This is a genomic window from Terriglobales bacterium, assembly GCA_035543055.1.
GTDB lineage: Bacteria > Acidobacteriota > Terriglobia > Terriglobales > Acidobacteriaceae > JAIQFD01.
Genome location: DATKKJ010000029.1, coordinates 1 through 50,241, shown reverse-complemented (window position 1 = coordinate 50,241; position 50,241 = coordinate 1). Strand labels below are relative to the sequence as shown.

The 50,241-nt window shown below is 64.8% G+C and carries 40 protein-coding genes and 1 tRNA gene; 26 read left to right on the top strand and 15 right to left on the bottom strand.

The features are described from left to right. Positions 1-301 precede the first annotated feature (301 nt). The 3 genes from VMS96_02020 to VMS96_02010 form a co-directional block, all read right to left on the bottom strand. On the bottom strand, positions 302-829 hold the full coding sequence (locus VMS96_02020; GenBank protein ID HVP42175.1) for a transposase: 528 nt from the start codon (positions 827-829) through the stop codon (positions 302-304). Positions 830-971: 142 nt separating this feature from the next. After that, positions 972-3,350 (bottom strand): APC family permease, encoded by a 2,379-nt coding sequence (locus VMS96_02015; protein ID HVP42174.1) that lies wholly within the window; start codon positions 3,348-3,350, stop codon positions 972-974. Positions 3,351-3,392: 42 nt separating this feature from the next. Next, on the bottom strand, positions 3,393-3,563 hold the full coding sequence (locus VMS96_02010) for a hypothetical protein (GenBank protein ID HVP42173.1): 171 nt from the start codon (positions 3,561-3,563) through the stop codon (positions 3,393-3,395). A 129-nt stretch (positions 3,564-3,692) separates the two neighbouring features. On the opposite strand from VMS96_02010, the gene lnt reads away from it, so the two are divergent. Further along, positions 3,693-5,276 carry an apolipoprotein N-acyltransferase gene (lnt, locus tag VMS96_02005; GenBank protein HVP42172.1) on the top strand — a complete coding sequence of 528 codons (1,584 nt, stop codon included), beginning with the start codon at positions 3,693-3,695 and terminating at the stop codon, positions 5,274-5,276. Between the two features lie 24 nt (positions 5,277-5,300). After that, positions 5,301-6,374, top strand: a complete 1,074-nt coding sequence (prfB, locus tag VMS96_02000) for a peptide chain release factor 2 (protein ID HVP42171.1) — start codon at positions 5,301-5,303, stop codon at positions 6,372-6,374. Positions 6,375-6,382: 8 nt separating this feature from the next. Here prfB and VMS96_01995 read toward each other — a convergent pair whose 3' ends face one another. The 7 genes from VMS96_01995 to VMS96_01965 all read right to left on the bottom strand — a co-directional run bounded on the left by VMS96_01995 (position 6,383) and on the right by VMS96_01965 (position 14,067). Next, complete coding sequence (locus VMS96_01995; protein ID HVP42170.1) at positions 6,383-7,183, bottom strand: response regulator transcription factor; 801 nt, start codon at positions 7,181-7,183, stop codon at positions 6,383-6,385. 14 nt (positions 7,184-7,197) lie between these two features. Continuing rightward, a complete protein-coding gene (locus VMS96_01990) occupies positions 7,198-7,521 on the bottom strand; it encodes a PilZ domain-containing protein (protein ID HVP42169.1) in 324 nt (107 codons plus the stop codon). Positions 7,522-7,719: 198 nt separating this feature from the next. Then, positions 7,720-9,102 carry a TldD/PmbA family protein gene (locus VMS96_01985; GenBank protein HVP42168.1) on the bottom strand — a complete coding sequence of 461 codons (1,383 nt, stop codon included), beginning with the start codon at positions 9,100-9,102 and terminating at the stop codon, positions 7,720-7,722. Between the two features lie 4 nt (positions 9,103-9,106). Continuing rightward, a complete protein-coding gene (locus VMS96_01980; protein ID HVP42167.1) occupies positions 9,107-10,573 on the bottom strand; it encodes a TldD/PmbA family protein in 1,467 nt (488 codons plus the stop codon). 170 nt (positions 10,574-10,743) lie between these two features. Next, complete coding sequence (ahcY, locus tag VMS96_01975; protein ID HVP42166.1) at positions 10,744-12,021, bottom strand: adenosylhomocysteinase; 1,278 nt, start codon at positions 12,019-12,021, stop codon at positions 10,744-10,746. A gap of 78 nt (positions 12,022-12,099) precedes the next feature. Further along, on the bottom strand, positions 12,100-13,284 hold the full coding sequence (gene metK, locus VMS96_01970) for a methionine adenosyltransferase (GenBank protein HVP42165.1): 1,185 nt from the start codon (positions 13,282-13,284) through the stop codon (positions 12,100-12,102). 156 nt (positions 13,285-13,440) lie between these two features. Continuing rightward, positions 13,441-14,067, bottom strand: coding sequence for an HD domain-containing protein (locus VMS96_01965; GenBank protein HVP42164.1), 627 nt, complete (start codon positions 14,065-14,067; stop codon positions 13,441-13,443). Between the two features lie 116 nt (positions 14,068-14,183). On the opposite strand from VMS96_01965, the gene VMS96_01960 reads away from it, so the two are divergent. Beyond that, a complete protein-coding gene (locus tag VMS96_01960; GenBank protein ID HVP42163.1) occupies positions 14,184-15,440 on the top strand; it encodes a GAF domain-containing SpoIIE family protein phosphatase in 1,257 nt (418 codons plus the stop codon). Positions 15,441-15,642: 202 nt separating this feature from the next. After that, the gene (gene bfr, locus VMS96_01955) at positions 15,643-16,119 is read left to right on the top strand and encodes a bacterioferritin (GenBank protein ID HVP42162.1); all 477 of its coding nucleotides are present in this window, start codon (positions 15,643-15,645) and stop codon (positions 16,117-16,119) included. 81 nt (positions 16,120-16,200) lie between these two features. On the opposite strand, the gene VMS96_01950 is transcribed toward bfr, so the two are convergent. Beyond that, positions 16,201-16,290 (bottom strand) — tRNA-Ser (locus VMS96_01950). A gap of 233 nt (positions 16,291-16,523) precedes the next feature. On the opposite strand from VMS96_01950, the gene VMS96_01945 reads away from it, so the two are divergent. Both VMS96_01945 and VMS96_01940 read left to right on the top strand, forming a co-directional pair. Then, the gene (locus VMS96_01945) at positions 16,524-18,965 is read left to right on the top strand and encodes a S53 family peptidase (protein HVP42161.1); all 2,442 of its coding nucleotides are present in this window, start codon (positions 16,524-16,526) and stop codon (positions 18,963-18,965) included. Positions 18,966-19,069: 104 nt separating this feature from the next. Next, positions 19,070-20,572 (top strand): M20/M25/M40 family metallo-hydrolase, encoded by a 1,503-nt coding sequence (locus VMS96_01940; protein HVP42160.1) that lies wholly within the window; start codon positions 19,070-19,072, stop codon positions 20,570-20,572. A 148-nt stretch (positions 20,573-20,720) separates the two neighbouring features. Here VMS96_01940 and VMS96_01935 read toward each other — a convergent pair whose 3' ends face one another. Both VMS96_01935 and VMS96_01930 read right to left on the bottom strand, forming a co-directional pair. After that, positions 20,721-21,845, bottom strand: coding sequence for a homoserine O-acetyltransferase (locus VMS96_01935; protein ID HVP42159.1), 1,125 nt, complete (start codon positions 21,843-21,845; stop codon positions 20,721-20,723). Positions 21,846-21,847: 2 nt separating this feature from the next. Then, positions 21,848-23,185 carry a homocysteine synthase gene (locus VMS96_01930; GenBank protein ID HVP42158.1) on the bottom strand — a complete coding sequence of 446 codons (1,338 nt, stop codon included), beginning with the start codon at positions 23,183-23,185 and terminating at the stop codon, positions 21,848-21,850. A 313-nt stretch (positions 23,186-23,498) separates the two neighbouring features. Between VMS96_01930 and VMS96_01925 the strand changes: the two genes are divergently transcribed. From VMS96_01925 to VMS96_01830, 20 genes are all read left to right on the top strand, one after another. Next, the gene (locus VMS96_01925; GenBank protein HVP42157.1) at positions 23,499-23,969 is read left to right on the top strand and encodes an ATP-binding protein; all 471 of its coding nucleotides are present in this window, start codon (positions 23,499-23,501) and stop codon (positions 23,967-23,969) included. Between the two features lie 122 nt (positions 23,970-24,091). Further along, a complete protein-coding gene (locus VMS96_01920) occupies positions 24,092-26,137 on the top strand; it encodes a transketolase (GenBank protein ID HVP42156.1) in 2,046 nt (681 codons plus the stop codon). 231 nt (positions 26,138-26,368) lie between these two features. Continuing rightward, complete coding sequence (locus tag VMS96_01915; GenBank protein ID HVP42155.1) at positions 26,369-28,345, top strand: hypothetical protein; 1,977 nt, start codon at positions 26,369-26,371, stop codon at positions 28,343-28,345. A 402-nt stretch (positions 28,346-28,747) separates the two neighbouring features. Continuing rightward, entirely contained in the window at positions 28,748-29,191 is a 444-nt protein-coding gene (locus VMS96_01910) for a hypothetical protein (protein HVP42154.1), read from the top strand. Continuing rightward, positions 29,191-30,147 (top strand): 16S rRNA (cytosine(1402)-N(4))-methyltransferase RsmH, encoded by a 957-nt coding sequence (gene rsmH / locus VMS96_01905; protein ID HVP42153.1) that lies wholly within the window; start codon positions 29,191-29,193, stop codon positions 30,145-30,147. Before VMS96_01910 ends, rsmH begins: the two co-directional genes overlap by 1 nt. 197 nt (positions 30,148-30,344) lie before the next feature. Further along, the gene (locus tag VMS96_01900; GenBank protein ID HVP42152.1) at positions 30,345-30,518 is read left to right on the top strand and encodes a hypothetical protein; all 174 of its coding nucleotides are present in this window, start codon (positions 30,345-30,347) and stop codon (positions 30,516-30,518) included. Continuing rightward, positions 30,518-30,961 (top strand): cell division protein FtsL, encoded by a 444-nt coding sequence (locus VMS96_01895; GenBank protein HVP42151.1) that lies wholly within the window; start codon positions 30,518-30,520, stop codon positions 30,959-30,961. The genes VMS96_01900 and VMS96_01895 overlap by 1 nt, the downstream gene beginning before the upstream one ends. A 117-nt stretch (positions 30,962-31,078) precedes the next feature. Continuing rightward, positions 31,079-33,241 carry a penicillin-binding transpeptidase domain-containing protein gene (locus tag VMS96_01890; protein HVP42150.1) on the top strand — a complete coding sequence of 721 codons (2,163 nt, stop codon included), beginning with the start codon at positions 31,079-31,081 and terminating at the stop codon, positions 33,239-33,241. A gap of 42 nt (positions 33,242-33,283) precedes the next feature. After that, the gene (locus VMS96_01885; GenBank protein ID HVP42149.1) at positions 33,284-34,786 is read left to right on the top strand and encodes a UDP-N-acetylmuramoyl-L-alanyl-D-glutamate--2,6-diaminopimelate ligase; all 1,503 of its coding nucleotides are present in this window, start codon (positions 33,284-33,286) and stop codon (positions 34,784-34,786) included. Continuing rightward, a complete protein-coding gene (murF, locus tag VMS96_01880; protein HVP42148.1) occupies positions 34,783-36,162 on the top strand; it encodes a UDP-N-acetylmuramoyl-tripeptide--D-alanyl-D-alanine ligase in 1,380 nt (459 codons plus the stop codon). Before VMS96_01885 ends, murF begins: the two co-directional genes overlap by 4 nt. An 85-nt stretch (positions 36,163-36,247) precedes the next feature. Then, a complete protein-coding gene (gene mraY / locus VMS96_01875; protein ID HVP42147.1) occupies positions 36,248-37,381 on the top strand; it encodes a phospho-N-acetylmuramoyl-pentapeptide-transferase in 1,134 nt (377 codons plus the stop codon). Positions 37,382-37,405: 24 nt separating this feature from the next. Continuing rightward, a complete protein-coding gene (murD, locus tag VMS96_01870) occupies positions 37,406-38,773 on the top strand; it encodes a UDP-N-acetylmuramoyl-L-alanine--D-glutamate ligase (GenBank protein HVP42146.1) in 1,368 nt (455 codons plus the stop codon). Beyond that, on the top strand, positions 38,773-39,864 hold the full coding sequence (gene ftsW, locus VMS96_01865; GenBank protein ID HVP42145.1) for a putative lipid II flippase FtsW: 1,092 nt from the start codon (positions 38,773-38,775) through the stop codon (positions 39,862-39,864). Before murD ends, ftsW begins: the two co-directional genes overlap by 1 nt. Before the next feature lies 1 nt (position 39,865). Beyond that, complete coding sequence (murG, locus tag VMS96_01860) at positions 39,866-40,945, top strand: undecaprenyldiphospho-muramoylpentapeptide beta-N-acetylglucosaminyltransferase (GenBank protein HVP42144.1); 1,080 nt, start codon at positions 39,866-39,868, stop codon at positions 40,943-40,945. A gap of 176 nt (positions 40,946-41,121) precedes the next feature. After that, a complete protein-coding gene (gene murC / locus VMS96_01855) occupies positions 41,122-42,537 on the top strand; it encodes a UDP-N-acetylmuramate--L-alanine ligase (GenBank protein HVP42143.1) in 1,416 nt (471 codons plus the stop codon). Positions 42,538-42,840: 303 nt separating this feature from the next. Then, positions 42,841-43,854 (top strand): FtsQ-type POTRA domain-containing protein, encoded by a 1,014-nt coding sequence (locus tag VMS96_01850; GenBank protein ID HVP42142.1) that lies wholly within the window; start codon positions 42,841-42,843, stop codon positions 43,852-43,854. Beyond that, positions 43,851-45,065, top strand: a complete 1,215-nt coding sequence (gene ftsA, locus VMS96_01845; protein ID HVP42141.1) for a cell division protein FtsA — start codon at positions 43,851-43,853, stop codon at positions 45,063-45,065. Before VMS96_01850 ends, ftsA begins: the two co-directional genes overlap by 4 nt. 54 nt (positions 45,066-45,119) lie before the next feature. Further along, positions 45,120-46,364 (top strand): cell division protein FtsZ, encoded by a 1,245-nt coding sequence (gene ftsZ, locus VMS96_01840; GenBank protein HVP42140.1) that lies wholly within the window; start codon positions 45,120-45,122, stop codon positions 46,362-46,364. Between the two features lie 164 nt (positions 46,365-46,528). After that, positions 46,529-47,743, top strand: coding sequence for a PilZ domain-containing protein (locus VMS96_01835; protein ID HVP42139.1), 1,215 nt, complete (start codon positions 46,529-46,531; stop codon positions 47,741-47,743). A gap of 254 nt (positions 47,744-47,997) precedes the next feature. Beyond that, positions 47,998-49,206, top strand: a complete 1,209-nt coding sequence (locus VMS96_01830) for a penicillin-binding transpeptidase domain-containing protein (protein HVP42138.1) — start codon at positions 47,998-48,000, stop codon at positions 49,204-49,206. 64 nt (positions 49,207-49,270) lie between these two features. Here the strand turns inward: VMS96_01830 and VMS96_01825 are convergent, their stop codons facing one another. Further along, positions 49,271-49,918 carry a hypothetical protein gene (locus VMS96_01825; protein HVP42137.1) on the bottom strand — a complete coding sequence of 216 codons (648 nt, stop codon included), beginning with the start codon at positions 49,916-49,918 and terminating at the stop codon, positions 49,271-49,273. Between the two features lie 47 nt (positions 49,919-49,965). After that, positions 49,966-50,241, bottom strand: a 276-nt coding sequence (locus VMS96_01820; GenBank protein HVP42136.1) for a hypothetical protein, incomplete at its 5' end; no start/stop codon positions are given.

Genomic DNA, 50,241 nt, shown 5'->3' with positions numbered 1-50,241 from the left:
GACCTTTCTCTTGCCAGAGCGATGCTGAGGCAAACCGCGGTGCTCCAGGTAACCCCGAGCCAAACGTGGCCGGCGCTGCGTGGGTGAGCGGCAGCCGAAGACAACGCAAGTAGGCCGCCGAGCACTCCGATGGTGGCCAAGGCAACGTCCCGGCAGTAGTTAACAAGCGAGCTAGTCTGCATAGCCTAGTAACTAGGGCTTCATCCCGCCCAATGTTACTGCGGATGAGAGATTCTCAGGACACCAAACATCGGGTTGGGTGGCCCACCCTTTCGCCCGGTTTTGGCGAAGGGTGGGACGGCTATGCACTTCTGATCTTCACTCGCGGAACAATTCCCATCCGCTCGCGCTTGTTCGCCGTCCACTCCGATTCAATCTCGACTGTACCTTCGGTGCCGGTAAGATAATGCCGAAAGCTACTCCAGAGCCAGTTCTTCGGCTCCCTCACCAACTCACGCCGAACCGGATTGCGGTGCATATAGCGCAACTTCTCGATGAACTTGCGTTCGGTGCAAACGTTGAAGTCATAGTAACGGCGCTGCCAGAAGGGTTCTGCTAGCGCTATCTTGCGCGACACGATCTGCTTAAGCAACTGCAGCGCGACCGACAAGTCCCGGCGCTCAGGTTCACTGAGCAGCAGATGAACGTGCTCGGGCATAACGACGTAGCCGTATACGTAGAACCCGTACCAGCGCCGGACGCGCTCCAAAGTTCGCTCGAAGAGTTCCTTGGCCTCTTTCGAACGGAGGTGCGGCTTGCGGTGATAACAGGTGAAGGTGATGTAATGCGCATCGCGCAGGTGCTGATAGCGCTTGAGGCGGGTAGGCATGGCGGCAGCAAGCTAGCGCAGTCGCAGGGCGCGTGTCTGTGATGTGGATCTGCTGTCCCACCCTCGTACCCCACCCTCCGCCAAAGGCAGGCGGAAGGGTGGGCCACCCAGAGCAGAGCGGCGGAAGGGTGGAACACCCAGCCTACGGCGAGACGATGGGTGGCCCGGGGGACTCCTTGTCGTCCTTGCGCTCCGGGGGCTCCGGAACGTCGATCGGGCGGCGGTCGGGCTGAGGCGAGCCGAAGCGCTTCTCTTTGCCCACAGACTTCAGCTCTTTCAGGATCTCCTCGCGGCTGCGTCCGTACTCTGAAGCCAACCGGGTCAGGGCGATGGTGATGATGTCGGCATGGTGCAGTTTTTCCAGTCCGGGGACGCGGGTGGCGCTGAGCCACAGCCGGTGGGTGAGCTGGATGTCCTCCGGCTTCAGTGCGGGCGTGTGCGGACCGATGGTGTAGGTTTCGGCCTCGCCGTCCGGCCGGACCACCTGGAAGATGAACTGGCGCTTGGGCTCGGGCATGGCTTCCCAGGCGCGGCCCAGGTTGAAGGCCTGCTCCTGGGGCGTGATCTTGGAGGAGAGCCCGGCCACCACCACTGAGGATTGCAGCAGGTTGGCAGTCTGCACCACCGCCGACCACACGTCGCGCGCCGGCACCACCAGCAGCGAGATCTTCTTGCCCACGTTCTCCGCGATGGAGACCGCTCGGGTGAACAGGGTCTGCTCGTATTCGCTGAAGATCTGCTCCATGGATAGGTCAAATTCGGCGGCCCCGGGGCCGACCAGGCGCGCTTCCATCACCACCACGTCCTGGTCGTTGGTGTCGGTGCGTTTCAGGATCCAGGTCAGGTGCAGCAGCGTGTTGTAATCGCGGACGGTGACCAGGATGTTGCCGGGTCGCACGTCGGAGGCGCTGTCGGCCACCGAGTCACGGTGGAGCAGCTGGAACTGGTCGCGCATCTGCCGTTTCGCCTCCGCGAACTTGCGCCGATTCACCCGTTCGGAAACGGTGAAGATGGCGAAGAAGATCGCCGAGAAGATCAGGCCTGAAACCGTGGCCACCGACTTGGTGAACAGGTTTGCCACCGAGATGGAGAACAGCACCAGAAAGACGGAAAAGAGCCCGATCGGGACCTCGGTCTGCCCGATGGTGAGGTTGGGCGGCACCTTCCAGGCCCGCTCGGAGCGGTCCTTGAACCGCAAGACGAACATGGCCAGGCTCTTGAAGGTGAAGCTCCAGATGACACCGAAGGCATAGGCCTCGCCCAGGAGGTACACGTCACCACGGCTAAGCACGATGGTCGCCAACTGCAGCCCGACGACCATGTTGATGATGCGGTAGCTGGTGCCGAATCTCCGGTGCGGCCGCCGGAACCATTCGGTCAGCACCCCATCCTCGCTGACCCGATTCAGCACTCCGTTCGAGCCGACGATCGAGGTATTGATCGCCCCGGAGAGCATGAGGAACCCGACCACCACCACGAAGGCGCGGAAGATCAGCTTCAGCAGTTGTGGTCCGGCCTGGTACATGGCCAACCCCGCGATCAGGTTGTCCTTGTAGATCTCCACGCGGGGCTGGTCCGGGATCAGCATCACTGCCAGCAGGGAACCGATGCCGGTGAAGATGAAGCTGTAGAGGGCGATCACCAGCGCAGTCCGCTTCAGGTTCTTGAGCTTGGGGTGGGCGATCTCGCGATAGACCTGGGCCAGAGACTCCTCGCCGCTCATTGCCAGGACGGAATGGCCCAGCGCCATGATGATCCCGAACACGCCGAACAACCTGGGGATGTCGGGGTGCGACCGCAGGAAGCCCAGCGACTCGGCGTTAAAGTGCAGGTTTGCGGGCCAGGGCATGGGCGGCAATTGCCAGTCGCTGCGCTTGATCAGCGTGTACCCGGACCAGGCCAGCAGGATCACCACCATCACCGTGGTGATCTGCATGACCCGCATGGCCTTTTCGCTCGATTCCTCGATCCCCTTGATGTTCTCCCACCAGTAGTAGAGGGTGACGGCGCAGGCCAGCAGGACCGCGGTGGCGTTGATGTTGATGTGCGGCGTCCCTCCGAACATCGAATGCACCGCCCGCGGGACCCAGCCGTGGGCCTCGGCGGCGATGAACAGGTCATTGACCAGTCCGGCGATGTACTGGCCGGCCGACACGCCCGAGATCGGCCCGGTGAGGATGTAATCGAACATCAGGGCGGACACACTGACCTTGGCCAGGGTGCCACCCAGGGCCTCCTTGACCACGCGGTACACGCCGCCGCGCACGAACATGGAGCAGCTCTCGACGTACACGGCGCGCACCGCGAAGGAGAACAACATCACCGCCAGGATGAACCAGGGTGCGGTCTTGCCGACCGCCTGCTCGGCGATGCCCGCGGCATAGAACGCCGATGAGCCCAGATCGTTGAGGATGATGGCCGCTGCCCGCCAGTAGGAGATGAAGGTGAGCATCACCGAGGTCGCCACCACGATGCGGACCCGGTTGGAACTGGACGGGAGTGAGGTCAGGTTTGAGGACATGGATCGCGTTCGCCGAGGTCTCCTGCGTTCCTCGGCTGCGGATCAACTCTGCTTTTCTGGCTGCACGGTAGGCGCGCCGGGCTCCTTTTCGCGGTTGAAGATGGTCTCGACGTCCTCGATCCCGGAAAGCAGGATCACGGCCAGCGAACCGCAGCACCCTAAGACGAACAGGAGCTCCAGCAATCGGATAAGTCCGCTGATCACAACCGCCATGCGTCACCGTGGGGCAGACAGACCCCCGATTCTAATACCACCGGCCGTTCCTCCGTTCTCTAATCCGGGAGAATCTCCCCGTTTGCTACACTGGGCGGCCAGATGCGAGGGATCCGCCATCGAACATGGATGCTGGCAGCACTTTCCGGAGTGCTGCAAGTGCTGGTCTTCCCCCGTCCCAACCTGGTGATCCTGTGCTGGATCTGCCTGACCCCGTTGCTGGTGGCCATCCTGGCCGGACAGCAGGAGGAGTTGCGGGTCATCGACCCGGCGGGGCGCGACCTCGGCGCCACCACGCCCGGCCAGGGATTCCTGCTGGGATACCTGAGCGGCATCATCTGGTATGCCGGGAGTTGCTACTGGGTGTACGACGTCATGCACGAGTACGGCGGGCTGCCCGGGCCCGTCGCGCTCGGGATCCTGGTCCTCTACTGCCTGTATCTCGGGCTCTATCACGGGGCGTTCGGACTGATGGTGGCCGCTCTCGCGCGCCGGGGCGGCGACAATCAGGGGCGGGTGCTGGCGCTGGCGCCATTCATCTGGGTGGCGGTCGAGTTGGCGCGCGCTCGCATCAGCGGCTTTCCCTGGGACCTGCTGGGCACGGCGCAGGTGGACAACATCCCGCTCACCGGCGTCGCCACCATCACCGGGGTTTACGGGCTGTCATTCGGCATCGCCCTGGCCAATGCAGCGTTTGCCGCGGCGTTCCTGCTGCCGCCGGTGCGGCGCCGGCTGATGCTGGTGACCAGCCTGGCGGCGGCGGCCACGCTGCAGGCTGGCGCGCTGGTTCGTCCTGCGCCTCTGCCCGCGACCCACAGCGCGCGGCTGGTGCAATCGAACGTGCCCATCCTGGGCGGGGGCGCCTGGACCATCCAGTATTTTCGCCAGACATTGGCCGCGCTCACCGAGTTGAGCGAGCAACCTGCAGGCGGCGTGACATCGCCGGCGCCGCGGTTGATCGTGTGGCCGGAGTCGCCGACGCCGTTTTTCCTCAACGACCCGAACTTCCACCACGTGATCATGGGCATCGCGCAGCAGACCGGGTCTTACGTGGTGGCCGGCAGCATCGGCGTGCGCAACACGCCAGGGCGGGAGAAGAACTCCGAGTTCCTGAACTCGGCCGCCGTGATGTCGCCTGCCGGCCAGTGGGTGGCGCGTTACGACAAGGTGCACCTGGTCCCCTTCGGCGAGTACGTGCCCTTCAAGTCGCTGCTGAGCTTCGCCGAATCGCTGACCAAGCAATCGGGAGATTTCTCGCCGGGAGCGGAGCGCACCGTCATCGTCCTCGACGGCCACCGGATGGGCATATTCATCTGCTATGAGTCGGTGTTTCCGGACGAGGTGCGCATCTTCGCCGACCGCGGCGCCGAAGTGTTCCTCAACATCTCCAACGACGGCTGGTTCGGCGACACCGGAGCGCCCTACCAGCACCTGAACATGGCGCGGATGCGCGCCATCGAGAACCGGCGCTGGCTGCTGCGCGGCACCAATACCGGGGTCACCGGCTCCATCGACCCTTACGGGCGGCTGGTGGCGCAAGCCCCGCGCCACCAGCGCACCGCCATCGACGTGCCTTACGCGTTCCGCAGCGACACCACCTTCTACACCCGTCACGGCGATGTCTTCGCATACCTGTGTGCGATAATCACAGTGGCGGGTCTGCTGGCACGTCTTCGGTTCCGCGCCGGCGCGATCCGCGGTTCCCGGTCATGATCGAAGAACTCGAACGCGAATACTCTGCTCTCAAAGAGAAGGTCCGCGACCTGCGGGAGTACCTTTGACGCGCCCAAAGTCCGCGCGCAGCTAGCCGACATCGAGAAAAGACTCCACCAGCCCGACTTCTGGTCCAACCCGGAGCAGTCGCAGCAGGTCATGCGCGAACGCAAGCGGCTGGAGGAAACGCTGGCCACCGAGGCCGGGCTGGCGCGGCGCGAAGCCGACATCTCTGCCTACTTCGAGCTGGCCCGCGAAGGCGAGAGCGTGGAGGCCGACCTCAAGCGCGAGATCGACTCCCTGCGCGTGCTGGTCGACAGCCTGGAGACCAAGACACTGCTCTCCGGGGAGAACGACGCGCGCAACGCCATCGTCACCATCCATCCCGGGGCCGGCGGCATCGAGTCGCAGGACTGGGCGGAGATGCTGCTGCGCATGTACCTGCGCTGGGCGGAGCGCCATGGCCTCGAGACCGTGCTCAACGATCACCAGGCGGGGGAGGAGGCGGGCATCAAGTCGGCCACCTTCACTGTTGCCGGGGAATACGCCTACGGCTTGCTCACCAGCGAGATCGGCGTGCACCGCCTGGTGCGCATCTCGCCGTTCGACCAGCAGGCGCGGCGGCACACTTCCTTCGCCAGCGTGTTCGTCTCCCCCGAGATCGACGAAACCATCCAGATCGACATCAAGCCGGAAGACCTGCGGGTGGACACCTATCGTTCGGGGGGGCGCGGCGGGCAGCACGTCAACACCACCGACTCCGCGGTGCGCCTCACCCACATCCCGACCGGCATCGTGGTCGCCTGCCAGAACGAGCGCTCGCAGCACAAGAACAAAGACCGGGCGATGAAGATCCTGCGCTCCAAGCTCTACGAATACGAGCTGGAGAAGAAGCAGGCGGAGACGAAGAAGATCGAGGACTCAAAGCTCGACATCGATTTCGGCTCGCAGATCCGCTCCTACGTGCTTCAGCCCTACCGGATGGTGAAGGACCTGCGCACCAGGGTCGAGGTCGGGGACGTGGACCGGGTGCTCGACGGCGACATCGATGTCTTCATCCGCGAATACCTGAAGCAACGGCGGGCGGTGCAGAAGTAATGCGACGTTCAGGCTTTCTGAGGCTGCGAGGGGGGTGCGGCGCCGGCCGCGGCGGCCATGGCTTCAGCCTCGGTCTTGTCGGAGCCCTTGCCGCCGGCCAGCAGCCGATGGTGGATGCTGTACAGGGCCAACTCGAGCCGGTCGGAGACGCCCAGCTTGTCGTACACCTTGCGCAAGTAATTCTTCACCACCTGCTCGGTGGTGCCGATCTCAGCCGCGATCTCCTTGTTCTTCATGCCCTGGGTCACGCAGGAGACGATCAGCAATTCCTTGTCGGTCAGCTTGGTCTTGGGACGGGGCGAAGTAAGCTGGGAGGCCTGGGAGCGGTAGGCTTCGATGACCCAATTGATGCCCTGGTTGTCGAGCCAGGTCTCGCCCTCCGCCACCTTGCGCACGCAGCGCACCAGCAGGTCGGGCGAGATGGCGCGGGGGACGATGCCGCGGACCCCGCGCCGGAAATACTCGATGGTCGCTTCCTCGTCGATGCTCTCGGTGATCACCACGATGCGGCCGTTGGGGGCGCGCTTGCTCACCTCACCCACCGCCTCGGCGGGATTGGGGCAGATGCCAGACTCGAAGAGGATCACGTCGGGAGAGAACTTGGAGGCGGCGGCCAAAGTCTGGCCGAGGGTCTCGGCCTGCGCGACTACCCGCAGGTCGTCCTCGAGCGCGAAGATCTTGCGGATGCCCACGCGGTAGATGGCCTGGCTGTCCGCCAGCAACACTTTCAGCGGCGTCGGCGTCGGGGTCTTGGCGCCGTTCGCGTTCCGGACGGGCGGGCTGGCGGGTTTGGGAGAGGAGCTGCCCATGCAAGCGTCAGGCGCTAGTGGCGATCGAACCGGTACTCGTCGATGACCGCGGCGACCGCCTTGCGGTTCCCTTCCTCGGCGCAGCGCACGACCCGACCGACACACTTTACCATCACATCGGACGAAGTCCCCAACACAGTCGCCGGCATGGCGATGGCGAACTCGATCTTCGACCCGGGGGCCATCTCGGCGTCGACCGTGAACAGCACTCCGCCGGCCGAGATGTTCTCGGTCTCCGCGCGATGCTCCTGCCGCGCTTCGGTCGTGACCGCAACCGGCAACTTGATGGGGAAACGAACCGAACTGCGCAGTTCGTCGGTTGATTGCTGCTTATTCATGGCAGTCTGCTTATACACCCGGTTGCAGGCCGAAACGAAGCATTTTCTAGGAGTTACAGGGTAACTAAGGTCATAGACCTGTGGGTGACCTCGTGGGTACGGCGGTGGTTACTTGGGAGGCAGAAAGCAGGAGGCAGGCGGCAGGAAGCGGGAGAATCCGGCGCATCTTCCTGCGCCCTGCTACCTGCATCTTGCCTCCTAGAATTTCGTCACTTCGGTGAAGTTGAAGTCCCGCACCTTCATGGCGGGCACCACCATGTCGAAGGACTCTTCTCCGCTGGCGCGCACCGGCGTCCCCTGCGCCTCGACCCCGGAGAGCAGTGCGATCAGGCTCTGGTTGAAGCGGAAGTTGCGCACCCCGTGCCGGATCCGGCCGTTTTCCACCAGGAAGGTGCCGTCGCGGGTCATGCCGGTGAGGATCTTCTCGTAAGGGTCCACCTCGCGGATATACCACAGGCGGGTGACCAGGACGCCGCGTTCGGTGGAGGCCACCATCTGCTCTACAGTCTGCGTAGGGCCCGGGACGTCGAAGACGATGTTGAGTGGCACTTCGCCGATCTCGTTGGGCAGGGGGAGACCATGTCCGGTGGGCCGGACGTCGCCCACTTTGGCGGCGTGCTCGGAGCGCTTCATCTTGTCGGCCGTGCCCCGGGCATAGACCAGGCTCTTGACGGTCCCGCGCTCCACCAGTTGAACGCGCTGGCGGCGGACGCCCTCGCCGTCGAAGGGAGCGCCGGATTGCAGGGGGTGGTAAGCGTCGTCCCAGATGTTGACATTCTCGCCGAAGAGCCTGGTGCCCACCCGGTTGTTAAGGAAGGAGCGCTGGTCGAGGATGGCCATCCCGCCGAAGTCGTAGAACATGAAGCCCACCAAGTCGAGCACCGCGGCGGGCTCCAGGATCACCGTGTACTTGCCGGGCGCCATCTCCTGGGGGTGCGTGGATTCGCGGGCTTTGCGGGCGGCGGTTTCAGCCAAAGCGACCGGGTCCAGGTTGCGGACGTCAGGCGAGTTTGCTTTCTGCCAGCCGGAGGAGTCCTCGGCCAGCATGGTGATGGAGATTTCCGAGGAGGTCTGCTGGTGATATTGGGCAAGGCCGCGGGAATTGAAGATGGCCTCAAGGCTGCGAGAGATGGCATAAATGCCCGCCGTCGTCAGCCGGTTGCGCTTGGCCACATCCACCATGCGCCCCACGGCGGCGGCGCGGTCCTGGGGGGTGACGGCCGCGGTCTGCTCGAACCAGCGGCTGGGGCTGCGCTCATCGGCCCGCGCGCGCTCGGGCTCCGCCATGGGCAGCAGGTCGGGGTCGGGCTGCTGCACCCGGGTGATGGCCTCCGCCGAGGCGCCCGCGCGCTTCAACGATTCCGGGTCGAGCTTGTTGGTGGTGGCGCGAGCGGTCTTCTTGCCGATGACCGGCCGGATGGAGACCACGTAATTTTCGTCCGCGACGTTCTGGTGAATGGTGTTGTTGGCAAAGCGGGTCAGAGCGTGATGTCCACCGGCGAACAGGACCTCCACCTCGTCGGCGGAAGATGCCTTCTTGACCGTGTCGAAGATCTCCTGGCAGCGTTCTTTGTTGAGCATTCAGCTAAGCGCCCTTGTACGCTGTGCCTACGGTCACATTCCTGAAACGCGCGGGCGCCGCGCCGTGGCCCGTGCCCATGGTTTGCATCGGCTGGCCTTTGCCGCAGTTCGGAGTGCCCCACAGCGTCCACTGGTCGCGGCTGCAGATGGCGTCCATGGAGTTCCAGAACTCGGTGGTGATGCCGGAATATGACGGGTTCTTGAGCATGCGCCCGAGCTTCCCGCCCTTGATCTCCCATCCGATCTCGGTGCCGAACTGGAAGTTGTAACGCTTGTCGTCGATGGACCAGGAGCGGTTGGTCTGCATGAAGATGCCGCGGTCGGTACCGGAGATGAGCTGCTCCAGGCTGAGCGGCTTCTCCCCCGGCAGAATGCTGACGTTGGTCATGCGGATGATGGGGATACGGTTCCAGCCTTCCGCCCGCATGGTGCCGTTGGAGCGCTGCTCGGAGATGGCATGCGCCGTCTCCCGCGACGATAGATAGCCGGTGAACAAGCCGTTGGTGATGATGGGCGTGCACTGCGCCGGGACGCCTTCATCGTCGTAGGCGAAGGTTCCCAGGCCCGGGCCGTGCTGCTCGGTGGCGTCGGCTACCACGTTCACGATGTCGCTGCCGTAGCGCAGGGTGCGCAGCTTCTCCAAAGTAAGGAAGGACATCCCGGCGAAGTTCGCCTCCATGCCCAGCACCCGGTCGAGTTCGATGGGGTGGCCGATGGATTCGTGGATCTGCAGCCCCAGCTGCGAGGAATCGAGCACGATGTCGGACTTTCCTTCCGGGCACTGGTCGGCTTTATGCAGCGCCACGCACTCTTCCCCGATACGGCGGGCGTTGTCCACCAGCTTCAGCTCCTCGATCAGCTCATAGCCCTTGTTCTGGTACTGCCCGCCGAAGGAGTTGGGGTAGGAGCGCTTCTGGATCTCGCTGCCCTGGAAGCTGTAGGCGGTGAATCCGGCGCCGGTGGTGGTGCGCGTCTGGTGGATGTCGGAACCTTCGGACGAATAGAACCACTGCTCGTAGCGGCGGAGGTGGAGATTGGTCTCGGCCAGCGTGACGCCCTCCACCGCCCGCAGCTCCTTGTCCACGCGCAGCAGCAGGTCGAGGTTCTGCTCGATGGAGGTGGAGAAGGGATCGACGCGGCAGGGCGAGCTCCACTCGACAGTCACCGGCTTTTCCGGGGCCAGGCGGACGTCATGCTCCTTCACCCCGGCCGAGGCGCGCGCGATCTCGACTGCCTGGACAGCCGCGCCCTCGACGCCTTCCCTAGTCAGTTCCTCGGTGGCCGCGAAGCCCCACGAGCCGTTGACGATGACGCGGATGCCCACACCCAGCGACTCACCCTCCGAAGCGTGGCCCACGGCGCCGTTCTTGGTGGCCAGCATGCGGTCGCGTTCGTCCACCACCCGCAGGTCGCAGTAGCTGGCGCCGCGCTGCGCCGCCGTGTTCAAGGCCCAATCAGCGATGTGTTTCATGGTCATAGCAAACGGACATGATAAATCACGTCGTTGGTCGTCAGTCGTCGGTCGTCAGCCAGATTCGGGCATGTAGATTGCGATACAAGAATGGAAAGCGCGGCCGGGGGCGGCCGCGCAGCAACTTCGCTCACGCTTCAGGGCAGCCGAGGGGCTGTCCCATACGATCACTAGGTGCCTTCGCTCCAGCTCGCCAGGTACTCTTCCTGCTGCGGAGTGAGACGGTCGATCTTGATACCCATGGACTCCAGCTTCAGCCGCGCGACCCGCTTGTCGAGCTCGGCCGGCACGCCGTAGACCTTCTTCTCCAGCGAGCCGTGGTTCTTCACCATGTACTCGGCCGCCAGCGCCTGGTCGGCGAAGCTCATGTCCATCACCGAGGCCGGGTGCCCCTCGGCGGCCGCCAGGTTGATCAGGCGTCCCTCGCCGAGCAGGTTGATCTTGCGCCCGTCCTTCAGCGAGTACTCCTCCACGAAATCGCGGGTGGTGCGTTTCGAGCTGGCCAGCTTCTCCAGCGCCGGGATGTCGATCTCGACATTGAAGTGGCCGGAGTTGGAGACGATGGCGCCGTCCTTCATGGCCTCAAAGTGTTCCTTGGTGATCACGCTCTTATTGCCGGTGACGGTGCAGAAGACGTCGCCGATCTTGGCCGCCTCGTTCATGGACATGACGCGGTAGCCGTCCATCACCGCTTCCAGAGCGCGGGTGGGGTCGATCTCAGTGACGATCACGTCGGCGCCCAGGCCACGGGCGCGCGAAGCCAGGCCGCGCCCGCACCAGCCGTAGCCGGCGACCACGAACTTACTACCCGCGAGCAGCACGTTGGTGGAGCGCACGATGCCGTCGATGGTGCTCTGGCCGGTGCCGTAGCGATTGTCGAACATATGCTTGGTGTCGGCGTCGTTCACCGCGATGATGGGGTACCTGAGCACCTTCTCGGCGGCCATGGCGCGCAGCCGGATGACGCCGGTGGTGGTCTCCTCGGTGCCGCCGATGATGCCGTCGGCCACGTCGGTGCGCTTGGTCAGGGCGGTGGTGACCAGGTCGGCGCCATCGTCCATGGTGATGTGCGGCTTGTGGTCCAGCGCCGACAGGATGTGCTGGTAATAGGTCTCGTTGTCCTCACCCTTGATGGCGAAGACCGAGATGTTGTAGTCCCGGACCAGCGAAGCGGCCACGTCGTCCTGGGTGGACAGCGGGTTGGAGGCGCAGAGCACCACGTCAGCGCCGCCATCACGCAGGGTGATGGCCAGGTTCGCCGTCTCCGAGGTCACGTGCAGGCAGGCCGACACCCGGATCCCCTTCAGCGGCTGGTTCTTGATGAATTCCTTGCGGATGAGCTGGAGCACCTTCATGGATTGGTTCGCCCACTCGATGCGTTTCTTGCCTTGGTCGGCCAGCTCAATGTTCTTTACGTCACACTTCACTTGTGCAGCGGTCGTTGCCATAGTTTCCTTGGTCTTCGTAGTCATGGATCAGTCAGGTTGAGGGGGACTTGGGGGCGCGAAGTCCGCGCCCCTTAGGTCCTATCTAGTGTGGGCGACAGGATGCGCCTTCTCGCCCGCCTGCTCGCGCAGCGTCTTGGCCTTGTCGGTGGCTTCCCAGGTGAAATCGGAGTCCTTGCGGCCAAAGTGGCCGTAGGCGGCCGTCTTGCGGAAGATCGGACGGCGCAGGTTCAGCGATTCGATGATGCCCTTGGGAGTCAGCTTGAAGTTGGCGCGGACCAGTTCCGTGAGCTTCTCCGGGCTGGCCTTGCCGGTGCCGAAGGTGTCCACCAGCACGCTGACCGGGTCGGCCACGCCGATGGCGTACGCCAGCTGCACTTCGCAGCGCTCGGCCAGCCCGGCGGCGACGATGTTCTTGGCGATGTGGCGCGCCATATAGGCGGCAGAGCGGTCGACCTTGGTCGGGTCCTTGCCGCTGAAGCAGCCGCCGCCGTGCCGGCCCATACCGCCGTAGGTGTCCACGATGATCTTGCGCCCGGTCAGGCCGGTGTCGCCCATGGGGCCGCCCACCACGAACCGTCCGGTCGGATTGATGTGGTACTTGGTGTCGGCGTCGAGCATGTGGCTGGGCACCACCGCCTGGATGATGTACTGCAGCACGTCGGCGCGCAGCTTCTTGTTGTCCACGGTTTCCGAGTGCTGGGTGGAGATGACCACCGCGTCCACCCGCACCGGCTTGTGGGTGCGGGCGTCGTACTCGACTGTGACCTGGGATTTGCCGTCGGGGCGGAGGAACTCGAGCTGGCCGGTCTTGCGGGCTTCGGCGAGACGCTGGGTGAGCTTGTGCGCCAGCATGATGGGCATCGGCATCAGCTCCTCGGTCTCGTTGGTGGCGTAGCCGAACATCATGCCCTGGTCGCCGGCGCCGCCCGGATCCACGCCCATGGCGATGTCGGGCGACTGCTCGTGGATGGACGAGATCACGGAGCAGGTCTGGGAATCGAAGCCGTACGAGGCGTCGGTGTAGCCCACCGAGGTCAGCGTGCCGCGCACAATCGAGGGGAAATCAGCGTAGGTCTTGGTGGTGATCTCGCCGGCGATGAAAGCCAGGCCGGTGGTCAGCAGGGTCTCGCAGGCGACACGGCTGTGCGGGTCGTCGGTGAGGCAGGCGTCCACGATCGCGTCCGAGATCTGGTCGGCGATCTTGTCGGGATGGCCTTCGGTCACTGACTCAGAGGTGAACAAGAAGCGGTCTTTGGCTGACAACTTGAGAGTCTCCTTCTGAAGATGATTGGGCCCGACCACGGGCATGAGGGGTGCCGCGGAGGTCTGCTTGTTATGCCTCTAAATTAGCAGAGATGTGCCGCCACATCAACGGTTTGCAGTGAACGGAAGGAATCGCGGGTTAATCGCGGGTAACGGTCATTTTTCGTGCCCCACGCCAGCCTTGCGATGCAGGGCGCGCACCACTCGCTCCAGTTCGTCCACCAGGTGATCGACCCGCGGGTCCCGGGGCGCGCTGCGGAAGGCCTTCACCAGCTCGCGGTAGTACCACAAGGTGCCGTCGCGCTTCCCCTGGAACTTGTCCCAGACCGCGTCCCCGAACTCCCGGTAGTCGGCCAGGATGGCGCGCGCGTTGTGCAGCTTGTCGGCGGCGGAGACCAGGCGGACGCCGGGATCGGCGGTCGGGACATGCGCGATGTACGCCTTCTTGCGCTGCTCCCAGGGCGGCTTGGGATGGGAATCGGCGTCGGTGCAGCCCTCCACCAGGTGCGCCACGCGCTCGCCGAACTCGCGGCGGATCTCCTCCAGCACCGGCTTGCCGCCCTGGTCCTCGACCACGTCGTGCAGCAGGGCCGCGATGGCCTCGTCCTGCCCGCCACCGTAGTGCAGCACGATGGAACAGACCCCCATCAGGTGCTCGATATAGGGCACGCGCTTGCCCTTCCGCCGCTGCGTCCGGTGCTTCTTCAGGGCGTAGGCGAAAGCGCGCAGGAATTCCTCGTCCAGGAGGGGTTCGGGAAGCTCTTGCTTGCGTGCAGATTCCACAGAATGAAGAGGTTACACGATGCGAGGAGAGAATAGAATGAAAGCGTTTCTCCGGCTTTTTTTTACATCCGTAACGCCTGCGGAGAATCCAATGCCCTAATCGGAAGGAGCGAGTCATGGCGAGCCACGCGACCCCGTTCCCCCTGCCCACCCCGGCGGTCTTCCAGCAGCGCCGCGTCGATGCCCTGGTTTCCCTGCAAAAGACGGCGCAGCACATCAGCTCCATCTTGGAGCTCGACGAGCTGCTCGACACCATCGTGCACCGCGTGGCAGTGGATTTTGGCTGCATCGAGTCGAGCATCCTGCTGATCGAAGGCGACCAGTTCCACATGGCCGCGGTCCACGGCTGCACCCAGGAGCACAAGGGTGCACGCTGGCCGGTGACGGAAGGTATTTCGGGCCAGGTAGTGGCCAGCGGCGCCGCTTACTATGCGCCCGACGTCAGCCAGGAGCTGCTCTATCGCGCCTGCGAGCCCGACACCCGCTCGGAAGTGATCATTCCGCTGAAGGTGCGCGACCGCATCATCGGGGTGTTCGGAGCCTCGCACCACGATCTGGACGCGTTTCCCAAGGCCCAGATCGAGATGCTGAAAGCGTTGGCCGGGCACATCGCGGTGGCCATCGACAATGCCCAGCGCATCCAGCAGGAACGCCTGCAGGCGAAGCACCTCCACGAGGACCAGGATGAGGCCAGCCGGATCCAACGCAGCCTGCTGCCCCGCAAGGCGCCATCGCTGCCCGGATTTCAGCTCGAGGCGGAGTGCGTGTCCGCGGGGGCCGTGGGCGGCGACTGGTACGACTACATTTCCCTGAGCCACAACCGCTGGGGCATCGTGCTGGCTGATGTTTCCGGCAAAGGTCTCCCGGCAGCCCTGCTGATGTCGGCCGTCCGCGGCATGGTGCGGACGCTGGCCCCCTTGGCCGCAGGCCCCGGCGAGCTGCTGGCACGCGTCAACAAGATGCTGCTGGATGATGCAACCACCGGCCGTTATGTGACCATGGTCTACGGGGTGCTGGACCCGGAGCGCCGCATTTTCAAGTTTGCCAGCGCCGGCCATCCTTGGCCGCTGCTCTGCCACGGGCCCGAGGTGCGTCCGCTGCACACCGATGCCGGGATGCCGCTTGGGCTGCTGCCCTGCGACTTCACCGAGCATGAAGTGAAGTTCTGCCACGACTTCCGCCTGCTGTTCTACACCGACGGCATCTCGGAGGCGCTCAACCGCCAGGAACAGGAATTCGGTCGCGACCGGTTGATGGAGTTCGTCGGCAATCATGATTGCAACGTCACCGACCTGATGCAGGACATCCAGGACTTCCGCGGCAAGTGCGCGCTGGAGGACGACGCCACCGTCATCCTGCTGCGCAGTGCGTGAGAGTCTCACCACAGAGGCACAGAGAAGGCCTTCTGTGTCTGTCTTCCTGAGCGGAGTGAGGCGAGAGCCGAGCGCAGTCGAAGGATCCCTACCCGCGCGAAGAATTCCGTCTCTGGCTGTTGCTGACAACTGGCGACTGACGACTGGCGACTGGTTTGCTATCCTTATCCGCCCCTCATCTCCCTACGAAAGGACGCTGCCCGTGAAAGGCGATAGCAAAGTCATCGCGATGCTGAACGAGGTGCTGAAAGCGGAGCTGACCGCCATCAACCAATACTTCCTCCACGCCGAGATGCTGGAGAACTGGAAGTACGAGCGCCTGGCCAAGCACACTCGCAAGGAATCCATCGAGGAGATGAAGCACGCCGAGCAGCTCATGGAGCGCATCCTGTACCTCGACGGCACGCCCAACATGAGCGACTACTTCAAGATCAACATCGGGCAGACGGTCGAGCAGCAGTTCAAGAACGACGTCCAGCTCGAATACGACGCGGTCAAGCGCCTCAACAACTTCATCCTCGAGTGCGACAAGCTGAAGGATGGCGGCTCGCGCGAGCTCTTCGAGCACATCCTGGTGGACGAGGAAGAGCACATCGACTGGCTGGAGGCCCAACTGCACGCCATCGAGGAGATGGGCATCGAGAACTATCTCGCCGCCCAGCTGCACGACGACGAGTGACGTTTCGCGCAGGGTGATAAGCGCGGCGAGCCCGCAGCGAAATCCTGAGCGCAGCGAAGGACCTCGGGGTGCGAGGATTGCTGGCGGAGAGAGAGGGATTCGAACCCTCGATACGGTTTCCCGTATACACGCTTTCCAAGCGTGCGCCTTCAGCCACTCGGCCATCTCTCCGGTGAGACGAAACGCGGCAGGCAAGCGCGGGAAGCGCTCCCTTGGATTCTATCATCCGCAGTCGGCTCAGTCCCGGTCGGCGCTCCGGTTCATTCTCCTGGTTCGGAACGGGCAATATTAAGAACGCCTGCCACAGCAGCAACTTTGTTATAAGAATTGTGTTTCGCATGGGCACACCTCGCTTCTCGGGGCGGTGCCCCCCGTTTGTCCGGCTAAGGAAGGAAATGACGAGTATGAAGAGACGGTGGGTCCTTGTTTTTCTTCTCGTCCTGGTGGCGGCTGGCTCTCCAGCGCAGACCAGGAGCCGCATCCCGGACAAGATCGATGAAGCGAGGACGCCGCTCCGTGGGAACGTACATCGCCTGGCTCAGGCGCGATTCGATCGCGGTAAAGTCGCCGACGCGCTGCAGTTGCCGCGGATCACGCTGTTCTTCAACCGCACTGCCGCGCAACAGGCGGAACTGGACGCCCTGCTTGAGCAACAGCAGGATCCCTCTTCGCCGAACTATCACAAGTGGCTGACGGTGGAACAGTACGCCGACCGGTTCGGGATCAGCGACGCGGACATAGCGAAAACGGCCCAGTGGCTGCAGGCGCAGGGGTTCAGCATCGTCGAGCGGCCGGCAGGCCGGGCGTACCTCGCGTTCAGCGGGACCGCAGCGCAGGTGCGGGCGGCATTTGGGGCCGAGATCCACACTTACGCGGTGAACGGCGAGGTCCATTTCGCCAACGCCGCGGACCCGTCGCTTCCGCGGGTCTTGGCCGATGTGACCCTGGGGATACGCGGGCTGCACGATTTCCGTCCCAAGGCCCGGGCCGTCCGCCGGCCACAGCCGAAGTTCACCTCCAGCATCAGCGGCAACCACTTCCTTACTCCGGACGATTTCGCGACCATCTACCACCTGAAGCCACTGTATGACCAGGGCATCGACGGAACCGGGCAGACCCTGGCGGTCATGGGACAAACCGACATCCTGCTCCCGGACATCGCCACCTTCCGCAGCCTGTCGGGGCTACCGGCGAATGCGCCGGTGGTGCAGAAGATCCCGGGATACGTGGCCGGGGTCAACAGCAACGATATCGCAGAAGCGGACCTGGACGTGGAGTGGGCGGGGGCAGTAGCGCGGAAAGCGACCATCATCTTCGTGACCCCTGGAAACGCGCCCAGTCTCGGCGCATTCGATTCGATGGCGTACGCCATCAGCAACAACGTCGCGTCCGTACTCAGCATCAGCTACGGCGCTTGCGAGTCGTTCTGGACGGCCAGCGACATCACCACCTTCACCGGTCTGTTCCAGCAAGCGAATTCGCAGGGCCAGACCGTCGTCGGACCCTCGGGTGATACCGGCGCGGGCGACTGCGAGTCGTTCACCGCCACCAGCGCCACCCACGGCCTGGCCGTGGATTTCCCCGCCAGCAGTGCCTTTGTGACCGGCGTCGGCGGGACGATGTTCAATGAGGGGAACACGCCCTCCCAGTTCTGGGCCTCGGCGAACAACAGCTTCAACGGCTCCGCGCTCTCCTATATCCCGGAGACGACATGGAATGAGACCACAGCCAATGGAGGCCAGCTGGCGGGGGGAGGCGGCGGCAAGAGCACGCTGCAGATCTGCGATGCCCAGGGACAGAACTGCGTCCCGAACTCCAAGCCGGTCTGGCAACCGATGCTGGATGCCAACGACACAATGCGCGACGTCCCCGATCTCTCGCTGGCCGCGGCCTTCGTCCACGATGGCTACCTGATCTGCGCCAGCAACCAGAGTCCCGCCGACTGCACCAACGGGTTCCGCCGGTCGGATACGACGTTGGACGCGATCGGGGGAACCTCGGCGGGGGCGCCGACCTTTGCTGGCATGGTGGCGCTGCTGAACCAGAAGATGGGTGGACCCCAAGGGAACGTGAACCCGATGCTGTATGCATTGGCGGCCAACTCCACCGACGCCTTCCACGACGTCACCAGCGGCGACAATACGGTGCCTTGCAGCCCCGGCTTTGCGTTCTTGAACAACAATGGCACTTGTCCGCAGAGCGGGCAGATCGGCTATAGCGCTACCGTCGGCTATGACTTGGCCACCGGTTTGGGGACAGTGGACGCCTACAACCTCATCTCGGAACTGGCCAGCGGCACCACCAGCACGCCGGCGCCGCCGGACTTCACCATGAGCAATGGGGGATCGTCGACGATCACCGTCACACACGGCACTTCCCAGATGGTGACCGTGACGCTGGGGGGGACCACATTCAACGGGCCAGTGACATTCAGTTGCATCGTGTCCACGTCGCTGGCCGGTGTCACCTGCACCCCTCCCAGTCCGATGTCGCCGCCGGGCAACGCCACCTTCACCATAACGGCGTCGAGCACGGCAAAGCTGCTGCCGCTGGGAGCCACGCCCAGCTACTTCGCCTGGAGCTGGGGCGGCGGGACTCTGGTCGTGGGCCTGCTGCTGGGCGCGGGCGTACGGCGCAAACGGAACAAAGCGGCGACGCGCGCGCTGTTTCTCACTGGAGCTGTCCTGCTGCTGTTGGCAGCCATGCTGGCGGGTTGCGGCGGCGGCTCCAGCTCGTTTTCGCCACCGCCACCGCCAAGCTTCACACCGGAGTCGGGTGCGGTCGTGCTCCAGGGCGTCAACAACGCCGACGTCCACATCGTGCCCATCACGGTCAATGTGAACTGACCTCGTCCCTGGGGTTTGCCCACCCAAGTCTTGCCAAACCCGGGCGAGACAAGGGCAGGGCACCCTGCTGACACCGTCGTCCGCGCCTGCTATCCTCCCCGCCCATGGACCGACGGACTTTTCTGCAAGGAACCGCAGCCGGCGCGGCGGCGCTCGCATTGTCGCGCTACACCCCGGCGGCTCAGGGCGAACTCGATGCCATCAAGGCGGAGATCGCGAAACGGCACGACGAATCGGTGCAGCGCCTCCAGGAATGGATCCGGCAGCCCTCCATCGCGGCCGAGAACCGCGGGGTGAGCGAAGGCTGCGACCTCTTCATGCGCATGCTGCGCGATGCCGGATTCAATCAGGTCGCCAGGATGCCCACTGACGGCCAGCCCGGCCTCTTCGCGACCCTGGATGCCGGCGCGCCGCGCAGCCTGGGGCTCTACTTCATGTACGACGTCAAGCAGGTGGACCCCGCAGAGTGGAGCTCGCCGCCGTGGGAGGCCCGGCTGGTGGACAAGCCCGGCGTGGGGAAGGTCGTGGTGGGGCGCGGGGCGGTGAACCAGAAAGGGCCGGAGGCGGCGATGCTGGCGGCGCTGCACGCCATCCGCGGCGCGGGCCGCAACCTGCCGGTGAACCTGGTGCTGGTCGCCGAGGGCGAGGAGGAGATCGGCTCGCCCCATTTTCCCCAGGTGGTGCGCAAGCCGGAGGTGCTGTCGGCCTTGAGCAAGTGCATGGGCATCATGATGCCGTCGGCTTCGCAGGAACTCGACGGCAAGGTGGAGATCGTGCTCGGAGCCAAAGGCATCATCGAGGTGGAACTGGTCTCCAGCGGCGAGCGCTGGGGGCGCGGGCCCAGCCACGACATCCACTCGTCCCTGAAAGCGACCGTGGACAGCCCGGCCTGGCACCTGGTGCAGGCGCTACATACCCTGGTGTCGGAAGACGGCAACACTCCCGCCATCGAGGGCCTAGCCGCCAAGGCGCGGCCGCTGTCCGCGGCGGAAAAAACCATGATCGCCGATGCGGCCCGCCGGTTCGACGAGAAGATCATGATGCGGCAGTTGGGGCTGAAACACTGGATGTATGACGCAGACTTCCAGCGAGCGCTGGAGCAGCTGATGTCGCGTCCCACGGTGAACATCGAGGGATTGGTCGGCGGCTACACCGGGCCGGGCGGGAAGACGATCCTGCCGCACAGGGCCGTGGCCAAGCTCGACCTGCGGCTGGTGCCAGACATGACCGCGTCCGAGGCGCTCGCCGCTCTGAAGGCGCACCTGGCGAAGCACGGCTTCGGCGACATCGAGGTCAACATGACCGGGGGCTACGACCCGACCAGCACTCCGCCTGACGCAGCGGTCATCCGGGCCGAGACTGCGGTCTATCGGCGAGCGGGCATCGAGCCCATTCTCATGCCGCGCGGCGCCGGCTCCTGGCCGGGATTCGTATTCACCGGCGCGCCGCTGCACCTGCCGGCGGGACACTTTGGCCTGGGACATGGCAGCGGAGCGCACGCGCCCGACGAGTATTTCGTGATCGAATCCACCAACAAAGCAGTGCAGGGAATTGACGGGGCAGTAGGCTCCTTCGTCGAGTATCTCTATGAGGTGGCGTCGATCTGAGACTGTGTTATCCCGAAGGGCTCTAGCCCTGAGGGACCTGCTGTTCTCGACGACAAAGCAGGTCCCTCACGCCTAAAGGCGTTCGGGATGACACTGGCTGAAGCTCACCCGCACAGCACGGCGCCCCCGGTGACGATCGCACCGACGGTCAACCAACGGTTCCATCGCGCAGCTCCTTGGAAGGGGTATGGGCAGTGGCCGTGGCCCGTGACCGCTCCGCCCCGAGCGCATTCCTGAGAATGGGTTCGAGCAGGTGGGCGTCGGCAAGGAATCCGTCGTGGCCGTGCCCGCTGTCGATCTCCGCGCATTCGCAGCGGGCGCCGGCAGAGCGGATGCGCTGGGCCACCGACCAGACATCGGCGGCGGGGAATAGCCAGTCGCTGCTGATGCCGACCAGCGTGGTGTGGGCGCGGATGCGGCCGAACGCCGCCTGCTCAGAGGCGTAGCCACGCAGGGGATCGAAGGTGTCCATGGCCTTCGAGATCACGAGATACGCGTTGGCGTCGAAGCGGGCCACCAGCTTCTCGCCCTGATGGTCGAGGTATCCGGCCACATCGAAGCGGTCGTAGAGCGAACGGTAAGGATCTTCGCCGTGGTTCGGCCGCCGCCCGTGCCGCTCTTCGTAGAGCTGCGCGGACTTGTACGTACACATGGCGAGAGACCGCGCCAAGCCGAGGCCTCTGGCCGGCTGGCGCTGGTATCGGCCGCCCTGCCACTCGGGATCCAGGCGGATGGCCTCGCGCTGCAGGTGGTTGAAGGCCAGGCCCATGGCGGAGAGCGGGGCTGCTCCGATGGCGATGCAGCGCTCCACCCGGTCGGGGAAGTCGATGGCCCATTGCAGCGCCTGCATGCCACCGATGGAGGCGCCCACTACGGCGTGCAGCCGGTCGATCCCCAGGGAATCGAGCGCCGACGCCTGGGCGCGCACGATGTCGGCGATGGTGACCGGGGGGAACTCCGGGCCATAGGGCTTCTCGGTCGCGGGGTCCACCGAAGTCGGCCCGGTCGATCCGTAACACGATCCGAGTATGTTGAAGCAGAGGGAGGCGAACGGTTGCAGCGGCCCGCCGGCAGCGTAGAGCTGCGGCCACCACTCCGCCGCCCGCGCCGAGCCGGACAAAGCGTGACAGACCAGCACGACGGAAGCGCGGGCCGGATCGCCATACACCGCGTAATGCAGCTTGACGGAAGACAGCTGGGCGCCGCCGTCGAGCACGAATGGCTTTTCGCGCAGGACGACGTCGCCCTCGAATGTCGGAAGGACGTTGGCCATGGCTAATCCCCCGCGGCGGCCAGCGGCACCGCCCGCTTGCCCGTCGCCGTCTCCAGCGCCTGGTCAAGGTCCTCCACGATGTCGCGCACATCCTCCAGCCCTACCGACAGGCGGACCAGCTCCGGGGTGACGCCGGTGGAACGCTGCTCCTCCTCGGACAGCTGCTGGTGGGTGGTCGAGGCCGGGTGGATGACCAGCGACTTGGCATCGCCGATGTTGGCCAGCAGGCTGAACAGCTTGAGCGAGTTGATGAACTTCTTCCCCGCCTCGTACCCGCCGCGGATGCCGAAGGTGACCAGCGAGCCGGCGCCGTCCGGCAGGTACTTCTTCACCCGCTGATAGTTGCCGTTGGTCCACAGGCCGGGGTAGTTGATCCACTCGACCGCCGGATGCTGTCCCAGGAAACGGGCGACCGCGAGGGCATTCTCGGAATGCCGCTGCAGACGGAGATGCAGCGTCTCCGCGCCTTGCAGGAAGAGGAACGAATTGAAGGGCGAGAGGCAGGCGCCGGTATCGCGCAGCCCCTGCACCCGGGCTTTGATGATGAAAGCCAGCGGGCCGAAGGCCTCGGTGAACGAGACGCCGTGGTAAGAGGGATCGGGATCGACGAATTCCTGGAAGCGCCCGGAGGTCTTCCAATCGAACTTGCCGCCGTCCACGATCACGCCGCCGATGGAGGTCCCGTGCCCGCCGATGAACTTGGTGGCGGAGTGGACCACGATGTCGGCGCCCCACTCCAGCGGCCGGCACAGGGCGGGTGAGGCGCTGGTGTTGTCGATGACCAGCGGCAGCCCGTGTTCATGGGCGATGGCGGCCAGGCGCTCGATGTCCACGATGTCGAGCTTGGGATTGCCGATGGTCTCGGTATAGACCGCCTTGGTCTTTTCGTTGATGGCGGCGCGCAGCCCGTTGAAATCCTCGGCATCGACAAAGCGCACATTGATGCCCAGCCGGGGCAGGGTGTAGTGGAACAGGTTATAGGTCCCGCCGTAGAGCGAGGTGGTGGAGACGATCTCGTCGCCGGCGCGCGCCAGGGTGATGAGGGCGAGGGTCTCGGCAGCTTGTCCTGACGCCACGGCCAGCGCCGCCGCCCCGCCTTCCAACGCCGCCACGCGCTTCTCGAAGACGTCGGTGGTGGGGTTCATGATGCGGGTGTAGATGTTGCCGAACTCCTTGAGCGCGAACAGGCGCGCGGCGTGGTCGGCATCGTCGAAGGTGAACGATGTGGTCTGGTAGATGGGCACCGCCCGCGACCGGGTGGTGGGGTCGGGCTGCTGCCCGCCGTGGATGGCGAGGGTGGCCAGCCGGTGCCGCTGGTTGCCGTTGTTGCTGGTTGACATGTCTTCTCCTCTCGTCGTTTTCACCGGAAAAAGGAAACGGCCCACGATCCGTGTGATCGTGGGCCGCTCGGAACTTGTTGCCTTATCGGCTGATTACTTCATTCCTTCGAGGCTGCCCACAGACCACGGCCGCACATGCAAATCATGCACATGGCCATAATGGTGTTGTGGGCCTCGAAGAACATGGCCGCCAGTATACGCTACCGGGGCGCGATGTCAACGGCGGATGAACATCGCAATGTGACATGCATCACAAGGGATTGTGCCGGCCGCCTGGGGTCGTAGAATGACGGTACGCCCCGGGAGGCTTCTCATGGCGCTGCCCACCTGCGAGTTCTATGCCGACAACCTCAAGGTCAAGATGGACATGACCATTCCCGCCGACGTCAACCGCCTGGGAGGCGTGATCGAGGGCTTCATGGCCATCGTGACCGCCATGCAGTGCGCCTGCGGCCACGAAATGGACGTGGAGCTGGCGATGCGGGAGGCGCTGGCCAACGCCATCGTCCACGGGGCCGGCAACGATCCCCGCCGCACCATCGAGTGCTGCGTAGCCTGTGACGACGTGCACGGCATGCTGGTGGTGGTGCGCGATCCCGGGGAAGGCTTCGATCCCCAAACCTTGCCTAATCCGGTGGTGGGCGAGAATGTGTTCTCCGAGCATGGCCGCGGAGTGTTCCTGATCAATCAGCTCATGGACCGCGTGGAGTACAAGCGCGGCGGCACCGAGATCCACATGCGCAAGTTCCGTCAGCCGACGAACGTGAAGAACTGCGGGCTGTAGCTCCCTCCACCATTGCCCTCCCGTTCGCCCGTCACAAACCCTTGTGTGTGCCATCACTGCCGAAGGCCCGCCCGGGGGCGAAGACTAGGGCCAACGGCGAAAACTGCCGCCGAGGGAGACCTATGGCTCTGATCAACTCCAAGACCGGCAAGAAGATTCGGGACTACAGTGTGAGCGAACTGGCGGAGGCTGCCAACCTGATGCGCGGCTACGATCTGGTGGCCCTGTGCGCCGCCGGCTCCGGACATGCCGGAGGCACGCTGTCCATCATGGACATCGCCGCAGCGCTGTACCTGAAGGTCGCCAACCACGATCCCCAAGATCCGGATTGGCCCGAGCGCGACCGCGTCATATGGTCCACCGGGCACAAGGCGCCGAGCCTGTACCTCGGCCTCGGCTTTGCCGGCTACTTCCCCAAGGAAGACGTGGTCACGCTGCGCAAGCTGTATTCGCCGTTCCAGGGACATCCGCACTGGCTCAAGCTGCCTGGGGTCGAAGCTTCGACCGGCTCGCTGGGGCAGGGGCTGAGCATCGCCGTCGGCATCGCCTTGGCCGCCAAGCTGGACAACCGCGAGTACACCACTTTCTGCATCATGGGCGACGGCGAGCAGCAGGAAGGCCAGATCTGGGAAGCGGCCATGGAGGCCGGCCACTACAAGCTCAACAACCTGGTCGGCATCATCGACTGCAACCGCCTGCAGATCGACGGCTTCGTCTCCGACGTGATGAGCATCGACCCGCTGGCCGCCAAGTACAAGGCTTTTGGCTGGGATGTTACCCGCATCAACGGCCACGACATGGACCAGGTCGTGGACGCCCTGGAGAAAGGAAAACTACAGGGCGAGCGGCCACTGCTGATCATCGCCGACACCATCAAGGGCAAGGGCGTGAGCTTCTGCGAGAACGTCGCCGGCTGGCACGGCAAGGCGCCTAACCAGGAGGAGATGATCAAGGGCCTGACCGAACTCGGGCTTGTTGACAAGGTCCCCTACACGGAGCTGCTGCAGAAGGCGGCCGCGTATCAAGCCGAGGTGGAAAAGAAGCTGGCGGCCAAGATGCCCCGCTTCAGCCGCGATTACTGGTGGAACTCCGACAGCCGGATGAAGGCCGAGATGAAGCCGACGCGCCTGGGCTTCGGGCAATCGCTGGCCGCCCACGGCGGCGACGAGCGGGTGGTCGGGCTGGGACTCGACATTTCCGGCTCCATCACCATCAGCGAGTTCTACGCCAAGAATCCCGAGCGGAAGAACCGCTGGATCTCGATGGGCATCGCGGAGCAGTCGGCGACCGCCGCGGCCGCCGGATTGGCGCGGGAAGGGAAGCTGCCGGTCTTCGGCACGTACGCTACTTTTGCCGCCGCCCGTAACCTGGACCAGGTGCGCACGTCGGTCTGCTACGGCAACTTCAATGTGCTGATCGCGGGCGCGCACGGTGGGGTCTCGGTGGGGCCGGACGGCGCCACTCACCAGGCGCTGGAAGACCTGTTCGCCATGGAAGGCCTGCCCAATATGGCGGTGTGCGTGCCTTGCGACATCATCGAGACCCGCAAGGCCACCGACTACCTGCTGCTGAAGCACACGGGGCCGAAGTATGTCCGCTTCGCCCGCGAGGCTACGCCGGTCGTCACCGACGAGAAGACGCCGTTCGCCTTCGGCAAGGCGAATGTCATCCGCCTGCGGCGCGAGGCGGAGAAATTCATCGACGCCTTTGAGACCGTGCTTGCCGCTGACTACGACAACGAGCGCGAGGACCTCTCCATCATCGCCTGCGGCCCCATGGTGCCCGAGGCGATGCGCGCCGCCTACATCCTCAAGCAGGATTTCGGCTATGAGACGCGCGTCGTGAACCTGCACACGCTGAAGCCGATCGACGTGGCCGCCATCATCCGCGCGGCGCGCGAGACCGGCGTGGTGATCACCGCCGAAGAGCACCAGATCGGCGCGCTGGCCTGGCGGGTCAGCGGCGTGCTCACCGAGAGTGAGGAGCTCTACGGTGTGCCGTACATCACCGGCGCCATCGGGGTGAAGGACCGCTTCGGCGACAGCGGCGCGCCCTGGGAGCTGATCAAGGAGTTCGAGGTCAGCGCTGAGCACATCGCCAAGAGAGCTGTCGCTCTTATGGGGATCAAGAGACGGACACCAGAGAAAACACTCGCCGCCGCACGATAGGAGCTACGGCTGATCGGGCCCTCCCTCTTGGGAGGGCTTTCTCTTAGGGAGGTCCTCTTGCAACCCGCTGATTTCAATACCCATTACACAATGAGAGCAGCTTGAGCCGCTGTGCATTGCAGCCTTCGTTCGTTAGAGGCAAGTTCTCACGTTGAAGTCCGGCTCCCGGGAGGGCAAAATCTCCCACCCAGGGGGATCTCAGAAGGCGACGATCCGGACGAGGAGGCGACAATGTCAGCGCGATCATTGGCAGTGCTACTCTCGTGCATCCTGTTGGTCAGTGCCGCACAAGGACAAGCGGCTTCGCCCAGCTCCAGCACCGCGCCTGTTCTTTACGTCCACATAAAAGCATTGCACCCCGAAGACATGGTGCGTGCATTGGAATCACTCCCAGAGGTCAAGACGGGTCTGCTCCGCCTGACGACTGATTCCTCGACGGCGGACATCACGGCGTCGATCGAAAAGAGTGGCTTCTTTCTTCACTGCGAGGTTCTCAACAGTCAGATCCTGGAAAAACGTGAGAAGGACCTCTACTCCGGTTCCGCAACCGAAGGCCTGGCCGAAGCCACCGCCTGGATCGCGCGAGAGGCGGTCCTATTATCCGAGCTGGCCAAACAAAGGAAGGCACCACCCGACGCTGCGGCTGCCTCGCCGCTGACCATCGCCGCCGAGTCGCGCACCGTGTACCTGAAGAGCGAGGTCTTGGCACGCGAACTGGCAAACATGCCGGCTCTGTCGCAAAGCGGGTACAAACTCGTGTCGGATCCCAAGACGGCAGACTTCATTCTGGTGGTCACGCGTCCTTTCCTGACCTATGACTGGGAATACCAGATCACCGACCGGGTGACGGGAGCACGAGTGGGCGGGGGAATGGCGAGCGCGCACAAGGGCGAGGAGGCGGCCTCCTTGCTTGCGGCCGACGTGGCTGCGAAGTTACCGGAACTGCGCGCGGCACGGACCGCAGCCAGGATGCAGATCGACGCGGGGCACTTGGCTTCGAAGGACCGGCCAGGTACGAACTCGGCCATGCCGGTGCACTCGCTCAGACTCCAATCCAAGACTGTGTACCTGGAAGACGACCTGCTGCGCGCCTCCTTCAAAGCCCGGCCCGAATACGCGTCCTGGGGACTCATGCTGGTAACGGAACCGAGCGATGCCGCGGACGCCAGTATCGAAGTGACGCGCCCCTTTCTCACCTTCGACTGGCGCTACAAGATCGTGCACCACGCGACGGGGAAAGAGCTCCAGGGCAAGATAGTGGCGAGCGACGGCGGGCGCGCTGCTCCGCTGCTTGCTGAGGCTGTCATGCGCAAGCTCCGGGAGAGCGCGGTGCTTCCGTTACCGCTCGGATTGGCGAACCGCGGGGCCACAGAGGCCGGAGCCAAGAAGTTCGATGTGCAGTTCGCATTCGGCAATCAGGCGACCAAACGCCCCCGCACGATCACTCTCGAGATCGGGAAGGAGTGGCTCGTCGGTCGGACAGGCAAAGACACTTTGTTTTCCATCCCGCTTGCAGCGATCATCAACGTTGCGCATGACGTGAATGTCCGCCATCGCAAGAATGAGTGGATGCAGTTCTGGGATTCGTTCAACGTCGATGCCGGGAGCAATTGCGGCGATGGCTGCTTGGGCGCCCTGCTGGTCGTGTTGACGGGGATGGGGATCCAATACAGCGGTGGCGCGCTGATCGGGGACGCGACTGTCAACGAGCACTTCATCAGTATCGCCTGGCGCGACCAGCGCATCGTCCATAACCTGGTGCTAAAGACGAACGACAAGCATTACGCCGATCTGTTGAACGCCCTGCAACTTGCAACCGCGGGAAAGCTCATCGAGATCGAGGCCGCACGCAAAGCCATGGAGGCCAAGCTTGCAGCCCTGCCGGCGAGCGGCCGGATCAAGGTCAACAACGACGTTATGCTGGGGCTGCGTTCACTGCCAGCAGGCGTTTACGATGTCTTGCTGATTCCCCGTCAAGCCAACCTGGCCGAGCTGTACTTGCGGCCATCGAATAGCAGCGCTGTCGCCGGTCAGGCGCTGGTGGAGAAGGGCACCCTTGATCTGCCGGTCAAGGATCCAGAAGTGCTCTACCGAAACGAGAATGGCCTGAAGCGCGTATCCGAGGTGCGCATCGGCGAAATGTCTCTGAAGTTCACGCCTGCGCCCCTGGTGCCGCAGGAACTCGCCGAGGAGGGTCCAGTCGAGTAGTAAGAACCCGCGTTTTCCACAGCCTGCTTGGCAGCCGGGGCGCGCGGCTGCCGCGGCGCACCACAGCAGTAAACGCAATCCCTTGTGCTTGGCGGCAGGGCAGAGCACAAGCCCTCGTGGTTTTCTAAGTTGGTCCCCCGGCCCTCACCCTACCTTCAACTTTGCTGTTGACACATAACAATTTAGGCGTAGGATGTGGTCAAAAGTGGTAGAAAGTGGTGAACAGAGTAAGTCCGTGGGCGGTAGTGCCAGCAAGTGGTGACGGTCGGTTGATGGACGAAAAAAAGCCCAAAAACGACAACAACCAGCCCCAGATGGACGAACTCGTGACCGCTTTCACCTCCCTGGCTGTGGCAGTGGCAGCCGGTTTGACATCGAAGGGCCCGGCAAAGCCGAAAGCACATGTTCCGAGGCAATCACCCAACCCGCGTGGACGAAAAGGGACGGCTCAAGGTCCCGGCGGAATTCAAGCGCGTGTTGGACGAGAAGTATGCCGGCGTCGAATTCTACATCACCAGTATGGATGGCAGGGTTGCTCAAGTGTATCCCTTCGAAGAGTGGCAGCGCATCGAGGAGAAGCTGGCGCGCCTGTCGAACTTCAACCCCACCAAGAAAAAGCTTTTGCAGCGGACGAATTATTACGGGCAGGTGGTGGAGATGGACGGCCAGGGGCGCGTCCTGCTGCCGGCGCTGTTGCGGGAATCGGCCGACCTGAAGGGCGAGGTCGCGGTGCTCGGCAACCTGACCTACCTGGAAGTCCGCAACATGGAGCAGTTCCGCAAGGAGATGGCAGAGAACCCGTTCACGGCTGAGGATGAAAAGACTCTCGACGAACTGGGCATCTAGTGGCGGAAGAGGATTTTGGGGAGTTCAACAACGCCCCTCGGGGCGGACATGGCGGAGCAGGGAACAGTGGCCATGTTTCGGTTCTTTCAAAAGAAGCGATCGATTTCCTGGCCGTCAAGCGCGGCGGGACCTATATCGACGCGACCCTCGGTTTGGCCGGGCACGCTTGCGAAATCGTAAAGCGCCTCGGCCCACGGGGTCGTTTGATTGGCTTCGATAAGGACCCCGCGGCGCTGGAGATCGCCCGCAAGCGTCTGAGCCACCCTCCCCCGGAATTCCAGGGGAGCTGGCCCGAGGTCACGCTGGTGCACGCCTCCTTCGCCGAAATCGGCGAACGGGTCCCGCCGGGTTCGGCGGATGGGCTGCTGGCCGACCTGGGGCTCAGTTCGATGCAGTTGGCCGACGCGCAGCGGGGATTCAGTTTTCAGGCGGAAGGACCGCTCGACATGCGGATGGACCCGCAGGCCGAGCGCACCGCCGATCAAGTGGTAAATCGGATGGACGAGCGCGAGCTCGCCGATCTGATTTACGAATTCGGTGAGGAAAGGAGGTCGCGGAGAATCGCCAGAGCCATTGTCCGGTCGCGGCCGATACGAACTACCGCTCATCTCGCGCAAGTTATATCGGCCGCGGCCCGGCCAATGAATCCGGCCGATCGCCGCATCCATCCCGCGACTCGTACTTTCCAAGCGATCCGGATTCACGTGAACCGCGAGCTCGACGACCTGGTGGCGCTGCTGCAGAGCGCGCCCCGGGTCCTCAAGCCCGGAGGACGGCTGGTCCTCATCAGCTTCCACTCGCTGGAAGACCGCAAGGTGAAGGACAGTCTGCGCGACGGCGCAAAACAAGGCTTGTACCGGCTTCTGACCAAGAAGCCGGTGATGGCGGCCGAAGAGGAGATCGATCGCAACCCTCGCAGCAGAAGCGCGAAGTTACGGGTGGCGGAGAAGCTGTAGCCCGGAGATGTCGGACGCGCTGTGGAGAATGCTGTGGGAGACGCGAATCAGTTCATGCCTGCGATGGCGGGCAAGGTTTCGGGATGGTGCTGCCTCTCTCCTGATACGGGCGAAGCAGTTCACCAATCCTTCCATCACGAGCAGCGCCGTCCCGAAAGAGTTTGTGGGAACCGGGCTGGGTAGGCCGGAGGTGACCGATGTACACAGGAAGAGTGATCGAAGAGCTGGTCGAAAGTGTGGAACGGGCGGAGCAGCACGCTCGCGCGATGTCCGCCCCTGACATGGACCTGGTGCGCGCCGAGGTGCGCCAGGTCCGCGACACCTTCATCTACAACTTCTCGTACAACCAGGAACTCGTGGGAGTGGCGTAATGGCCGCTGCGGCGTGGCACTCGACGGTGATAGGGCGGCGCACCTGCGCGCCCGAGATCTACATCGCCAAGCGTATCGACAACTCACGGCTGGTCAAGGTGGCCGATCCCGGGCGCAAGCAGGAGATGCTGCACCTGACCATCGCTCTGGCCGTGCTGTTCGCGCTGGTGATCGGTTACGCCTGGCAGCACTTCAGCGCCATCGAATACGGCTACCGCATCGAGGCGCTGCGCAGCCAGCGCGACAGCCTGGGCGAGTTGAACCGCGCCCTGCGCCTGGAAGAGGCCTCCTTGCGCGACCCCGAGCGCATTGACGCTCTGGCCCAGCAGATGGGGCTGGTTGCGCCCCAGGCCGGGCAGATCATCCGCATGGATTCCGGCGACGACCGCGACCCCGGCGGGCCGGTGATGGCCAAGGTCTCCGTCGTCCTGCCGCAGTATTAGGTTTGGACGGGGTAAGGTACCGGCTGACGCTTCAACCAGGGCTCGCAGCCGGAAGCAGTCCAAAGATGGCGGCCTGAACGATAGGCCGCCATGCTCATCTGACCGCCAGACGAGGCCATGCCAGCGAACAGCGCGGCTCCGGCAACCCGGCGCATCTACATCCTCACCGGGATCCTTGTTCTCTGGCTGCTGGGCATCGGCCTGCGCCTGGTCTATCTGCAGATCGTGCGCTACGGCGACCTCACGCAGCAGGCCCGCCGCCAGCAGCAGCGTTCCATCGAAGTAGCTCCCAAGCGCGGCATCATCTATGACCGCAACGGCCACGAGTTGGCCATGTCGGTGCAGGTGGACTCCATCTTCGCCGTCCCTTCCGAGGTCCCCGACCCGCAGAACGCGGCCCGGCTCCTCGCCCGGGTGCTGAAGATGGACGCCGACGACATCCTGGCGCGCATGAAGTCCTCGCGCGCCTTCTGTTGGGTCGCCCGCAAGGTGGACGCCGAGAGCAGCGAGCGCGTCCGGGCGCTGAACCTGAAAGGCATCTACTTCCAGAAAGAGTCGAAGCGGTTCTATCCCAAGCGCGAGCTCGCGGCGCAGGCGCTCGGCTACGTCGGCGTGGACGACGACGGCCTGGGCGGCCTGGAGCGCGAGTACAACAAGGACCTGCGCGGGCGTCCGGGCAAGATGCTGATCTCGATGGACGCCAAGCGCCGCTGGTTCGGGCGGGTGGAGCGCCAGCCCGACAGCGGCCGCAGCCTGGTCCTGACCATCGATGAGAAGGTCCAGTACATCGCCGAGCGCGAGATTGACCGCGCCATGCAGGAGACCCGCACCGAGGCCGCGACCATCATCGTCCAGAACCCGCACACCGGCGAGGTGCTGGCGCTGGCCAACCGCCCCACCTTCAATCCCAACGTCTTCGACAAGGTCCCGGCACAATCGCTGAAGAACCGCGCCGTCTCCGATATCTACGAGCCCGGCTCCACCTTCAAGATCGTGACCATCGCGGCGGCGCTGGAGGAGAAGCTGACCCGGCCGGAGGAGATGATCGACTGCCAGGAAGGCGCCATCCAGATCGGCGGCTTGCGCATCCGCGACCATGAGAAGTTCGGCGTCCTGAGCGTGACCGACGTCGTCGCTCATTCCAGCGACGTGGGCGCGATCAAGGTCGGGCTGCGGCTCGGGGAAGAGCGTTTCGACCATTACATCCGCGCCTTCGGCTTCGGCTCGCAGAGCGGCATCGAACTGCCGGGCGAGACCCGCGGGCTCACCAAGCCGGTCAGCCGCTGGTCGAAAGTCTCCATCGGCGCCATTTCCATGGGCCAGGAGATCGGCATCTCCGCCATCCAGCTGGCGGGCATGGTTTCCACCATCGCCAACGAAGGACTGTACACGCCGGCGCGCATCGTGGCCGGGACCACGACATCCAGCGGCCCGCTGCAGAACGTGTCGTTCCACGTGCCCCGCCAGCGCCGCGCGATCTCGACGCTGACCGCGCTGGAGATGAAGAAGATGCTGGAAGCCGTCGTGCTGCACGGCACCGGGCGCAAGGCACTGCTCGATGGCTACACCTCCGCCGGCAAGACCGGCACGGCCCAGAAGACGGACCCAGCTACCGGGGCCTACTCCAAGACCAAGTACGTTGCCTCGTTCGCCGGATTCGCGCCGGTGAACAACCCCGCGCTCACCGTGGTGGTCATCCTCGATTCCGCCCAGGGGCTGCATCAGGGCGGGCAGATCGCCGCGCCGGTCTGGGCGCGAGTGATGCAGCAGACCCTGGCGTACCTGAACGTGCCTCACGACGCGGAGGTGAAGAACTCGCCGCAGCGCCGGATGCTGCTTGCCCAGGTGAAAGACGAAGAGCTCGCCGAGAGCTCGCCCGACCGTCTGGGCGGCGGGCCGGAGATCATCGACGAGGAGGCCAGGCCCACTCCTGCTGTCATCCTGCCGGCCAAGAAGCCGAGCCCAGAGGTCGCCGCCACCGCCAAGGTCTTGGACGCTGCCCTGAAAACGAAGATCGGTCCCGCACCGGCGCCGCCCCGACCCTTGTCGGCGCCTGCCGGGGCGCCGCTGCCGGTTTCGGGCACGGTGGTGGTGGACACGGAAGCAGGCGTGGTCGTCCCGTCGCTGCTGGGAAGGGGTTTGCGCAGCGCGCTGGAGATCGCGCAGCAGGCTGGCATCGAGCTGGACGTGATCGGCAACGGCATTGCGCGCGAGCAGATGCCACCGCCGGGAAGCCGCATCCCGGCCGGACGCCATGTCGCGGTGCGGTTTTCGCGCTGATCGGCGCGTGCTCGGCGACTTCGCTTTATATAATCGAGCGCAATGACCTTCCTCGAGCTGCTGGACGGCGCTGAGGTGCTCTTCCAGCGGGGTAATCCGGTCGTCTCCGGGCTGCAGTACGACTCCCGCCGTATCGCTCCGCAAGACGTCTTCCTCGCCATTCGTGGCGAGACGACTGACGGGAACACGTACATCGACAAAGCCATCGCCGCCGGCGCGGTGGCCGTGGTCACCGATTCGAAGGACGAGAAACCTCGGGAGGGGGTCGCTTGGGCCCAGGTGTCGCACGGAAGGCGCGCCATGGGCCGGCTCGCTGCCAACCTCTATCGCCGGCCGGCACAGAAACTGGCCGTCACCGGCGTGACCGGCACCAACGGGAAGACGACGACCACCTTCCTCATCGAATCCATCCTGCACGCTGCGGGGCGCAAGTCGGCGCTGGTGGGCACCATCGAGTATCACGTGGCGGACGAGGTCGTTCCCGCCCCCCACACTACCCCCGAGTCCCTGGAATTGAACCAGTTGTTTGCCAAAGCCGTGCGCGCGGGCGCTACCGAGACGGTCATGGAGGTCTCGTCCCACGCGTTGGCCCAGGAGCGCGTGTTCGGCATTCCCTTCGACGTCGCCGTCTTCACCAACCTGACGCGTGACCACCTTGATTTTCACCACGGGATGGATGACTACTTTGCCGCCAAGCGTGTTCTTTTCGAGGGCTGTGGGACCGATCCGCCGCGAGCCAGGGTGCTGAATCTCGACGACGAGCATGGCCGGCGGCTGGCGCAATCTCCCCGGTCCAGCGAGACCTTCACCTATGGCTTGGAGCAGGGCGATTTCCGCGCCCAGAACGTGCAGATCGGCAGCGGCGGCACCCGCTTCGATATCTTGGCGGGGAGCGTTCGCATCCCCGTGTTCTCGCCCATGATCGGGCGGGTGAACGTCTATAACATCCTCGCGGCGTCGGCCGCCGCCAGCGCGCGAGGTTGCTCGCCGGACGAGATCGCGCGTGGAGTTTCAGCGTTGCAGCGCGTTCCCGGGCGGTTCGAGCGGGTGAATGCCGGCCAGCCCTTTTCCCTGGTCGTGGACTACGCGCACACCGACGACGCGCTGCGCAATCTCACTGCTCTGGCCCGGGAGTTCGTCGCCCACAGCAACGGAAGGGGACGGGTGATCACAGTCTTCGGCTGCGGCGGCGACCGCGACCGCACCAAGCGCCCGCTCATGGGCGAGGCTGCGGGCAAGGGAAGCGACTTCGTGATCGTCACCTCCGACAACCCGCGCAGCGAGGACCCGCTGACCATCATCCAGGACGCGGTCGTCGGCCTGCAGCGCACCGGGACTCGCTACGCGGTGGAGCCCGACCGGCGCAAGGCCATCGCCTTGGCGGTCAGCGAAGCGCGCTCCGGCGACATCGTGCTGCTGGCCGGCAAGGGACACGAGAAGGTCCAGGTCACCCGGGCTGGTTCCGCGCCCTTCGACGATGTCGAGGTGGCGCTGGCGGCCTTGCGTGCGGCTGGATACAGCGCGACGAAAGAGGGCGGCTCATGAAGCTCCCCCTTTCCCGCGTCGCCGAGTTCACCCACGCGGTCGGCGAGTTCGACGGCGCCGCCGCGGCCACCGGTTATTCCATCGACTCGCGCACCGTCGGCCCGGGGGATCTGTTCTTCGCCGTCAAAGGCGAACGCCTTGACGGCCACGACTTCGTCGAGCAGGCGCTGGGCAGAGGCGCCGTGGCTGCGGTCATCGCCAAGGAACAGGCGCCGCGCTTTCCGGTGAAGACTTCACTGCTGGTCGTGGACGATACCCTGCTCGCGCTGCAAGCGCTGGGCGCGGCCGTCCGCCGGCTGTGGGGCAAGGTCGTGGTCGGGCTGACCGGCTCGACCGGCAAGACCACGACCAAGGAAGCCATTGCCCATCTGCTCTCTACCCGTTACCGCGTGCTCAAGACCGAGGGCAACCTCAACAACCATTTCGGGCTGCCGTTGACCCTGCTGAAGCTCGAACCCGAGCACGATATCGCCGTGATCGAGATGGGCATGAACCACACCGGCGAGATCACCGCACTGGCCCGGATGGCCGCCCATGACGTCGCCGTGGTCACCAACGTCGCCGCCGTCCACCTGGAATTCTTTCCGTCGGTGGCGGAGATCGCGCGCGCCAAGTACGAACTGATCGAATCGCTGCACGCCGGAGGCACCGCCGTGCTCAATGGTGACGATGAATATGTCTCCCAGTTCGGGCGAGACTTTCACGGCAAAGTGGTGACCTTTGGTCTGGGCCCCTGCGCCGACGTCCGCGCCGAGAATATCGAGTCACGTGGCGTCCAAGGTTCGGTCTTCGATGTGGTTGCCGGCAGCGTCCGCGAGCGCGTCGCCTTGCCGCTGGTCGGACTCCACAACGTCTACAACGCGCTGGCCGCGGTGGCGACCGCTTTGGAGCGCGGCATCAGCCCGTCCGAAGCGGCGGCGGCGCTCGCCGGTCTCCAGCCGCTGGACAAGCGCGGCCAACTGCTGGAGCTCGGTGGGGCCACTCTCATCAACGATTGTTACAATGCGAATCCGAAGGCGATGGCCGCCATGCTGGACGTGCTGGCGAGCATGCCCGCCAAGCGGCGCATCGTCGTTGCCGGGGAGATGCTGGAACTGGGGGCGACCGCCCCCGAGCTCCATCGCCGCGCCGGCGCCTACATGGCAGAGAAGAAGATCGACGTCGTGTTGGGGGTCCGAGGCCTGGCCGCCGAGATCGTGGCCGCCACCAAAGAAGCGGGCGTTCGCGCCGAATTCGTGGACACCCCGGAAGCGGCGGGCGAGTGGCTGGCCCGTGAGCTGCGCCCCGGCGACGCCGTCCTGCTGAAGGCATCACGTGGCGTCAAGCTGGAGCGTGCACTGGAAGTCTGTAAGGCAAGCCTGGCATCCAGGCCCTAGCCGGGGAATATCGGACGCCACCGGTAGCGTCCCGCGGTTCGTGTAACACTGGGGCAAGAGCCCTGCGTCGAGGCGGAGAAACGATTTGCTCTATTGGCTGCTGTACCAAGTCCTGCAACCACATTTCGGGCCGTTCCGCCTCTTCCGCTACCTGACATTCCGCACCGCGTTCGGCAGCCTGACGGCTCTGTTCATGGCGCTGATCGTGGGCCCCTCCGTCATCCGTCAGCTCCGCGAATTCCAGATCGGACAGTACATCCGCGAGGAAGGCCCCAAGGGGCATCAGAAGAAGGCGGGGACGCCCACCATGGGCGGCGTGCTCATCTGCATTGCCATCGTGGTGCCCACCCTCCTCTGGGCCGACCTGAGCAACCCGTTCATCTGGATCGCGGTGATCTCGACCGTGGCCTTTGGCTCCATCGGCTTCGCGGACGACTACCTGAAGGTCGTTCACCGCCGCAATCTTGGCCTCACCGGACGCACCAAGCTGATGCTGCAGATCCTGATGAGCATCCTGGTGGCGGTGGCGCTCGTTCTCTTGCAGGCCCGGGGCACCTATTCGACGCACCTGATCGTGCCGTTCCTCAAGACCTGGCGCCCGGACCTGGTCATTAGCGCCCTGATCCACAACCCCTATCTGTGGCCGATCGCGTTCCTGCCGTTCATCGGGTTCGTGGTGATCGTCATCGTCGGCTCCAGCAACGCGGTGAATCTCACCGACGGGCTGGATGGGCTGGCCATCGGCTGCACGGTCATCGCCGCCGGCGCCCTGGCCGTGCTGACCTACGTCAGCGGCCATTCCGCATTCGCCACCTATCTCGAATTGCAGCGCATGCCCCAGGTGGCCGAGCTGACTATCTTCTGCGGCGCCATGGTCGGCGCCGCCATCGGGTTCCTCTGGTACAACGCGCACCCCGCCGAGATCTTCATGGGCGACGTCGGCTCGCTGGCCCTGGGCGGCGCCATCGGCACGGTCGCCGTCATCATCAAGCAGGAATTGCTGCTGCCCTTCATCGGCGGCATCTTCGTCATCGAGGCGATCTCCGTCATCCTCCAGGTGGTCTCCTACAAGACGCGCAAGAGACGCATCTTCAAGATGGCGCCCTTGCACCATCACTTCGAGCTGCTGGGCTGGTCGGAATCGAAGATCATCGTGCGCTTCTGGATCGCCTCGCTGGTGTTTGCACTTTTTGCTCTGACCACGCTGAAGTTGCGCTGACGCGTGGCACAATGCGGAAGGGATATGGACGTCAAAGGTAAACGGGTCCTGGTGGTCGGGCTGGGGAAGTCAGGCGTCAGCTCCGCTCTCTTTCTGAAAGAGAAGGGAGCGCGCGTCACCGTGTCCGACGCCAAGACCGAGGACCAGCTGCGCGAGGCCATCCCGCAACTACTCGACAAGGGGATCGCGGTCGAGGCCGGCGGCCATGGCGAGCGCACCTTCCGCGACCAGGACCTCATCGTGGTCAGCCCGGGCGTCCCCAGCGACGAGCCCCACCTGCTGCAGGCACGGTCGGCCGGCGTCCCCATCATCGGCGAGGTCGAGCTGGCAGCGCGCTTCCTGCCCGGCCACATCATCGCCATCACCGGCTCGAACGGGAAGACGACGACCACCGCGCTCTGCGGCGAGGTCGTCTCCTGGGGCGGCTACGAGACCCTGGTCGGGGGCAACATCGGCACCCCGGTGATCTCCCTGGTGGGCGAAGCGACCTCGGATACCTACAACGTCCTCGAGATCTCCAGCTTCCAGCTCGAGACCATCCAGACCTTTCACCCGCAGATCGCGGTCATCCTCAACATCACCCCCGACCACCTCGACCGGCACCACACCATGGAGGCCTACATCGCGGCCAAGGTGCGCATCTTCGAGAACCAGACCAGGGACGACCACGCCATCCTGAACGCCGACGATCCCGAGTGTGCCAGGCTGGGCGGGCGTACGAAGGCGAAGGTCCGCTGGTTCAGCCGCAAGAGAGAGGTGGAGGAGGGGGCTTTCGTCCGCGATAGCAAGGTCTTCTACCGGGACCGCGACCATGACGAGCAGGAAGTGATGGACGTAGCCGACATCTCGCTCAAGGGCGCGCACAACGTGGAGAACGTGCTGGCTAGCGTCTGCGTCGGCCGCATCGTCGGCTGCGAGCCTGGACGCATCCGCAAAGCGGTGCAGGAATTCAAAGCGGTCGAGCACCGCCTCGAGTTCGTCGCCAGTGTCCGTGGCGTGGATTTCTACAACGATTCCAAGGCCACCAACGTGGACGCCACCATCAAGGCCCTCGAATCCTTTCCCGCCAACATCCATATCATCCTCGGTGGCAAGGACAAGGGCAGCGACTACTCGGTGCTCAATCCGCTGCTCAAGGAGCGGGTCAAACGCGTGTACACCATCGGCGCCGCCGCCGCCAAGATCGAGCAACAGATCGCGGGCGCGGCCGAGATCGTCCACGCCGAGACCATCGAGAACGCCGTCAGGCAAGCCTCCCAGCAGGCCGCCCCCGGCGACATCGTCCTGCTCGCTCCGGCCTGCGCCAGCTTCGACCAGTTCACCAGCTACGAGCACCGCGGCAAAGTCTTCAAGGACCTGGTGCAGGCCCTGGCCGCCAAGGGAGCCGCCTGATGGCCAAGCGCGTCAGCGTGGACAAGACTCTGTTCACGGTCACGCTGCTGCTCGTCTTCCTCGGCCTCATCATGGTGTTCAGCGCCTCGGCGGTGATGGCCAACGAGCGCTTCGGCTCCGCCTATACCTTCTTACTGCGCCAGTTTGCCTGGGCTGCCGCAGGCTTGCTCGTGATGTGGGGGACGATGAACCTCGATTACCGCCGCTACAAGAACCCGGCGGTGGTGTTCGGGTTACTGAGCGTCACGACGCTGCTGCTGGTGGCGGTCCTTTTCCTCGACCGCTCTCATAACACCCATCGCTGGTTCCGCCTGGGGATGTTCTCCTTCCAGCCTTCGGAGCTGGCCAAGCCCGCCATCATCCTCTTTCTTGCCTATTTCCTCGAAAGCCGCACTAGGCAGATAGATGACTGGCGCAACACGCTGCTGCCTGCCCTCATCCCACCCCTGGTGCTGGCGGTCCTGATCGTCCGCCAACCTGACCTCGGCACCACCCTGGTTTGCCTGGGGATCGCGGCGGTAGTGCTGTTCGTCGCCGGACTGAAGCTCCGCTACTTCGCTTATGCCCTCGCCGCTTCGCTGCTGCCTCTCTATTTCCTGGTGTTCCGCGTGAAGTGGCGCTTCGACCGCATCCTGGCTTTCATCAATCCGTATGCCGACCCGCAGGGGCGCGGGTTCCACGTGATCCAGTCGCTGATCGCGGTGGGCACCGGCGGCCTCAGCGGCGTCGGCCTGATGGAAGGGAAGCAGAAGCTGTTCTACCTGCCCGAGCCGCACACCGATTTCATTTTCGCCGTCACGGCGGAGGAGCTAGGACTGATCGGCTCGCTGATCATCGTCGCCCTCTTCGGGGTCTTCCTCTATCGCGGCATGCGCACCGCGCTGGCGACTGACGACCTCTTCGCCCGCTTCCTCGCCGCCGGCATCACTACCATGATCGTAGCCCAGGCCTTCTTCAACATCAGTGTGGTGCTTGGGCTGCTGCCTACCAAGGGCATCCCCCTGCCCTTCATCTCCTACGGCGGATCTTCGCTGTTCGTGACGCTGGCCTGCGTCGGCGTGCTCCTCAACATCACCCAGCAGACCGATTGATATGCGCGCAGTGATCGCCGGCGGAGGAACGGGCGGGCACGTCATCCCCGCCCTGGCCATCGCCCACGAATTGCGCGACGGCTACCACGCGGAAGTCACGTTCATCGGGACCGCGCGCGGCATCGAGAACCGGCTCGTCCCCAAGGCGGGTTACAGCCTGGAGCTCATCAAGGTCGGCGCGCTCAAGAACGTCAGCCTGGCAACGCGGATCAGCACCCTGCTGGCCTTGCCCAGTGCCATCGTGGACGCCTGGCAGATCATCGGCGAACTCCGCCCCGAGATCGTCATCGGCGTCGGCGGATACGCCAGCGGGCCGGGCATGCTGGCCGCCGCCCTCAGCGGCCGCCCCACCCTGGCCTTCGAACCCAACGTCGTGCCCGGATTCGCCAATCGCGTGATCGCCCCCCTCGTCTCTGCAGCCGCCGTCCATTTTGAGCAGACCTGCCGCTACTTCCGGCGCTGCCAGGTGACCGGCGTTCCTGTGCGCCGCGCCTTCTTCGATATCCCTCCCCGCTCACTCGGGCCGCCGACGCTGCTGGTCTTCGGTGGATCGCAAGGCGCCAGCGCCATCAACCGCACCGTGATGCAGTGCCTGCCGACTCTCCTTGCGGCGGTACCTGATCTGCACATCATCCATCAGACCGGGGAGCGCGATCACCAGGAAGTGCAGCGCGTGTATCTGGAAGCGGGCGTCTCCGCCGAAATCACTGCTTTCATCGAGCAGATGCCCGACGCCTTCTGCCGCGCCGATCTGCTGCTTTGCCGCAGCGGCGCCAGCACCGTCGCCGAGGTCGCCGCCGCCGGCAAGCCCGCCATCTTCGTCCCCTTCCCCCACGCCGCCGACGACCACCAACGCCGCAACGCCGAGGCTTTCGAGCGTGCCGGCGCAGCCGTCCTGATTCCTGAAGCGGAGCTGAATGCGCAACGCCTGACTGAAGCGATTACTTCCTTACTGAACGACCGCCCGCGCCTGGCATCCATGTCGCAGGCCTCCCGCGCCCTGGCCCATCCCGACGCTGCCCGGCAGATCGCGGCCCTGGCCGCCCGCCTCGCCGGCTGGCAAGCCGCCGCCACCGCTTGAGCGGCTCCCTCACCCGGTGTCACCCTGAGCGGCTTCAGCCGCGAAGGATCGCGCGTGTACCCGCCCGGAGGCTCAACCCACGCGAATTCTTCCTTTCATTCGTGCCAATCCATGTGAATCCGTGGCAAATTAGTGGTTCGCTTTCCTAGCTACCAGCTACTAGCTACCAGCTACTGATGTTCGCCAAGCTCCAACGCGTCCACTTCGTCGGCATCGGCGGCATCGGCATGAGCGGCATCGCCGAGGTCCTGCTGAACCTCGGCTACAAGGTCTCCGGCTCCGACCTGCGACGTTCCGCGGTCACCGAACGCCTGGAGAAGCTAGGCGCCAGCGTGTTCGAAGGGCACCGCGCCGAGAACATCCTCGGCGCCGAGGTAGTGGTCACCAGCTCCGCCATCGCCAGGGACAATCCCGAAGTCGCCGAGGCCCGTCGCCATCACCTCCCGGTCATCCCGCGCGCCGAGATGCTGGCCGAGCTCATGCGCCTGAAGTACGGCATCGCCATCGCCGGCATGCACGGCAAGACCACCACCACTTCGATGGTCGCGGCGGTGCTGGCCGCCGGCGGCCTCGATCCCACCGTCGTGGTCGGCGGCCGGGTGGACGCCCTGGGCTCCAACGCCCGCCTCGGCAAGTCGCAGTACCTGGTCGCCGAGGCCGACGAGAGCGACCGCTCCTTCCTCAAGCTCTCGCCCATCCTCTCGGTGGTCACCAACATCGACCGCGAGCACATGGACTGCTACCGCGACATGGACGACGTCGAGCGCGCCTTCGTCGATTTCATGGATCGCGTCCCCTTCTACGGCATGGTCGTCCTCTGCCACGACGACGAGCGCCTGCGCGGCCTGATTCCCCGGGTCCAGCGCCGGGTCGTGACCTACGGGCTGCGTCCCGAGTCCGACCTGCACATCGCCTCGGTCGAGCCCGGCCTGGGCGCCGGGCGCCCCATGAGCCAGTTCCGCGTCACCTACCGTGGCGCCGACCTGGGCAGCTTCGACCTGCACGTGCCCGGCGCCCACAATGTGCTGAACGCGTGCGCGGCCATCGCGGTGGGCATCGGCCTCGATGTCACGCCCTACGACATTCGCACCGCTCTCGCCGGCTTCCGCGGCGTGGACCGCCGCTTCCAGTTGCGCGGCCAGGCCGCGGGTGTCGCCGTCATCGACGACTACGGCCACCACCCCACCGAGATCCGCGCCACCCTGGCTGCCGCCCGCCAGTGTGGATACAAGCGCATTCACGTGGTATTCCAGCCCCACCGCTTCACCCGCACCCACCTTCTGATGGACGAGTTCGGCGGCGCCTTCCACGACGCCGATTCAATCTTCGTGCTCGATATCTACGCCGCCAGCGAGCCACCCATCCCCGGCATCACCGGCGAACGCCTCGCCCGCCGCATCGCCGAAGTCGGGAAGCGCAGCGCCATGTACGTGCCTTCGTTCGGTGACGCCATCACCGCCGTGACCGCCGTCGCCCACGACGGCGACATGATCCTGACTCTGGGCGCCGGCAACGTCTCCCAGCTCGGCCCGCAGATCCTCGAACGCCTCTCGGCGCTGAGAGCTCAGACGGTCCCCGCGAAAAACGCGTAACCGCCGAGATGGCCGGAACCTCTAGTAAGGCGTCATCCTGAGGGGCTTCAGCCTCGAAGGATCTCGCGCGCGGTGAAGTGGATCGCGCGTGCACGCGAGATGCTTCGCGCCTGAAGGCGCTCAGCATGACGCCTACTTGGATATCGCCCCCTGGGAAATTCCATAGCCTCGGTTTCTCTGCGTTCTCTGCGATCCCTGCGGTTAGAAGAGAAATCCACAACGCCACCCAAATTTCCCTGTCTCAACTTGCAACGAAAGCAGTTATAGTTGCTGCCAAGGCGATGTTTCCCTCCACAATCGGGAATGGCGCGCGATAACGGTCAGGTCACGCGAGAGGATGAAAGGCCGCCTCGGCCTCCGGTCGGCGCGGTGCGCGACGCCGTTGACGAAATCGACGATCGCGTGATCGACCTCGACACCGAGGAAGAATCCCCATTCTTGCGCGGCCAGAGGCGCGTGCCGGTGCGCCGCGGCCCGCTGCCCCGCAAGACCGCACAGAAGGTAAAGATCGCCGCCATTGTCCTGCTGGCCGCTGCCGTCGCCGCTGCCGTCGGCACCGCCCTCTACCGCTACGGCGCGCACTCCTGGCGCTTCCGCCTGGAGACCAGCGACCACATCGAGATCCGCGGCACCCAGAACGTGACCCGCGCCCAGGTGCTGGAGGTCATGGGCGCCGACATCGGCCGCAACGTCTTCTTCGTCCCGCTCTCCGAGCGCAAGAAGCAGCTCGAAGACATCGCCTGGGTGGAATCGGCCAGCGTCATGCGCCTGTTGCCCGACCGCCTGCGCGTCGAGATCAAGGAGCGCACGCCCGTCGCCTTCGTGCAGATCGGCTCCCGCGTCGCCCTCATCGACGCCTCCGGCGTGGTCATGGACATGCCTCCCACCCGCCAGACGCACTACTCGTTCCCGGTCATCACCGGCATGCAGGAATCGGAGCCGCTGTCCACCCGCGCCGCCCGCATGAAGATTTACTCCACCCTGGTCCGCGACCTCGACTCCGAGGGCGGCAACTACTCGCTGGCGCTCAGCGAGGTGGACCTCTCCGACCCCGAGGATGTGAAGATCATCGTCCCCGACGCCGAAGGCGCGGTGCTGGTGCACATGGGCTCTTCCGACTTCCTGCGCCGCTACAAGACCTTCCTCGCCCATGTCTCCGAGTGGCGTCAGCAGGTGCCCGGCCAGAAGCTCGACTCCGTGGATCTGCGCTACGAAGGACAGATCGTCGTCAACCCCGACCAGAAGCTCGCACCCGCGCCCGTGGTGGCAGCCCCGCCCGCGGTAACCAAGGCTCCGAGGACCCGGGCCCGCAGATGAATAAGGACCAGCACAACCTGTTGACTGCCATCGATGTGGGCAGCGCCAAGACCTGCGCTCTGGTCGCCGAGGTGACCGATTCCGGTCCCCGCTACCGCGGCCACGGCGTCTGCGAATCGCGCGGCTCGCGCAAGGGCGTCATCGTGGACCTGGAGAAGGCGGTGCTCTCGGTGCAGAAGGCGGTGGAAGAAGCCGAGCAGTCCGCCGGCGTGGCGGTCGAGCGCGCGATGGTCGGCGTCGCCGGCGCCCACGTCCGCGGGGTGAACAGCCGCGGCGGCATCAACGTCGGCCGCTCCCGTGAGATCACTCGCGACGACGTCCGCTCCGCCATCGAGCGCGCCCGCTCCATCACTCTCCCCGACGACCGCGAGATCCTCCACCTGCTGCCGCAGCAGTTTATCCTCGACGAGCAGGGAAGCATCCGCGATCCCGCCGGCATGCTTGGCGCCAAGCTGGAGGTGCAGGTGCACGTGGTGACCGCCGCCTCCACCGCCGCCCAGAACATCATCACCGCCCTGAACCGTGCCGGCATCCACGTGGACGACACCGTCTTCGAGCCGCTGGCCGCCGCCGACGCTTGTCTCAAGAACGACGAGCGCGAGCTGGGCGTCTGCCTGGCTGACATCGGCGCCGGCTCCACCGATCTCATCGTCTTCCACGAGGGGGCCGTGGTGCATTCCGGCGTTGTGCCCATCGGCGGCGACCACTTCACCAGCGACGTCGCCGTCGGCCTGCGCACCCCGCTCGCCGATGCCGAGAAGATCAAGAAGCTCTTCGGTTGCGCCGTCGTCACCAAGGTGCCGGAGCAGAACGAGATCGAGGTGCCCGCGGTCGGCGACCGCCCCTCGCGCCTCATGGGGCAGCGCTTTCTCGCCGAGATCATTGAACCGCGCGCCCGCGAGCTGTTCGAACTGATGCGCGACAACCTCCGCCAGGCCGGGGTGCTGGAGCTCTGCGCCGCCGGGGTCGTGCTCACCGGCGGCGGTTCCCGTCTGAACGGCATCCTCGACATCGCCGAGGACGTCCTGCGCCGTCCGGCGCGCAAGGCCGTCCCCGTGCCTATTTCCAAGATGTCATCGCAGCTGGCGGAGCCGGAATTTGCCAGCACCATCGGCATGATCCTTTACGGACACCGTGCCCGCCTGGCCCGCGGCACACAGGACAGCAGTTTCACCTCGAAATTGAAAGCACTGTTCGCAAAACGAGCATGAGCGAAGAGCCAAGAGCAAAGAGCCAAAAGCGACTCGGTCAGGGGGGTTGAGAGCATGAGCGAAAAGAACGATATCCGCATCGAGTTCGGCGAAGATCCGCGCAACAACGCCAAGATCAAGGTCATCGGCGTGGGTGGCGGCGGCGGCAACGCCGTCAACCGCATGATCGACGCCCGCCTGGAAGGCGTCGAGTTCCTGACCGCCAACACCGACCTGCAGGCGCTGCAGATGTCGCGTGCCCCGGTCAAGCTCCAGCTCGGCGTGAAGCTCACCAACGGCCTGGGCGCCGGCGCCAATCCCGAGATCGGGCGCAAAGCCGCGCTCGAAGACGCCGACAAGATCATCGAGGCCCTCGAAGGCGCCGACATGGTCTTCGTCACCACCGGCCTGGGCGGCGGCACCGGCACCGGCGCCGCACCCATCATCGCCTCCCTGGCCAGCGAGATGGGCGCGCTCACCGTCGCCGTGGTCACTAAGCCCTTCGCCTTTGAAGGCAAGCGGCGCATGAACCAGGCGGAGCGCGGCCTCGCCGAGCTCATCGACTCCGTGGACACCACCATCGTCATCCCCAATGAGAAGCTGCTCGCCGTCGCCCAGAACGCCGGTTTCTTCGAGTCGTTCCGCGTGGCCGACGACATCCTGCGCCAGGCGGTGCAGGGCATCTCCGACATCATCACCATCCCCGGCATCATCAACCGCGACTTCGCCGACGTGAAGGCCATCATGGCGGGCATGGGCTACGCCGTCATGGGCACCGCCACCGCCAGGGGCGAGCGCCGCGCCATCGAGGCCGCCAACCGCGCCATCGCCTCGCCGCTGCTGGAGGCGGGCGCCATCGACGGCGCGCGCGGCCTGCTCATCAACATCACCGGCTCCAGCTCCCTCAAGCTGGCCGAGGTCAACGAGGCCTCCACCATCATCCAGAGCGCCGCCCACGAGGACGCCAACATTATTTTTGGCGCCGTGCACGACGAGAAGATGAAGGACGAGGTCAAGATCACCGTCATTGCCACCGGCTTCAAGACCGACCACCTGCCCAAGCGCGAGAAGGTGACCTCCGCCCAGGCGGCCATCGCCCAGGCGCGCCAGCAGTCGTCGTTCGCCGCCACCGCCCCGCGCCCGCCGGCCCCGCCGGCCATCGCGCCCGTGGGTTCGCGCGCTCCCGACCGCCCTCCCGCCGCCATCCCGCACCGCGAGACCCCGTCTCTCGATGCGGTCAAGGATTCGGTCAAGGGCAACGTGGAGGAGGACGACCTCGACGTCCCCGCCTTCATCCGCAAGCGCGGGGAACATCGCTAGAAGTGGTTGGTAGGAGGTAGTCGGCAGGAGGTGGGAGCCCGGTGACGTCTTCCTGCCGCCTGCCACCTACCACCTATCACCTACGACCGGAACCTGTTTGGTTACCCCGGAATCACCGCCGTCAATGTGACCGTCGTCATCCCCGGGCTAGCATCGCCTTTGCCATGGAAATGAAGGCGCTGCTCCTCTGCGAGGAATCGGAATCTATATACGTTCTCAGTGACGTCCTGGGAGAGCTTGAAGTCTCGCTTGAACTCTGCCACGACCGCGACCAGGCCCTCGACCGTCTGCTCAACCAGCGCTTCGAGGCGGTCATCGTGGACTGCCAGGTGGCTGATGCCATCGACATGCTGCGCTACGTCCGCCTGACCGGCGACAACAAGAACACCGTCAGCCTGGCTCTGGTCGGGAACCTCGGCGCCATGCAGGAAGCGCTCGACAACGGCGCCAATTTCGTGCTCTGCAAGCCGCTGTCGCCGGAGCCCGTGGCCCGCACCATTCGCGCCATGAAAGGCCTCATCTTCCGCATGGGGCGTCGTTCCATCCGCGTGCAGGTGCAGACCCTGGCCTTCGTGGAGCTGGACTCTCACGCCGAGCAGGCCATCATTCTCGACCTCAGCGAAGGCGGCATGGCCATCCAGGCGCTGGCGCCGGTGGAAGCCAGCAAGGTCCTGCAGATCCGCTTCGATCTTCCCGGCACTAAGAAGCGGCTCCAGCTCGCCGGCGAGATCGCCTGGGCCGACGCTTCCGGCCGCGCCGGCATCCGCTTCGTCGATGTCCCGCAGCAATGCCTCGAAGCCCTCAAGGAATGGATCTTCGTCAACAGCGTCGCGCCCTCGCGCATCGCCATGCCCACCCGGAACCGGGCCAAGCAGGCGGAGGAGAGACGCGATTTCGCCGCCAGCATCGAGGTCGCCCCCAGCACTCGCGTCGGCGGCGACCATCCCGCCCTGCTCTCGCTTTCGGCCGAGAACACCGCGGAGCGCATCTTTGGGACCTGCGTGGACGGGGCCATCGTCCTCGCTGCCACCGTGCTGTTCGGCGCCCTGGTCTTCGAATTCTCCTCCACCATGCCCCAGTCCAAGCTGGCCTTGCCCATCGGCCTGCTGGTGCCCGGCCTCTTCTGGCTGGCCTACCACTCCATCTTCCTGGTCGATCCTAACGGCACGCCGGGAGCGCAGGTGGCGCGTCTGGGCAACCGGGAAGCGATCGAGCAGCCTCTCACCCGTCGCGAGCGCCTCGGCAGGGCCGTCGCCTTGCTGTTAGCGGCCTTGCGCCTTCGCCTGGGAGAGGTACACGACTGCGTTCAGGAGACCGCTCCGTCGGTGGTCGGCGAGCGTGTCTCCATGGGCCCCATCACCATTTCCCCGATCCGCTAGCGCCAAACGCGGGTTTTCTGGCGAGTGGCGACTGCCTACTGCCCACTGCTTTCCGCAGCTCCGCTCGGAGCTGCCGTATCAAGAAAAAACGTTGGGGCTTGGTCGTTCGTGCGCACTTTTCCGTTGAATTCACATCCGCAGCTCTCTTACTATCGCAAGAGCTCTGCCGTTCTCTCCGCGACAGCACCTTTCGACCGTAGGACAGGGTCGCGGTGTCGAATCAGGCTCTGGGACGGATGACGAAGTTCATGCCAATGCGGCTATTTTGGATTCTGGTGGTGGTGTTGTTCGCATCGCTCGCCGCCTTGGGCGCGAGTTCGACGGGTGCAAAGGCATCGAGGTCCGATGCCAATGACGCTTCCATCACGGAGAGCCCCAAGACCAGCAGCAAGATCGGCCGGCTGACGCACAGCCGCTCCCTGACCAGGGCCAGCCAGGCCAGGCCGACCCGCCGCCGTCGCCGTCATTACGAGCGTTTCTACACCAGTTCTTATGTCGATGACCTCACCGCCGGCGACGTCACCGCCGGAGAAGACCCCGTGGTCCGCCAGGCTGCCCTGGAAGCTCTGGGCAATATGAACGGCACGGTAGTCGCCATCGACCCCAACAGCGGCCGCATCCTGGCCATGGTGAATCAGAAGCTGGCGCTGTCCGAAGGCGCGCAGCCCTGTTCCACCATCAAGGTGGCGGTCGCCTTGGCCGCGCTCAGTGAGCACGTCATCGCCAAAGACACCGAGATCCGCCTGGGTCGCCGTTCCCGCATGAATCTGACGGAAGCACTAGCCCATTCCAACAACGTCTACTTCGAGCGCGTGGGCCGCAAGCTCGGTTTTGAGAAGGTGCGCCACTACGCCCACCTCTACGGCCTGGGCGAGCTGGCGGGATGGAACCTCGAGGGCGAGCATCTCGGTGTCTATCCCAGCGAGGAGCTTTCCCCCAGCCTCGGCGGGGTAGGGAAGATGTGCTCCTTCGGGGAGAGCATCTCCATGACTCCCCTGCAACTGGGCGCCCTGGTCTCCGCCATCGCCAATGGCGGAACGCTCTACTACCTGCAGCACCCGGCCTCGCCCGCCGAGATCGCCGCCTTCCAGCCCATGGTCAAGCGGCAGCTCGACATCGCACCCCTGCTGCCGGAGATCGCCGACGGCATGGTCGGGGCGGTCGAGTACGGCACCGCCCGCAGCGTCCGTTACAATTTCAGCGAAGAAGAGATCCTGGGCAAGACCGGCACCTGCTCCAAGGACGGCACCCGCTTCGGCTGGTTCGCCAGCTACACCAATACCCAGCATGGCCGCATCGTCACCGTGGTCTTCCTCCAGGGCGGACGCCCCACCTACGGCCCCAAGGCCGCCGAGATTGCCGGCCGCATGTACCGCAACCTCTACGACCACAGCTTCTTCACCGAGACCAAGGCGACCACCACCACCCGCAGCGGCTCCCCCACCCTCGGCGCCAACCAGTAATCAGAGATTTTCCGGTAGAGACGCCCGTCAGGGCGTCTCTATCCAAGCCGCACAGACTCAAACGTCATTCTGGCTGTAACGGTAGTTCGATGTCCTCGGCGACATATGCCGTGATCGGTGTGCCTTCTTTGATCACGTACTGCTTGCCACCTGTGCCCAGGATCGCAAACAGGGCGCCGACGACGCCGTACATAGCAGTGCTAACCGCTACGCATCCCCAGCATGTGTGGCTGCCCTCCTTGCCACCACCCTCGCCCCTCAACTTGACCATGCTTCGTCCTACCTTGAGGAACTCCACCTGAAGGTACAGTTCTCCGCCCTTGCCCCTTGAGTTTGGATTGTTGGTCCGCGTCACTTTGCCGATCACGCGGGCTCCCTTTCGGGCCACCAATGCATCTTCGACTTTCAAGTCCTCGGCCAGGGCCAACTCGATTGTGTCTCCCGGTTTGGAGACACGGGAGTGCACGCTCTGCGCAAACTTCAACGGCACTTCGGAGCCTGCTCTGAGAAGTGCTTTGGCGGGACGAACCGGTAAGGTGCCTGCGCCTGCCGGAGGCGTCGGAGTCTTCGCGGGCTCGGCGGTCGCCGGAGGCGGCGCCGGGGTCGGGGAGGCAGAATCTTGCTCCTGAAAGCTCTGGGCGGGAGCGCCGACACTCGACGCCGCCAGAATGAAACTCAACATGGCCGACAGATATCTCTGTGCGATCAGCATGGTTCCCTCAGAAAGCGTCTCGGGCCAGCCCGCATGGGCCAACGGAGCTATCGTTGAGCAGTGGCATGCGGCGGGGCGTGGGCTGCGTCAGGCGCACCCGCCACCTCCAGGCACTCGCCTCCGATCCTTGGCTCCAGTTGTTTCGCCAGGCGCTTCATCACCACGCGCGCGTTGTGCTCCACGGCGCCTGCCGCGACTGCGCGTTTGCCTTTCTCTTCCAATACCATCCGGCCCGACAGGTCAAAACATTGCAGCTGACCGCTCACAGCCATATTCAGGTAGAGAAGGTGGGAAGCCTCCAGATCCTTCGCGATGTTGAGCAA

Coding starts and splice junctions, on each gene's coding strand:
- VMS96_02020 (HVP42175.1), bottom strand. CDS start 829: ATGCCTACCCGCCTCAAGCGCTATCAGCACCTGCGCGATGCGCATTAC.
- VMS96_02015 (HVP42174.1), bottom strand. CDS start 3,350: ATGTCCTCAAACCTGACCTCACTCCCGTCCAGTTCCAACCGGGTCCGC.
- VMS96_02010 (HVP42173.1), bottom strand. CDS start 3,563: ATGGCGGTTGTGATCAGCGGACTTATCCGATTGCTGGAGCTCCTGTTC.
- lnt (HVP42172.1), top strand. CDS start 3,693: ATGCTGGCAGCACTTTCCGGAGTGCTGCAAGTGCTGGTCTTCCCCCGT.
- VMS96_01995 (HVP42170.1), bottom strand. CDS start 7,183: ATGGGCAGCTCCTCTCCCAAACCCGCCAGCCCGCCCGTCCGGAACGCG.
- VMS96_01990 (HVP42169.1), bottom strand. CDS start 7,521: ATGAATAAGCAGCAATCAACCGACGAACTGCGCAGTTCGGTTCGTTTC.
- VMS96_01985 (HVP42168.1), bottom strand. CDS start 9,102: ATGCTCAACAAAGAACGCTGCCAGGAGATCTTCGACACGGTCAAGAAG.
- VMS96_01980 (HVP42167.1), bottom strand. CDS start 10,573: ATGAAACACATCGCTGATTGGGCCTTGAACACGGCGGCGCAGCGCGGC.
- ahcY (HVP42166.1), bottom strand. CDS start 12,021: ATGGCAACGACCGCTGCACAAGTGAAGTGTGACGTAAAGAACATTGAG.
- VMS96_01960 (HVP42163.1), top strand. CDS start 14,184: ATGGCGAGCCACGCGACCCCGTTCCCCCTGCCCACCCCGGCGGTCTTC.
- VMS96_01945 (HVP42161.1), top strand. CDS start 16,524: ATGAAGAGACGGTGGGTCCTTGTTTTTCTTCTCGTCCTGGTGGCGGCT.
- VMS96_01940 (HVP42160.1), top strand. CDS start 19,070: ATGGACCGACGGACTTTTCTGCAAGGAACCGCAGCCGGCGCGGCGGCG.
- VMS96_01935 (HVP42159.1), bottom strand. CDS start 21,845: ATGGCCAACGTCCTTCCGACATTCGAGGGCGACGTCGTCCTGCGCGAA.
- VMS96_01930 (HVP42158.1), bottom strand. CDS start 23,185: ATGTCAACCAGCAACAACGGCAACCAGCGGCACCGGCTGGCCACCCTC.
- VMS96_01925 (HVP42157.1), top strand. CDS start 23,499: ATGGCGCTGCCCACCTGCGAGTTCTATGCCGACAACCTCAAGGTCAAG.
- VMS96_01920 (HVP42156.1), top strand. CDS start 24,092: ATGGCTCTGATCAACTCCAAGACCGGCAAGAAGATTCGGGACTACAGT.
- VMS96_01915 (HVP42155.1), top strand. CDS start 26,369: ATGTCAGCGCGATCATTGGCAGTGCTACTCTCGTGCATCCTGTTGGTC.
- VMS96_01910 (HVP42154.1), top strand. CDS start 28,748: ATGTTCCGAGGCAATCACCCAACCCGCGTGGACGAAAAGGGACGGCTC.
- VMS96_01900 (HVP42152.1), top strand. CDS start 30,345: ATGTACACAGGAAGAGTGATCGAAGAGCTGGTCGAAAGTGTGGAACGG.
- VMS96_01895 (HVP42151.1), top strand. CDS start 30,518: ATGGCCGCTGCGGCGTGGCACTCGACGGTGATAGGGCGGCGCACCTGC.
- VMS96_01890 (HVP42150.1), top strand. CDS start 31,079: ATGCCAGCGAACAGCGCGGCTCCGGCAACCCGGCGCATCTACATCCTC.
- VMS96_01885 (HVP42149.1), top strand. CDS start 33,284: ATGACCTTCCTCGAGCTGCTGGACGGCGCTGAGGTGCTCTTCCAGCGG.
- murF (HVP42148.1), top strand. CDS start 34,783: ATGAAGCTCCCCCTTTCCCGCGTCGCCGAGTTCACCCACGCGGTCGGC.
- murD (HVP42146.1), top strand. CDS start 37,406: ATGGACGTCAAAGGTAAACGGGTCCTGGTGGTCGGGCTGGGGAAGTCA.
- ftsW (HVP42145.1), top strand. CDS start 38,773: ATGGCCAAGCGCGTCAGCGTGGACAAGACTCTGTTCACGGTCACGCTG.
- murG (HVP42144.1), top strand. CDS start 39,866: ATGCGCGCAGTGATCGCCGGCGGAGGAACGGGCGGGCACGTCATCCCC.
- murC (HVP42143.1), top strand. CDS start 41,122: ATGTTCGCCAAGCTCCAACGCGTCCACTTCGTCGGCATCGGCGGCATC.
- VMS96_01850 (HVP42142.1), top strand. CDS start 42,841: ATGGCGCGCGATAACGGTCAGGTCACGCGAGAGGATGAAAGGCCGCCT.
- ftsA (HVP42141.1), top strand. CDS start 43,851: ATGAATAAGGACCAGCACAACCTGTTGACTGCCATCGATGTGGGCAGC.
- ftsZ (HVP42140.1), top strand. CDS start 45,120: ATGAGCGAAAAGAACGATATCCGCATCGAGTTCGGCGAAGATCCGCGC.
- VMS96_01835 (HVP42139.1), top strand. CDS start 46,529: ATGGAAATGAAGGCGCTGCTCCTCTGCGAGGAATCGGAATCTATATAC.
- VMS96_01830 (HVP42138.1), top strand. CDS start 47,998: ATGCGGCTATTTTGGATTCTGGTGGTGGTGTTGTTCGCATCGCTCGCC.
- VMS96_01825 (HVP42137.1), bottom strand. CDS start 49,918: ATGCTGATCGCACAGAGATATCTGTCGGCCATGTTGAGTTTCATTCTG.